The organism is Occallatibacter sp. FHG110214_02 (assembly GCF_059115385.1).
In genome coordinates this window covers 173,015-230,685 of the sequence record NZ_JBZYWK010000004.1, presented here as the reverse complement: position 1 = coordinate 230,685, position 57,671 = coordinate 173,015, and the positions used below count along the sequence as shown (strand labels likewise).

Sequence of the window (57,671 nt, the reverse complement as noted above, 5' to 3'; positions counted from 1 at the left end):
GGGCTTTGTATTGTTGGGAGCGGCTAGCTTGCTGGTTGGTTTGTGGCCGAGGGTGTTGCTGGACACGATTGAACCGGCGGTGAAGGCGTTGTTGGCGGGAGGTGCGCAATGAATTATAGCGACCTCTTCCACGTAACGCTTCCTGAAACTGTTCTTGAAATTGCGGCGCTCCTGGTGCTGCTGGTTGACTTGGCATTTTTGCGCAAGGCCGCATTGCAGGCGCGCGCGGCAGCGGCTGCTGTGTTGGGCGTTCTCGGCAGCGCGGTGTCGATATGGGCGGTATACGGCGCGGGTGCAACAAGCCTGCGCTTCAACGGCAACCTCTTGCTGGTTGGCGGCGGAACGGTGGCGGCTGCGCAGATTGGCGTGCTTGTGCTGACGGCGCTCACGCTGCTCCTGCTGGTTGACTCGGAGTTTACGCGACATCCCGGCGAGTATGTTGCCGTGGTGTTGATGGCCGCTTCGGGTGGACTGATTATTTCCGCGGCGCGGGATTTGCTGGTTATCTTTGCGGGGCTGGAACTGCTGAGTATTTCGCTGTATGTGCTGACTGCGTTTGGGAAGACTTCCGCGAAGAGCGCTGAAGCGGCGCTGAAATACTACTTGTTCGGCGGCATGTCGGCGGCGTTTTTGTTGTTCGGGTTCAGCTATCTGTATGGGCTTTCGGGCTCTACGAATCTTTACCATGTTGTGTTGGCGGCTTATCGCGTAGACAGAATGAGCGCGTGGCCTTTATGGGCTGTAGCTCTGGTGCTTGTTGCCGTGGGGCTTGGATTCAAGGTGGCGGCGGCGCCGTTTCACCTGTGGGCTGCGGATACTTATGAGGGCGCGCCTGCTCCGGCTGCGTCGTTCATTGCTTCTGTATCGAAGGTGGCCAGCTTCGCGTTGTTCATTGGCATCAGTGCAGCGGCTTTGAATCCGACGAGCGGTTTGCAGATGGGTGCGGGGCATCTCGCGGTGCGGCTGGGAGAGACGATCACAAGTACCAATGGCCCTGTGCCAACTCCGGTAGGCTTCTTTGGGCCGTGGGTGCGGATTCTGGAGATGCTGGCAGCGTTATCGATGGTGGTCGGAAACCTGGCCGCGCTGAGACAGACAAGCGTGCGGAGGTTGCTGGCTTACTCTGCGGTTGCGCATGCTGGCTACATCCTAGTTGGTCTTGCGTTCTTCTCATGGGGGTCGCGCAGTGCGCAGGCAATACTTTACTACGTGCTTACCTATGGACTAACGACGATTGGAGCTTTTGGCGTGGTCGGCGTGGTGGAGCGCGCGGCGGGCAGCGATAAGTTGGATGCGTTTCTTGGATTGCATAAGCGAAATCCGTTGCTGGCGGGCGTATTGCTGGTGCTGTTTCTCTCGCTAGCAGGGATTCCGCCGCTGGTGGGCTTCTGGGCTAAGTTCAATTTGTTTACCGCGGTGCTGGGCGCTGCATATGGCGGAGCCTGGGCGTTTGCGCTGGTAGCGCTAGCGCTGGCGATGTCGGCGGTTTCATTTTACTACTATCTGCAGGTGTTGAAGAGGGCTTATGTAATGCCTGTGGTGGATGAGACGCAGATTCGCGTACATCCTGTGACGATGCTTGTATTGCTGGCGGTTGCGGCCGCGGTGCTTGTCTTCGGATGCTTCCCGGCCGTGCTGCTGGATTGGATTGCACGGTTCTAAACTGAGTCGATTTTGTTTGTTGTTCCATGCGCTGCAATCCCTTTATGGATTGCAGCGCATTCCTTTATCTGTGCTAAAGAATCTATAAACCCGCACTTTCAAATTCCTTGTAATCGTTTTATGCGGTGCTTCGGGTTGGCTTACTCGAAGCTTATTGTTCTGACGGCATACTCTTTTGGGCTGGCAGATGCCGGTCCGGAAAGTGAGAGTGTGTTCTTTGAACGCGCAAGGGTTTTATTCGCAGAAAACTTCTTTTGTTGGGAATGCTGTTTGGTTTTTCGGCTTGATTCTTGTTCTGGCAGCGCCGGGTTGGGCGCAGGAGAATGCGGATTCTTCATCCACGGATTCAACGGATGTGACGGACGCGCAGCCGGCGCATAAGGCCGGCTTCTTTACGCGATGGGGTAAGGCTTATGTTGCGGACTGGACAGCGGCTACGGCTGCGGATATGAATGCTCCGAAAAGACGCGGGACTGCTGCACCGATTTCTTCACCGCCGTTCCCTTCAGCAGACTGGCCGGTTGGAGGCACGCAGATGATTGGCGCGCCGGATACGCAGACGTATCCGTTGCAAACGGCGATTGATGGCGGCGATGCTACAAAGCTGAGCCGGGCGAAATGGTATGGGTGGATTTCCGTTGGCGCGAATGGCTCGACGAACAATCGCGGCAATGCGGGCAAGGGGATTCCGGCGAATCTGCCTTCCGCGTATGACGAATATCCGAATACGGTAGTGCTGGACCAGTTGGCTGTTTACTATGAGCGGCTGGCGGATACCGTGCAGCGCGATCATTTTGATTATGGGTTTCGCTTATCGGGGCTCTATGGGCAGGACTATCGTTTTACGACGGCGAAGGGAATGCTGAGCCAGCAATTACTGCTGAAGAACTCGCAGTATGGCTTTGACCCGGTGATGGTGTATGTGGACCTCTACTTTCCGAAGATGGGGCAGGGCGCAGATTTGCGCATAGGGCGATATATTTCGCTGCCGGATATTGAGGCTCAGCTTGCGCCGAACAACTACAGCTACTCGCATTCGATTTTGTACACGTATGACTGCTATACGCAGACGGGCGCGAACCTGACGGTGAAGGTGAACAATCACTGGACGGTGCAGGGAGGAGTGAGCGGCGGGTGCGATGTGATGCCGTGGACTTCTGATGCAAAGGTCACTGGCAATGCCTGCGTGATTTATAGCTGGCATGAGGGTGGCGATGCAGTGAACGTCTGCGACAACACCATCAATGACAGTAAGTACGCGTACAACAACCTGACGGCGTATTACGCAACGTGGTATCACAAGATATCTCCGCACTGGCATACGGATACGGAGGGGTGGTATCAATACATGCGCGATGTGCCGAATATGTGGTGGTACAACACGGGTGTTGCGAGTAATCCGGTGACTTCGCCGTGGCCGGAGACGACGACTAACGGCAGGCCAGGTGGAGCGACGCTGAACTTTGGTGCGGTTTGCGAGAATCCTTCGTCGGGCTATGAGGGCACGCATGCGGCGCGGTGCTTTGCGCCGGAGTGGGCGCTTACAAATTACATCGAGCATGACTTTCATCATGGTTCGGCTTCGTTGAACATTCGCAATGAGATTGTGGATGATATCAAGGGGCAACGCACGGGGACGCCTGCGATTTATGAAGAGCACATGGTGGGGTTCAACTTCTGGATTGGTTCGACGGTTACTTTTCGGCCGGAGTTGAGTTATGTGCATAGCTTCTCGCCGTATGGATTGCGTGGGCTGGATATTGCGCCGGGCTCGTCTGTGTCGGCGCTGTCGAATGCTCCGCAAGGGCAGTTGGCAGAGGCAACGATGAGGGCGCTGGGGGCGAAGACGCAATCGTTAACGCTGGCGGCGGACGTTATCTGGCATTTCTAGGGACGAGTGACGAAGGACTAGAGACGAAAAGCGAAGGGCGCGGCTTTGGCCGCGCCCTTTTGTATTCCGATTTATGGTTGGCTTTTGTTATCGGGGCTAAAGCCCCGACCTGCCTATTTGCTGGTGGGAATGCCAGCGGGATCAACCCGAATTGTGCCCTCGGTCTGCCCGTGGCAGAGCGTAGCGCGAAGAAGATCGCGGTTCAGCTTGCCGATGAATTCGATGGGGATTTCTTTCGGGCAGACGGCTTCGCATTCGCCGTGGTTGGTGCAGGAGCCGAAGCCTTCAATCTCCATCGTCGTGACCATGCTCAGTGTGCGCGAGTCGCGCTGTGGCTGGCCCTGCGGAAGCAGGTTGAGGTGAGTGGCCTTGGCTGAGGTGAAGAGCATGGCGGAGGCATTGGGGCAGGCCGCTACGCATGCGCCGCAGCCAATGCAAGCCGCCGCGTCAAAGGATGTTTCGGAGACCTGCTTGGGAACCAACGTCGTGGATGCCTCAGGAGCAGCGCCTACCGGCACGCTGATAAAGCCGCCGGACTGAATGATGCGGTCGAAGGCCGAGCGGTCGACCATCAGGTCGCGAATGACAGGGAACGACTTGGCGCGCCACGGTTCGAGCGTGATGGTCTCGCCGTCTTTGAAATGGCGCATGGCTAGCTGGCAGACAGTGGTTGCCTTTTGACCGCCGTGGGCTACGCCGTTCACCAAAAATCCGCAAGACCCGCAGATGCCTTCGCGGCAATCGTGCTCAAAGGTCACGGGAGCCTCGCCCTTTTCGAGCAGAGTTTCGTTCAGCGCATCCAGCATCTCCAGAAAAGACATATCCGCCGCAATGTCCTTGACCTGGTAGGTGACGAACTCACCACGTGCATCGGCGTTATTTTGCCGCCAGATTTTCAGTGTGTAATCCATCGTTACTTGTAGCTCCTCTGTGCCAGATGCACGTAGTCAAAGGTGAGGGGATCTTTGTGCAGGGTCTGCTGCTGATTTTCTCCAGCCCACTCCCAGGCTGCGGCATAGGCGAAGTTGTCGTCATCGCGCTGCGCTTCGCCATCGGGCGTCTGGCTCTCTTCGCGGAAGTGGCCGCCACAGGACTCGCGGCGGTGCAGCGCGTCGAGGCACATTAGCTCGCCCAGTTCGAGGAAGTCAGCAATGCGGTACGCCTTTTCGAGGGACTGGTTCAGTTCTTCGCCAGTTCCAACGAGCTTGAGGTTGGACCAGAACTCTTCACGGAGTTTCGGAATCAGTTCAAGAGCCTTCTTAAGCCCCTCTTCGTTGCGAGCCATGCCGCAGTACTCCCACATGATGTTGCCGAGTTCTTTGTGAATGGAGTCGGGAGTGCGGCTGCCGCCGATGCTGAGCAGCTTTTGAATCATCTGTTCAGACTGCTGGCGGGCTTCCACGAACTCTGGTGCGTCCGTGGTGAGCGGGCGAAGCTTGGTGGAGGCGATGTAGTTGGGAACCGTGGCCGGGAGAACGAAGTAGCCATCCGCAAGGCCCTGCATAAGCGCGCTGGCGCCGAGGCGGTTGGCTCCGTGGTCAGAGAAGTTGGCTTCGCCGCCGACGAAGAGGCCGGGAACGGTTGCCATCAGGTGGTAATCCACCCAGAGGCCACCCATGGTGTAGTGAACCGCCGGGTAGATGCGCATGGGCGTGGTGTAGGCGTCTTCGCCGGTGATGCGCTCATAGATGTCGAAGAGGTTGCCGTACTTCTCCTTGACGGTGGCGAGGCCGAGGCGCTTGATGGCATCTGAGAAGTCGAGATAGACGGCTTGTGCGCCGGGTTGGCCGTTGGGGCCAACGCCGCGGCCTTCGTCGCAGACTTCCTTGGCAGCGCGGGAGGCCACATCACGCGGAACGAGGTTGCCGAAGCTGGGATAGCGGCGCTCAAGATAGTAGTCGCGCTCTTCTTCGGGAATGTCGTTGGGCTTGCGTGCGTCGCCGACCTTCTTGGGAACCCAGACGCGGCCATCATTGCGCAGCGATTCCGACATGAGCGTGAGCTTGGACTGGTGCTCGCTGGAACGCGGAATGCACGTCGGGTGAATCTGCGTATAGCAGGGATTGCCGAAGAAGGCTCCGCGCTTGTGGGCGCGCCAGATGGCCGTGGTGTTCGAGGCCATGGCGTTGGTGGATAGGAAGAAGACGTTGCCGTAGCCTCCGGTGGCAAGAACCACTACATCTGCTACGAACGTTTCAATCTTTCCGGTGCGCAAGTCGCGGGTGACGATGCCGCGAGCATTTCCATCGACAACAACCAGGTCCAGCATGTCCTTGCGATAGTGCATGGTGACGGTGCCGGCGGCTATCTGCTCTTCAAGCGCCTGATACGCACCGATGAGCAACTGCTGACCCGTTTGTCCGCGAGCGTAAAAAGTGCGCTGCACCTGCACGCCGCCGAAAGAGCGTGTGTCGAGCTGTCCGCCGTACTCGCGCGCAAAGGGAACACCTTGTGCGACGCACTGGTCGATGATGCGCACGCTGGCTTCGGCAAGGCGGTAGACATTGGATTCGCGGGCGCGGAAGTCGCCGCCCTTCACCGTGTCATAGAAAAGGCGGAAGACGCTGTCGCCGTCATAGCGGTAGTTCTTGGCGGCGTTGATGCCGCCCTGCGCGGCGATGGAGTGGGCGCGGCGTGGTGTGTCGTGGAACGAGAAGTTGAGAACGCGATAGCCCTGCTGGCCAAGCGTGGCTGCCGCGGCAGCGCCTGCCAGGCCGGAGCCCACGACGATGATGGTGTGCTTGCGGCGGTTGGCGGGGTTCACCAGCTTCATCTCGGCACGGCACTTTTCCCACCGCTGCTCAATCGGGCCTGATGGAATGTTTGTTTCGAGCATTGCTTCAATCCTCTCCTTGCGCTGTCAGATTTGCGCGAGGCCAGTTGTTACTGAATCCAGCCGGCGAGCACGGATACGGGAACCGAAATGAATCCCAGGAAAACAAGAACGGCGAGGACGCGCGAAAGAGCTCGCAGAGCTTTCGTGTTTTTGCGCGTGATGAGGCCCAGTGTCTGCAGCATGCTCCAGATGCCGTGGTCGAGATGCAGGCAGAGTGCGGCCATCGCAACAATGTAGAAAATCGCAACCGGGATGTTGTGGAATGCGGCAACAACATTCTGGTAGACCTGCAGATGCTGGAACTCGCCCTCGTGGAAGCCGACCAGCCCGCCGGTAAGGTGCAGCAGGTGGAAGATGACGAAGACCAGTAGGAGAATCCCACCCCAGCGCATGAGCAGGGCAGAGTAGGTGGTTTCGAGATTCTTCTTCTGGCCGTAGCCTACAGGGCGGGCGGAGATGCTGAGCTTGCTCAACTGTGCCGCCGCTACAACGTGCAGCACAACGCAGACCAGCAGCACGATGCGGACAATCCAGAGGAGCTGGCCGTATTCAAGCTCCGGCTGGCCAACTTCGCGGAGGAAGCGGGAATAGGCGTTGATGGTCTCGGCGCCGAGGAATATCTTCAGGTTTCCGAAGACATGACCGAGCACGAATCCAATAAGGACAATGCCCGTTACCGCCATCACAATTTTCTTTCCGATTACGGACTGCCATAAGGCCGCTATCGGATTTTTGGCGATCACGACTCGCTTAACGGAGCCATGAACCTGCGAAGTCTGCATGTCCGATTCCATCCTCCTGAGATTTCCTGCCAGAGCTGCCGGGAATCATGCTGGCGCTCTCGCCTCGATGCACGGAACTTCCTTGCTTAAGTGGAATCCTATGCGCTTGGTGTGAACGTGGCGGTAACTGTCGGTACTGCAGATAGCAGGCGGACGGCCTGGGACTGTGTACCGGATTGAAAGACAGGAAGTTACAGCAAATTACGCAAGCATTATTGGGAACCCAGCATATCATCGTCAAGCATGGGGGAATCCTAGTCTTGCAATGTGGTCAGGGCTGTGACGAATATCACCCTTTACGGAATCCCTACGGATTCTTTATCCTTTTAAAGGAAGCCGAATAGGGGCTTTACGGATATGGCGCTGAATATTGGACTGGTTGCGATGAAGGTGTTGGAGTGGACGTTTTTTGTGGGCCTGGCCGGGTGCGTGACCACGGTGTTGCTGAGCTGGATTTCGGTCTGGCGCGGCAGCATGACCGACAAGGAGTAGGCAGCCGCTAGCGGGGTTGTGCCTGCTGGATGTTCAGGGATGCCAGGAGAGCTTTGAGTGCTTTGCCGCGATGGCTGAGCCCGAGCTTGGTTTGAATGTCGATTTCGGCCATGGTCTGGCCGAGTTCTTCCAGATAAAAAAGAGGGTCGTAGCCGAAGCCTGCGGTTCCGCGTGGGGCTTCGAGGACTGTGCCTTCCACCGTGCCGTCGGCGGTGTGGAGGATTTCGCCGTTGCGTGCTGCGGCAAGGACGCAGCGGTATCGGGCGGTGCGTTTTTCCGGCAGTGTGCCGTTGAGCTTTTGCAGCAGAACGATGTTGTTCCAGACATCAGTGTTGTCGAGCGGTGCATCGGGCGAGTCGGTGAGGCCGGAATCGGAGGCAAAGCGGGCGGAGCGCACGCCGGGGGCTCCATTGAGGGCGTCTACTTCGAGGCCGGAGTCATCGGCCAGAACGATTTCCTCCGGCGCAAAGCGGGAGTAGTAGACCGCCTTGAGAATAGCGTTTTCGGCGAAGGTTGCGCCGGTTTCCTCCGGTGCGGGAATGGTGGCGAGAATGGTGAGCGGTTCAATCTCAACGCCAAAGGATTCTGCTGCTGTGTTGAAGTCGCGAAGTTTGCCCTGGTTGGTAGTGGCGGCGTAGAGAATCGGCGGCATGAATACAGGGTACAGGGTGCGGGGTGCAGGGTACAGACCAGAGGCGTTTGCTCAGTCTGTACCCCGCGTTCAGGTTCCTTCTAGTTGATGGTTTCGTGCAGACGCAAATCCCGTGAGGATGCGCCTACGCTGAGTTCACGCGCACCTGTCGGTTTCTTCCATGCCGTGTCTGCGGTGGACCAGTACTGGAGTTGGCGTTCGGCCACGTGAAGGGTTACGGTTTTGGATTCACCGGCGGCTAAGTGGATGCGGTCGAAGGCCACCAGTGAGCGGACAGAGAACTGTGCGCCCGCTGGCGGGTTGGCAGGTGCGCCGAGGTAGACCTGTGGGACTTCGTCCGAGTCCATGTTGCCGGTGTTCTTGATGCTTACGGTTACATCGAGGCCGTCTGAGGCTTTCACTACTTTCAGGTCAGAATATTCAAACGTGGTGTAGCTCAGGCCGTGGCCGAAGGCGAAGAGCGGTGCGATGTTTTCCTTGTCGAACCAGCGGTAGCCTATATTCACGCCTTCGCTGTAGGTCGTCTTCTTGTCTACGCCCTTTTCGGAACGTTCGGGATAGCGCGGGTCGGTTGCGGGATAGTCCTCAAGCCGCTTGCCCCAAGTTACGGGCAGGCGTCCGGCGGGGCTTACTTTTCCGAGGAGCAGGTTGGCAGTCGCCCATCCGCCTTCGTCACCGGGCCACCACATTTCCAGCACGGCTTTGACCTTGTCTATCCACGGCAGGGCGACGGGTTGGCTGGTGTTGAGCACAACAATGGTGTTCGGATTCACCGCTGCAACTTCTTCGATGAGCTTGTTCTGCTCACCGGGCAGGCCGAAGACAGGTTGCAGGCGCGTCCATGCAAAGACGATGGCTGTCTTTGCATTCTTTGCTGCGGTAATGGCAGTTTCGTGATCGGCTTTGCGCTCCTCGGGCGTGGACCAGTTGAGGCGAAGCTGCACGGGCGCATGCGAAGTATCAGGTGTGATCTTGATTTCGATAGCGTGCGGGCCATCGGTGAGTTGAATGGTGCGGCGCACGTTGTCGAGCTCATCAGGTGTGGGAACTACGTTGTCCTGATTGGCTTGCAGAATGTCGCCATGCACGCCGCCTTGCACTACGCCAGTTGCGCACAGTTTTTTGCCGTCAACCAAGAGAACTGCATTGGTGCCAAGAGCCTGCAGATAAATCCAATACTCGCCTGCGTGCGGTGGCGTGAGCGTGCCCTTCCAGGTGAGTGTGGAATCAGGCGGAAGTGAATTGCCGTTGTTTTTTGTGAAGTCGATTTTTGCATCAGTGCGGAAGTCGTTTTGCGCAATCATGCCGCCGCCGCGCAGCGTAGTGCGCACGAGACCGGGCTGACCATCGTGGCTCAGAAGATTTGCAGGGATCGTTGTTCCGGTGAAGTCGTCATCTAGCGCAATACGAATGTGGCCGTTGTCCGTGATTTTTCGCATCGCCGCAAGCGGACCAACTTCGCGCTCTGGCAAACCGACCGACCGCTCGCCGTTAATGCCGATGGAATCAATCTGTGCCGCGGTGGGACCGATCAACACAACGGAGTCAAGGTCAGCGGCCTTGAGCGGCAGCGCATGGCTTTCGTTCTTCAACAAGACTGCCGCATCTTCGCCAGTCTTCTCAATAATCTTCGCGTTCTCCTCAATCGACTGCGTGGTAACATCATGTTTCTGCTGTCCATCGAGGTAACCGAATTTTTCAATCTGCAGAAGCACACGCCTGGCTGCGCGAGTAATGGCCGCTTCATTCACGGTGCCGTCCTTGAGCGCATCGGCCATCTTCTTCGGGCTTTCCTTAAAGCCGAAATCGCCAATGTTCATGGGCTCGGGAGCAGGCTCTTCTGGAAGATGCCCGCCAAACATATCTGCAAGATTGTCCATGATGTTTGAGGGCGGAGGCGGCGGCACAGGCTTGAGATCAAAGAACGATGGCAGCGCCAGTATGGAGCCTTCGGCAGGCTCGCCGGGCATCTCCATATCGAGGCCAGAGTTGATGAAGCTCACGCCATGAACAGCGCCCCAGTCGGAAGTGACAAAGCCCTGAAAGCCTATCTGGTCGCGAAGAATTTTTATCAGCGTGGACTCGTTACCGCAGGCAAAACCGCCATTGATGCGGTTGTATGAGCACATGAGCGAAGAGACGCCCGCCTTGGATGCAGCGTCGAAGGGTGCTACGTAGATTTCATGCAGCGCTTGGTCATCGATGTAGGTGCTGGCTCCGTCGGAGTCGTAGCCGACATAGTGCTTAATCTGCGACATGACGTGCTGCGACTGGATGCCTTTCACTTCGCCAACTCCCATGACGGAAGTGAGGAAAGGGTCTTCGCCAAAGGTGTTATAGGCGCGGCTGAATTCGAGATCGCGGTCTATGTTGACGAAAGGCTGCAGTGCAACGTCAATTCCAAGGGCGCGCGCTTCGCGGCCGATGACGACGCCGTTTAGTTCGGCATCTTTTGCGCTGAAGGTTGCGGCAACGCCCATGGTTGCGGTTTCGCCCTGCGATGGGTGACGCGTGAGCACGCCAGGAGGTCCGTCAGCAAAGCGCAATCCGGGAATACCGAGACGCGGAATGCCGGCAAGATAACCGGCCTGCCCCTGGTAGACCTTCGGGTCTTCCTGCGTGCCGTGGATGAGTGTGAGTTTTTCCTTGAGCGTCATCTGCGAGAGCAGCTTGTCTACTTTCGCGTTGCCTGTAACGGTGGGAACGGATTGTGCGAGGGAAAGAGAAGCGGTGAGAAGTAGCGTAGCGAAGAAGGGAATGGTTGGGATTGATTTACGTGCTGGCCTTGAGTTCATGGTTCTCCCCGTGCGTGATATCGAGCCGCCGCATTGCCTGCATGGTTATTTTTCAAAAGAAATAGAGGGCAAGTGGGACGGTTACCGTTGAACGGCAAGCAGTCTAACACTCATAGCGAAGAACTGGCGCGTTAACTTTTGTAAGTCCTATACACAGCGCCGGGAGATTACAGAAAACGACGAAGTATTTATAATCGGGCTCAAGCGATTGAATCGATATCCGTATGTGTTCCCCAATTCTTGTGCGGCATCAGCAAGGTTGTAGTGCTTTTGAGTCTGTTGCCTTTCCAAAGCTTTTCAGATATCAATATGTTTCTTAACTCTGACCTCAACACAGCATAGATTTTTGTGTTGAATTCCGGGCAAGGGAGGGGGCATAAGCCCCATTATGCGTAGACTACGAGTAATTTTTTTCTCTATTCTCAGGCGCCGTAATTTATTGTTTGCACTTTCCATGTTGGTCTCGGCAGTTGCGGTTCCGTGTCAGCAGGAAGCGCAGGAGAATGCTGCGCCCAGTGCGCCGACCGCTGCGGCGGAGCCTGTACGGCAGGATAGCGAGATTGGCGTTACCGGGCTCGGCTCTTTCGGTCACTACCATATCTTTGCCAACTCATGGTGGAGCTATCTCGACTTGGCTCAGATTGAGTATGACCGCCACTCCTGGGGCTACAGGGCTGGCGCGCGAATGGATTATTCCGCATCCTTTGCTCCCGTGGTGCTGCTGCGGCAGCCAACGAAGACCGATGTGTGGGGAAATCCTAAAAGTAAGGACCATGAGCTTGTTTACGGCATGGGGATTGCCCCGATTGGATTGCGCATGACGTGGCGCAGCCAGAAGAATGTGAAGCCGTATTTCCTGATTCGCGGCGGCGCGCTCGCCTTTGATAAGAAGGCCGTGTCGCAGTATGCCTCTTACTTGAACTGGAGCCTGGAGATCGGGCTCGGCGCGCAGTTCAAGATTGCGCCGCGGTGGGATGCGCGCATAGGATTCAGCGATTACCATTTCTCGGACGCGTTCATGGTGCCGAGCAATCCGGGGCTGGACTCGATGACGTATACCGGCGGGCTTATGTACCACCTGAAGCCGAGGAACCGCTAAGGCAGCGGCAACTCGGCGTCAAGGCCTGCGGCAATTAAGTCTTCGCGTAGCTTGTCTGCGGTGGAGAAGGTGATGGCCTGCATGCCAACGGCGCGGGCTGCCGCGGTGTTCTCTGCACGGTCGTCAATGAAAAGCGTCTCTTCCGGCTGCAGCTTCAGCCCGTCCAGCGCCGCGTGATAGATGGCCGGGTTGGGCTTGATGATGCCAAGTTCGTAGCTCCAGATGAGCACGTCGAAGGTGTTAATCCAAGGGTGCTCAACGACGATGGACTCGCGCACGCTGTCGCCCATGTTGGAGAGAATGGCGCGCTTGAAGCCGCGTTGGCGTAGTTCTTCCTGCCATGCAACCATGCGCGGGTTCACGGTCGACCATACGCGGACGTCGATGCGGTTAAGCTCACGAACGGTTGAGTCGGGAAGGCTCAGCCCGGCGTCGTGGACGAACTTCTGCCAGTAGGCTAGGCCGCTGAGAATGCCGGCGTCGTAGTCGTGGCGGTCCTGCCAGTAGTAGCGCTCAAACTCTTCAAGGGGAAGGCCTGTGATGCGGACCAGTTCCGCATGGGATGCGGGGTCCTGGGGACCGGTGAGAACCATTCCATAGTCAAAGACAACTGCGCGCAGAGCCAAACGGAATCTCCCTGTGGCGCTTGAGGTATTTTGAAAAAGGCGCCTGCCTCTATTTTGCATGGCAGAGCCAGGGTGTGACCGATGAGATTTGCGAAACGGACAAACTGGAATACGGAAGAGAGCGAGTTGTCGCAGGCGCATCGCGAACGGCTTGCGGCAGGTTTGCCGGTGGCAGATCTTACGGCGTCGAACCCTACGCGATGTGGATTTGATTACGGCGTGGATTTGCTGACCGGGCTAGGCGATGAGCGCTCGCGGGACTATGACCCACACCCTCTGGGATTGCTGGAGGCGCGCAAGGCCGTCTGCGCCTATTACGCGGACCACGGTGCAACCGTTGAGCCGGAGCAGGTGGTGCTGACGACGAGCACCAGCGAAGCTTACAGCTATCTCTTCCGCTTGCTCTGCGACCCCGGAACGGATGTGCTGGTGCCGCAGCCGGGGTATCCGCTGTTCGATTTTCTGGCCGTGCTGGACGATGTAGGGCTGAAGAATGCTCCGCTGGTATATGACCACGGCTGGCAGATTGACCCCGAGGGCCTTCGGCGGGCGATTGGGCCTGCACACGAGTCCAAAGCGCGGGCAATTATGCTGGTTCACCCGAATAACCCGACCGGACACTTTACCAAGCCGTGGGAGGCGGAAGAGCTGGGCAAGCTGTGCCGCGAGTATGGGCTTTCCCTGATTGTGGACGAGGTTTTTCTGGATTACGCGCTGCCGAATGGATCGGAAGGGGCTCCGAAAAGCTTTGCCGCGGGGCTGGAGGGCGTGCCGGTTTTTGTAGTGAGCGGGCTGAGCAAGATTGCCGGGCTTCCGCAGATGAAATCCGGCTGGATTGTGGCGACCGGCCCGGCGAAGGAAGAAGCCATGGCCCGGCTGGAGGTAATCGCCGACACATTCCTGTCGATGAACGCCCCGGTGCAGCGGGCGCTGCCGCAGTGGCTTGCCGGGCGGCAGGGAATCCAGAGGCAGATTCGCCAGCGGGTGAGGGCAAACCTTGCGGAGCTGGACCGGCAGCTTGCCGGGCAGGAGATTGTCACGCGGCTTGTCGTGGAAGGCGGCTGGTATGCCGTGCTGCGAATTGCGGCCTTGCAGCCGGATGAGGTGACGGTGCGTGAGCTTCTGAACGAGGGAGTCTGGGTGCAGCCCGGATACTTTTTCGGCATGCCTTCAGCGGGCTGGCTGGTGCTAAGCCTGCTGACCGAAGAGGCGGAGTTCCGCATGGGAGTAACGGGCACCCTTAACTACTTAGGCAAGACTCAGGCTGGTTACAAAATCGGCGATGCGCTTTAGGTGTCTGTTTAGGAATTTCTTCTAATCAATTGATTCAAAATTAGTTGATTTTTGAGCCGTGCGGCGGGCTACTGTTGCAGAAATGGGTTCCTCTCGCGTTCGGTTCCGATGGTGGTTGGGAGTCCATGGCCGGGGAGGACCTTGGTGTCCTCGGGAAGCGTCAGCAATTTGGTGTGGATGGAGTCGATAATCTGCCTGCCGTTGCCGCCGGGCAGGTCGGTACGGCCAATACTGCCATAAAAGAGCGTATCCCCAGCGATAACCATTTTGAGCGGGGTAAAGTGCAGGCAGACGGAGCCCTGCGTGTGGCCGGGCGTGTGCAGAACCTGCGCGGGATAGGCGTCCAGGCCGACGGTCATGCCTTCGGTAAGGCTGGCGTCGGGCGGAGCCACTTCCGGCGTTTGGATGCCCAGCCAGCCGGCCTGCTGGTCCATCATTTTCAGCAGAGGCAGGTCGTTTTCGTTGAGCAGGATGGGTGCTCCGGTAAGACGCTTGAGCTTGACCGCGCCGCCAACGTGGTCAATATGGGCATGGGTGATGAGGATTTGCTTCAGCTTGAGTCCGCGCTCCGTGAGCAGGCGGTGGATGCGGCTGATTTCGTCACCGGGGTCAATGACGATAGCCTCGCCCGTCTGCTCATCGCCAAGAAGGGTACAGTTGCATTGCAGCGGGCCGACGGGGAAGGTTTCGAGAATCATTTCATGATTCTAAGGGACTAGGGACATAGAGACTAGGGACTAGCAAAAGCGAAAAGGCCGCGCAAAGCGCGGCCTTTCTGACAACTGAACCCTGATAACTGTTTTCTACTTCTTCACCGGAGTAGAGGTCTGCGTACCTTCCAGAACCGAGCGGCCATGGTTGGTGCGAACGTAGAGGACCGTCAGGCTGAGCGAGGTAATCATGAAGATGATGGCTGCCCAGGTGGTGAGGCGGGTGAAGATGTTTGCCGCGGCGCGGGGGCCAAAGGCTGTCTGCGAGCCCTGCCCACCGAAGGCGCCTGCGAGGTCTGCCGAGCGGCCCTGCTGAAGCAGAACTACGCCAATCAGGAAGAGGCTGACGATCACATGGACCGCAATGACAAAGTAGAGAAGAATCTGCATCGTGTACGACTGCTTTCTCTGGATTCGCCTGGGGGACCGGCTGGGGTAATTGGAGACGGGCCGCGAGGACGAACAAAATCTTGGTGCGAAGGGAATTATCCGCTAACACCTTTAGTCAATATAACATATTTGCTCAAGCTGCGTTGATTGATAAATAAAGCACTTAGCAGACACTTGATTTATCTGGAGCACGTTAATTGTGCCGTTGCATGCTGCTGCTTTCGGTACGATGTCGGCTCTATGACCCGGCAAGTGTTGAGGCAGCCAAAGGATATATTTTCTCGTTTCCAAAAAAGGACATGGGGCACCTAATGCTTGTGGTGGAATTGGCGTCCCTGAGACCTGGGCCACTCGCTGGGTCATTCGCCTATTGTGGTTGTCTTTATGCTTGACCGGATTTGCCTGCCATGTACTATTCCAAAGTGGAATGTTAAACACCTAATCTATTCAGTTTCTTCTCGATAGACATTCTCATCTAGATAGCACGACATCCTGCGCAGAGCAATAACGCTTGCGCAGGGGGAAGAATGCTGCTCTAGGAGATTGTCCATGTTCACCCGATTGATTTCTCGTTCTTTTTTTGCGACTTCAGGCTTGTCAGTGATGATGCTTTTTCTCCCTCAATCCAGTTTTTCGCAGCCGTCCTCTCATGAACTGCTTGTGGTTCCGGCAACCAAGCTGCCCGCGGAAATGAAGGTTGCGGGCGAGTCGATGAGTTTGCATGTGGCCAACTCTGATTCCTTATATCTCTATGTCGCAGAGGAGCACGGACGCGCACTGGCGATCTTCGACGTAACGGACCCTGCGAAGATTCATTTTCGGGGTATTTATCCGGTGAACGGCAAAGGGACGTTTGACTTCGTCCAACATGCAGGCCCCTCACTTGAACTCATCCGATATCGCACGGATGGTTCCTTCGCCTTGCTCGATCTTCGATACCCCAAAAAGCCAACCCTGCGAAGCCTGGGAGACGCTAACCTTAACTCCTATGTCATACCATCGGAACTGCAACCGGATGACTCGTTCTATCGAAAAGCTACTGTTTACCGGGTATTTGATTCATCGGGGAACTCAACCCCAATCGAGATCAAGGGTGTGTTCCAGTCATTGGTCGATTCAGGAAACTGGACGACGTACTTGCTCAGGGAAGACGGTGTTACGGTGATACGAAATCTCAAGGCTGAAGACAAGAGACGCGAGGAAGCTCCGATCTGGACCAGCACTATTGATTGATAATTCGAATGTTTCTTGTGAGTGAGCGCACGGAATGAATATTACCGATCTTGAATCTTTCGTTGTTGTGGTGGAAACGGGTTCCATTGTGGCCGCAGCGTCGAATTTGCATCTGACCCAGTCCGCCATCAGCAAGCGACTTCAGAACCTGGAAGATGCGCTCGGAGTATCGTTGTTGGACCGGCAAAAGCGTCCTATGCAACTCACTCCGGCGGGCAAGGCAACCTATACAGCCGCGAAGCCTGTACTCTGTTCGGTAGAAGGGCTAAGGTCTTCGCTCAATCATGACGGCGAGCCGTCGGGCGATTTTTCCTTCGGTGTTGCGAGAAGCCTTGGTGGGGATGCAATCGTAGAGCCCATCAAGGCGCTACGCACGCATTTTCCCTTGCTCCAATTGCATGCGTACTCTTTGTGGTCGGATGTTCTGATGGAGCGTGTCAGGTCGGGTAGTCTTGAGGCCGCCGTAGTTCTGCTTCCAGATGGTATCAGCCCGGATTCCGATATCGAGGGCGAATACCTTGGGAGACATAGTTCCGTTCTGGTTGCCGCACGTTCTATGCCGCTCCCGCGTAGGGCCAGGCTTCAAGACCTGCCAGAAAAGAGCTGGATTGTTGGGCAGAGAGGTTGCGCCATGCGTGCTTCTGTTGAATTTGCACTGGCAAAACAGAGGCTTTCTTTTGGCGTTGCAGTGGAAGTAGACGGCAAGGACCTGCAGATGGAGTTGGCGGCTGCGATACAGGGGGTCTGCGTCGTTCCGGAAAGGACATTCTTGAAGTCGCCTCACAGGAAGAATCTGCGAGTTATCCACCTCGAAGACTTCGAGCCGGCACAAGATCTGTGGCTCATCCAATCGAAGCATCTTGGGCATCTCACCAAGTGCGTCCATAATTTGCGTGAGATTATTCTGCAATTTACCGAGAAGCCGGCGCGGAACAAAAAAGAAGGGTCAGCGTAACAAGCTGACCCTTCTTTTTTGAAATGTTTGTGGTGCGGAGGACGGGACTTGAACCCGTATGGAGTTACCCGCTAGCACCTCAAGCTAGTGCGTCTGCCAATTTCGCCACCTCCGCAGGTGACTCTCTGAGTATATCAGAGATGCGGCCTTGGTGGGCGCTACCTGTGGCGCGAATTTTGCCTGTTAGTGGCCCATTCTGTCAGCGAGTTAGCGCCGCCTCGGCGGAGGGCCTTTCAGGGACTTTTGCGCCGGATTTCAGCAGCCAGTAGTGGAAGCCGTCGATGATGGCGTTAAGCGCGGCCTGGTTCATGTCGCTGCTGACGCCAGCGGTCATCCAAGGGTCTTCTTTGCGACCGCCGGGGCCATCTGCGGCAAAGCTGGTAGTTACACGTACGCGGGCAGCGGAGTCGTGCGCGGAAACGTCGATGGCCGTAATGCTGAATCGCCCTAGGCGCATCTGCTTCAACTCAGGGAAGTGCTTGTCCAGCTCCAGGCGCATGGCGCGGGTGAGGGCATCCACGGGGCCTTCGCCTTCGGCGCGGCTGGTGACAATGGTGTCTCCAATGCCGAGTGACATAAAGGCCTGCACAAAGCGGTTCCCGGCCTCGTCGGACTCGTCAAAGATTCGCCAGGTACGCACGGTGAACAAGTTGGGCAGTGTGCCGAGCGCCTTCATGCAGGCCAGCTTGAAGGAGACCTCGCTCGCGGTGAATCCGCCGCCGTCAATCATTGCGGTGTTGGCGTCGAGAAGCTGCTGGGCCTGTGCGGAGTTGAGCGGCACGCCAAGTTGCTCTGATAGCAGCAGAATATTGGCCTTGCCGGAGTGCGCGTTGACTCCAATAGCGGGCGTTGCGCCCACCTGTGCCGGGTCGCACCAGAGATACGCGCCGGGATTCTTGCGCTCGCTGGAGCCGTGCATTCCGGCCCATGTTCCGAAGGCTCCGTGACCCACGATGGGTGCGCCATGCGGCACGTCGAGCGAGAACGCGTCATAAGCGTTGTGCGCAAGGCTGGTGAGCCCGGTGAGCGAGGCGGCAGGAACGAACTCCGCTTCTCCGCGAAGCTGCATGCTGCCGATGACCGTGGTGAGGTTCACGTTGCCGCAGCGCTCGCCGGTGCCGAGGAGCGTGCCTTGCACCTGCACCGCTCCGGCAAGGACGGCAGCGCGTGCATTGGCTACGCCGAGACCGCGATCCGTGTGTCCGTGGAAGCCGAAGCTGGCGGCGGGATATTGCGCGACAAGCCCGGAGATAACTTCGGAGACCTCTTCCGGGCTGGAACCGCCGTTGGTGTCGCAGATAACGATGCGGCTGACACGCTGCTCCACGCACTGGTTGACGAGCGCGTGGAAGTGGTCAAGCGTCTGCAGCGCAAAGCCGGGCGTGGAGGCTGTGCCAAACTCCTGCCTCCCACAGGCGGCATCCATGGCGTGCTCCAAATCGACAAGCACTTCCAGCCCCTGGTCCTGCAGATACGCAATGGTCTCCCGCGCCATTAGCAGGTTTTCTTCCGGCGAAGTTTCCAGCGAGCGCTCCACGTCCAGCAGGCGCGATTTGACTACGATGACAGCGGCAGGAATGTGGTGCTTGCGCGTAGTGATGAACTCAAGATCTGGCCAGCTAGTCACCTTCACACCACGCCCGCGCGTGCGGCCAAAGAGCGCAAGCTTCATCGCGCCGGTATTGGCGTTGCGCAGCGAGTCAGAGAGCTGCGTGACAAAATGATTCGCGCCGGCAAAGCCAATCTCCGCGTAGTGAATGCCGAATGTGCCCATGCGTTCCAGCAGGTTGACCGCGCTGGGGACGGAGATTTCGAGATTCGGCTGTTGTAGGCCGTCGCGGAGGCTGGTGTCGAATACTTCCACTTTGCGAGTCGTGCTTGCGGTCATCTGTCTTTCCTGCTTTCCGTGTTTACTGCGTTATGCGAGGAGCCGTTGCATCCAGCGGGCCAGTTCCTGCTCGTCCGCGTTGCCTGCGGCTTGCGCAAGCTGCACATTGCGGCGCTCTTCGGCGGAGCGGTTCTGGCTGATTTTGAATTTGCCTTCGATGCGGGTAATGGCGATGCGAAAGCCCATGATGCTTGTCAGCATGGTGCGGCGGTAGCCGTGGGGCATCGCCTGCCAGCGGTTCAGATAGGCAGGATCGTGTTTCTGGATGAGTTCTTCTACAAGGCGGGTCTTGCCTTCTTCGTCTTCAATCAACTCCAGCGTGCCATAGGCGTGAATGGCGATGTAATTCCACGTGGGCACGGAGAGTTCTTCAACATAGAGCGAGGGCGAAACGTAAGTATGCGGACCGGGGAAGACGACTAGCGTTTCGTGATTCGCCAGCGAGGCCCAGTGCTTGTTGGCGCGGGCAAAGTGGCCTTCGATGAGGCCGTGTTCGCCTTCGTCCTTTACAACGAGCGGCAGATGCGTGGCATTCAACGCATTCTCAGCCTCCGTTCCTCCGGGACCAAAGAGAATGGCGAAGGAATATCTCTGCATAGCTTCCAGCAATACGTTGCGGTCCGCGACCTGGTTGAATTTCGGGCTATACATTGCGCTCCCTGTGTCTCATCTCGTGCGTTGAAAACGAAAAAGCCACCAGCCGCGCTTGCGGGTGGTGGCCTGGAATGCTTCTGGTGCTGCTTAATCTCTGTTCGTCAGGCTCATTTTCCCGCATATGCGCTGTTGCCGCTAATTCGAATAGCGGGAAGAATGCGCGAGATGGCAAAGATGCGGTGCATGACGTTGATTATGAGTAGAGCAGAATTCAGCTCCTGTGGTCAAGGAGGCTTAGAAGAGCGAGCCTAATTTGGCAAAGCTCTCCAACTCGAAGAGGTGCTGTCCGGGCGCTGGTTTGGAGACTTCCGCATGCTCCAGCACCCATGTGTCCTTGTGGAAGAGAAACACCGCATGCAGCCCCGCGGCGAGCGAGGGGTTAATGTCGCTCTTGGGACTGTTGCCAATCATCCAGCTTGTCTGCGGCGTAAGGTTGTGGCGCTCAATTACAGAGCGATAGGTGCCGTGGTCCTTTTCGGCGACAACCTCAATGGCGGAGAAATGCCCGGCGAGGCCAGAGCGCTCCAGCTTACCGGTCTGCTCGCGCTGGTCGCCCTTGGTCATCAGGATGACGCGATGGCGCGTAGCGAGGTCGGCCAGGGTTTCCGCCACGCCGGGGAGCAGCTCAATCTCGTGATTCTCAATGATGTTGGCGAAGTTGTGGATGTGGTCCACATGTTCGCTGGTAGCAGTAGTCGCGGCCAACCGTTCGTAGCATGCAACCAGCGAGCGGCGGAAGCTTTTGAGGCCGTAGCCGTGGGCGCTGATGGTCTCATGCTCCACGGCGTTGAGGTGCTGGCGGACTTCAGCGGGCGTGTGCGATTTGTGGTCAAGCCAGGCGATAAACCCAGCAATGGCGCGCTCAAAGTAGACATTGTTTTCCCAGAGCGTGTCGTCGGCATCGAAAAGGAGCGTCTGTCCGGCAGGGAATTGAGGCATAGTGGTATGGTATCGAATTCCGCCTGCCGCCGAAATGCCTTCAGAATTCTTAAACAAAAGGTGGTGGCAAGGATTGGGAGGGGTTGCTACACTCGGCTTTTACGGAGGTCACATATGAAGTCCCTGTTGCGCTTTCTGCCACTTGCCTTGCTCGCCTGCCTGTTGCCCAAGGCCCATGCCGCGGACCTTTCCGGCGTTTGGAAAGGTGCCTTTGACTTTAACGACCAGACCATCAACACCACGCTGCATTTGAGTGTGAGCGGAGCGACGGTAACTGGAACGGTGGAGGGGTTGCCCACCTCGCCGGCAACGATTCACGATGGCAAGCTGGACGGCATCCTGCTCAGCTTCTGGGTAAACACCGATTATGATGGCACGACCTATAAGCTCATCTTCAAGGGCAAGACGAGCGAGGAGAAGATCGACTTTAACTTCGGCACCGATGACGGAAGCTGGGGCACAGCGCTGAGCGTAAAGCGCGAGGCCACGGAACTGGCTGACGTGACGGGAACGTGGAAGGGTTCGTTTGACTTGTTTGGCGCGGATACGCCTGTCACGTTCAACCTGAAGAGCAATGGCGCCACGGTTACCGGCGCGGTTATCAATGCGGATGGCAAGTCGAACGAGATTCACGACGGCAAAATTGATAGTGGCACCGTTACCTTCTGGGTCAACACAGAGTACGAAGGCGAGAACTACGTGGTGCAGTACAAGGGTAAGGTTGGCGCGGAAGCGATTAACTTCGATTTCGGAATTCCGGATGGAAGCTGGAACTCGACGGTTACGGCGAAGAAGCTGTAACTGTAGCAGTCAGTGGTCAAAAAAAGCAGGCCGCGCATGGCGCGGCCTGCTTTCGTTTTGGCGCTTATTTTGCGGGAAGTGTGTAGTCGAGCGCATAGCTGTGCTTGCCGTCTGCGGCGATGGCAATGGTAAGCGTGCCGGAAATCTCTGCGAGTTCTCCTGTGCCGGAACCGGGGATGACTTCCACGCGCATCTCGTATTTGCCTGCGTGCATGGTGGCCGAGTGCTGCAGAGCGAATGTTCCTTTGTGGCCATCAAGCGTGCCGGTAATTTCTTCCACGGCGGTGTAGCCCGCGGAGCCGGATGCAGGATTGCCCACGGCTAGCATTTCTCCCTTTGCCATGGCTTCGAGAGCGCCGTGGTACTGCTTATCAATCGAGTAGCGCCGGATGGCGGTTCCGGTTGTGATTTCGTCGGCTTGCATGGGACTCATCTTGACGTCGAAGGGGCCTTCTGCGTGGTGGCTCATGCGGGTTTCCTTTGGTTGGGGTGACTGGGCTGCCTGCGCGTGCGCGGCGCAGAGCAGAACGGCAGCGGAAAGAATGGCGTTGCGAAGCATAACGCATTCACGGTAGCACAAAGGTGGGGAACAGGGTGCAGGGTACGGGGTGCAGAAAAGAGCAGGCCGCGTATTGCGCGGCCTGCTTTTACTGATAACTGACCACTGATTACTGACAACTATTTCTGCGTCGCAATCCACTGCTTTAGATTGCCTTCCTGCAGACTGCGCAACTCGATGCAGCCATTGATGCGCTCAATGGAATGCTTCACGCCCTGGTCGGCGGAAGCAACCTTGTGTGTTGAGAAGAACTGCTGCACATCGTCGCGGTCAGCGGCAGAGCAGAAGCTGCCGGTGGAGCTGACAAGAATCTGTCCCATCTCCGGCGTCAACAGTGAGTGAATCGCGTCCCAGTGGTCCTTGATGTACTGCCATGCCATGGGGCGGTTCTTCTCGTTGCTCATGACGATGGCAAACTGAATCGCCGCGTCCTGGCTGCGCACCTTGGGTGTAAGAGCATAGTCAAGCGAGCGGCGTGCGAGCGCGGGGTCTTCAAAAAGCGCGCTCAACTGCAGGGCCATCTCTTTCACCGCCGGGTTAGGCGAGCTCTCGTACGTATCACGCAGCTTGTTGTAGAGAGCTTCATCGCCGTTATGTGCGGCAATGGCCAGCGAGGTCTGCCCAAGCGTCGGGTCAACTGAAGTTGGGTCCGCGAGGAACTTGTCAGCAATCTCGCGTGCCTGCTTCAGTGCCGCCGGGTCTTTCGCGCCAGCCAGCACGCTGAAGAGCGTAGAGCGAAGCTCGATGGTTGCAGGCGTATCGTTTGGTGCAGGCGCAGGCAACTTCGCATACTGCGGAGCAAAGTTGGTGCGAACCCACGCGGCAAGCGCATCTTTCTCTTCCTGCGTCGCTGCAATCTGCGTGCGAATGGTGCCAACGCCGCTGAGCGCTGTGCCCACAACGGAAGCCTTCTCGTCAGACTTCACCGCGGCAACAAGGTTCAGGTAGTCACCAACGGTTGCCTTGTTGGCGCGAACCTGCGCCCACTCGCCGCCGATGAGGCTGATGCGCTCAGCAGGCTTGAGAGCCGTTTCAATGTTCGCAACAATCGCGGCATAATCCGCTGGCGCATAGGTCACGCGATAGTAGCCCGTGCCGCCCGCGTTCGCAAAGAATGGCGTGAAGGAAGGCGTCTTGAGGCTTGCAATCTCAGGCGTCAGAATTTCGCAATCGTGAGTGCCGCCCGCAGTCTTGAAGCAGACAGGAACAGTCCACTTCTGCGCCGGGTCCGGCGTAATGGAAGGGCTAAGGAAGAAGCGTTGCTGCGCGACGGAAACCTTGCCTCCGGCATTCGGGCCAAAGGTGAGAATCGGTTCGCCGGGCTGCGCAACAAAGTTCTCCATGATCTTGTCCACGGGCTTGCCGCTGGCCTGCGTCTGCGCGCCCCAGAAGTCTTCCGCCGTGGCATTGCCGTACTCATGCGCGCTGAGGTAGTTGTGCACGCCCTTGCGGAATGTTTCTTCGCCAAGGTAGTTCTCAATCATCAGCAGCACCGAGCCGGCCTTGCCATAGCTGATGCCGTCAAACATCTGCTCAATCTCTTCGCGGGTGTCGGCCTTGGCACGGATGGCGCGTGTCGTCGGCTGCGCATCCAGATTCAGCGAGCCTTCCGAAGTGCCAACCTCTTCCTGGTCGATATCCCACTCAGGGTGCATGACCGCAATGGCCTTGGCTTCCATCCACGTTGCAAAGCCTTCATTGAGCCATGTGTTGTCCCACCACTGCATCGTCACCAGATCACCGAACCACTGGTGCGCCATTTCGTGCGCAATAACTTCAGCCACATTCTTTTTCGCGCCAACGCTGGCGGTCTTCGGGTCGAGCAGCAGGTCGGTTTCGCGATAAGTAATCGCGCCAAAGTTCTCCATCGCGCCGGCTTCAAAGTCAGGAATCGCAATGAGGTCAAGCTTCTTGAGCGGGAAGTGAATGCCGAAGTAGTTGTCGTAGTAGTGCAATACCCACTCAGCAACGCTAACGCCGTAAGTAGTCAGCGGCAGCTTGCCTGGGGTAGCGCAAACGCGGATATCCACGCCATCCGACGCGCCCTTGGAGCACTCAAAGTCGCCAACAAGGAAGGCCAGCAGATACGTGGACATCTTCACCGTGCGGTCGAACTTCAGCGTGTGCTTGTCCGCAGCGGGCCCCGGCGTATCGCTCACAATCGCGCCATTCGAGATAGCCGTATCATCCTTGTCGATGATGAGCGAAACATCAAACGTAGCCTTGAAAGCAGGCTCGTCAAAGCTCGGGAAGGCGCGGCGCGCATCCGTCGATTCAAACTGCGTAACGGCGTAATTGCGCTTGGGTTCCTTCGAGAGATAGAAGCCGCGCAGCTTGTCGTTCAGGATGCCGGTGTAGTGAATCGTCAACGAGGCCTTGCCCGCGGGCAGCGTCTCGGGGAAGGTGAAGGTAGCCTGTTCCTTCTCTTCGTCCGTGGCAACGGTGGCGGTCAGGTCTTTACCAGCAGCCTTTACCGTAACGGACTCAAACTTGATCTCGGCGGAGTTGAGCGTGATGGTCTTCGAGGGCTCTTTCAACTCAACATCGATAGTCTCCACGCCGGTAAAGGTCGCCGTCTTCAGGTCCGGCGCAAGCGTCAGCGCGTAGTGCTCGGGAATAACGGTTTTGGGCAGGCGCTCGGCGCGGGCTGCGGGCGAAAGCACGGCAAGAAGAGACGCGGCGGCAACTACGGCGCGGAACGGGAGAGTGGTGCGACGGTAATTCATTGCGAACCTCAAATGTTTGTGTTGCGTTGGGTGCGTGGTCTTGAACAAGAACCAGGCCTGTAAGAGGGAAAGGGCGAACTCACCCCCCAAACCATCATTTTAGGGCAGCCGATTGGTACACAATTCCGTACGCAGGCCCAGCGCATCCGGTTCCAGAGAAGCCGAGCAGGAATCCGGTCAGGCAGATTGACTACCGCGCATGTGCTGGCTTTTCAGCGGTCCCCAACATCGGTTGCACCATGGACTCTACCGCAGCCACAAACTCCTTGGCAGATGGGTTGCCGGGCTTTTTGAGCCATTCCCTGGCCGCTCCGTAAATCAACCAGCCAGCCGCAGCCGGGGCAATCTCATCGCGCATCGGCGGGCCATTGCGCAACACCTTCTGAATAGCCTCCACGATAGCGACATCAATCAGCGGCTCAAACGCGCTATGACCTTCGCACACGCCATTGGAATGACTTGCATGCAGAAAATCAAAGACCGCAAGGATAAGCGCCCCCTCGCTCCCTGCGCCCTCGTAACGTACGTTGCGGTCCCGCAGCAGGCCAAGGAATTCGCCCGCCACCATTGCCGCCAGCAGCGAGTATTTGTCCGTGTAGTGGTCGTAGAAGGTAGCCCGGCTGATTGTGGCTTCATCCGTAATATCCTGCACGGAAATCTCGTCGAAGCTGTGGCGGAACATCAGTGCGCGCAAGGCCGCATGCAGCATCTGCCGCGTGCGCCGGATGCGCGGGTCCCGCACCTCACAATCGGAAACAGGCATGAAGGCTCCTTGAAAGAGCCTACCAAAAATAAAAATGAACCTGTATACGACGTTAGTCGTCTAAGATACATCTGTCGTATTTATCCCGAAGGAGGCACCATGCCCACACTCTTGCAGATCGACTCAAGCCCTAGCCCTTACTCGGTCAGCCGTGAGCTGACCGCCAATTTTGTCAAAAAGTGGAAGGAAGCCAATCCGCAGGGCACGGTCGTCGTGCGTGACCTGGCCCAGAACCCACCTGCGCCGGTAAATGCCGCATGGATCGGCGCGGCCTTTACTCCCCAGGACGCCCGCACCGCCGAGCAGAATGCCGCTCTTGCACAGTCTGAAACCCTGATTGACGAGCTGTTTAGTGCGGACGAAATCGTCATCGGAGTGGCGATGCACAACTTCTCCATCCCCTCCTCGCTTAAGCTGTGGATCGACCAGGTCTCCCGCGTAGGCCGCACGTTCAACCTGGGGCCGGATGGCTACGTTGGCCTTGTAACCGGCAAAAAGGCGACGGTTCTGCAAGCCTCTGGCGGAGATTTCTCCGATGGCTCGCCCTTCAGCGCTTACAATCACGCAGACACGTATCTGGCGGCCGTGCTTGGTTTCCTCGGCATTACGGATCAGAAGATAATCAAGGCCGGTGGAACCTCCGCACTGTTCAGGCCCGAAACAGACCGCGCCGCTTTCCTCAAGCCGGTAATCGACCAAGTGGATGCGGTCTTTGCGTAAGCTGTACCGCTCGTAGGGAGGGGCAGGGCTTTAGCCCTGCCAATTGCCTTGCCCAAAGAGTGGGCCTTTAGGCCCTGAGGTATGCTTTCCTCTCAAAATTGACAGTTGCACTTATCCCTGCGGAGCGGAAGGCTTGCTCCAAAGGGAATCAAGCAGCAGCAGGCATGCGCCAACAACCACGGCGGAGTCGGCCACGTTGAAGTCAGGCCAGTGGTAATGAATGATGTGGACTTCGAGGAAGTCGATGACCGCGCCGTAAGCAATGCGGTCATGCAGGTTGCCGAGCGCGCCGCCTAAGATGAGCGCCAGCGCAACAGTAGTACGCGTAATGCGGCTGCCCAGCCAGAGAAGCGCAGCCAGCACAACCAGCGATGCGAACGCCGTAAAGCCGATGAGCCCCCAGCGCCCAGCGTTGCCAGAGTCCGCGAAGAGCGAAAAAGCCGCGCCCTCATTGGTCCAGTGGCTGATGTGAAAGACGCCATCAATTACAGGAATCGAACGCCCAAAAGGAACATGCGCCGAGACCAGCTTTTTGGTGAACTGGTCTGCGGCGTAAATGATTACGGAGAGAAGGAGCAGCCAGGGCAGGCGGCGTGGTGCTTGAAAACTCACGCGACGGGCTCCGCATTCTTCGGTTCTTCGATTTGCATCTCGCGCAACGCCGACTGGCAGCGGTCGCAGACGTTCTCCCAGATGCCGTAGTTGGAGACATGCGGCATGTAGTTCCAGCAACGGGCGCACTTGTGGCCGCTGGCAGGAAGCGCCTTCACGCTTAGCTCTGTCCCTTCAAGCACGGTCACGCGGGAGACATTGAGAATCTCCTTGAGGCCGGCAGCGTATTTCTGCAACAGGGCAAGCTGTTCGCCCGATGCGGCGATCTCAACATCCGCTTCAAGGCCTTTACCGATACGCTTGGCCTGGCGTTCTTCTTCAAGCACGCGCAGCGCGGCATCGCGAATCTCGAAAACCTTCTTCCACTCGTCGAGCAACGCAGCAGGGCTTTCCGAAAACACTTCTTCCGGCTTGGGGAAGCGCGCAAGATGCACGCTCTCTTCGCGGCCTTCAACCTTAGGCAGATACTCCCACACCTCATCGGTAGTAAAGCTGAGAATCGGCGCAGTCAACCGCACCAGTGCTTCAGCAATCTTCCAAAGCACCGTCTGCGCGGAGCGGCGTTCTTTGCTTGTCGGCGCAAAGGTGTACATGCGGTCCTTCAGCACGTCGAGATAAAACGAGCTCAGGTCCACAATCGCAAACTCATTCACCGCGTGATACACGCGATGAAACTCAAACGCCTTGTACCAGCCAAGAATCTTCTCGGTAAGGTCGCGAGTCTTCGCCAGCATGTAGCGGTCCAGCGGCAGCAGTTCAGCTTCCGGCACGGCATCCGTAGCAGGCGTAAAGCCGTTCAGGTTGCCGAGCAAAAAACGAAACGTATTGCGCAGCTTGCGATAAATCTCCGCGCAGCGAGCCATCAGGTTTTCACTCGCAGCCATGTCCTCGCGGAAATCAACCGACGCAACCCACAGGCGAACAATCTCGCCGCCCATGCGGTTGGCAATATCCACCGGGTCTACGCCATTGCCAAGCGACTTCGACATCGCGCGGCCTTGCTCATCCAGCGTCCAACCCGCCGTCGCAACATGCGAGTAAGGTGCACGCCCGCGCAGCGCAACCGAAGTCAGCAGGGAAGAGTGGAACCATCCGCGATGCTGGTCGCCGCCTTCGAGGTACAACACTTCAACAGGCTCGCCGTTGCGCGTCTCGCCATTCTGGAAAGCAGTATAAGCAGCCTTGAGGTCAGCATCCGATTCCGCAACCGCAAGCCAGCTCGTGCCAGAGTCAAACCACACATCCAGGATGTCGGTCTCTTTGCGGAACTCGTCCTTGCCGCAGTTGGCGCACTTGGCGCCAGCGGGCTTCAGCGCCGCAACGTCCGTCGTGTGCCATGCCTCCGCGCCTTCCTTCTCAAACAACTCCACAACGCGGCGATTCAGCTCCGCGTCAATAAGCGGCTGCTGGCATCCCGTACACATGAGCACAGCGATGGGCACACCCCAGATGCGCTGACGGCTGATGCACCAGTCCGGCCGGTTGGCAATCATATTGGAGATGCGTTCCTCACCCCAGCTCGGGTCCCATCCGCCCTTGGTTCCCATGCGCTTGATCTCGTCGAGCGCAAGTTGGCGGTACGAGATTTCGCTACCGTCCGCCTGCTTCATCGACGTTTCAAGCGAGATAAACCACTGCTCTGTAGCGCGGAAGATAACCGGGTTGTGGCAGCGCCAGCAGTGCGGATACGAGTGCTCGATATTCGCCTGCCCAAGCAGTGCGCCTTTTTCCTTCAGCAGCTCGATGATGAGCGGGTTGGCCTTCCACACCTTCTGGTTGTCATAGGGCGCGGGAGTATCGCCGGGCCACGTCGCCGCATCGGCATGAATAAATCCTGCGTCATCCACGCGGCAGGTCAGGTCGAGGTCGTAGCGCTGACCGGTGTAAAAGTCATCCGCGCCATGCGAGGGAGCGGTATGCACCGCGCCCGTACCCGCATCGGCGGTAACGTACTGCGCAAGCACGCCAAGAATGCTGCGATTCAGGAACGGATGCGCAAACAGCGCCCGCTCCATCACGCGACCTTTGAAGCGCGCAACTTCCTTCGTCTCGCCCAGATTACAGGCAGCGATGACTGAAGCCGCCAGCTCCGCCGCAACAATGTACGTTGCGCCGCCAGCAGTTTCCAGAGCCACATAATCAAAATCCGGATGAAACGCCACAGCCAGAGACGCGGGAAGCGTCCACGGCGTCGTTGTCCAGATGATGGTGTAAACCTCTTTGCCCGCAAGAGCCGCATCCAGATTCGCAGCGTCGGAAGTCAGCTTGTAGCGCACATAAACCGAAGGGCTGGTGTGCTGCTCGTACTCAATTTCGGCATCAGCCAGCGCCGTCCGGTCGTGGATGCACCAGTAAACCGGCTTCAATCCGCGATAGACAAAGCCCTTCTCCAGAAACCCGTACAGCGCCTCCAGCGTCTTCGCCTCATACTCGCGGGCCATGGTTTTGTAAGGCTTATCCCAGCGCCCAAAGACCCCGATGCGCTCGAACTGGCTGGTCTGCAAATCCACATACTTCTGCGCATAAGCGCGGCATGCTTCCAGCACCGCCGGCGCGGGCATTTCCAGCTTCTTGCGGCCAAGCTGCTCGTCTACCTTGATTTCAATTGGCAGCCCGTGGCAGTCATAGCCCGGCACGTAGGGCGAGTCATATCCCGCCATGGTCTTCGATTTGACGACAAAATCCTTCAATCCCTTGTTCAGCGCATGCCCCAGGTGAATGGGGCCATTGGCGTACGGCGGGCCGTCATGCAGGATGTAGGTCGGGCGTCCTTCGCCCGATTTACGCAGGAGATCCCAGAGGCGCATCTCGGCCCACTTCTTCAGGCGAAGCGGCTCATTTTGCGGAAGATTCGCCTTCATAGGGAAGGCAGTTTGCGGCAACTGAAGGGTCGTCTTCAGCTCAGGTGCAGCGGACATTCTCGCTCCGTATTCCGTAGTTGTTCAGCTCGAATTGGCTTTGTAACAGGGCACGACTTCAGTCGTGCCGAAAAATGGCCATTGAAATGACGGGGCTTTAGCCCCCGCTTGCACAATTTCCGCTGAGTTACCACGTTTCTGTTCAACAATATGGTTCCTTTTCTAGTGTAAATGGACTGGTGAGTAATTTTTGCGTAACAAGCGCGAACGCCGTTCGTCTATTGTGTATGGAAGACTCGAGTGGCTCGATCTATGAAGTTCTGGAGGTTTCTTCCGCCTCGGGAGAGACAGGAGAGGCCGCAGTCAAGCATAATGGTTTAGTAGGGCAGCGAAGTTTGGCTGCTGCTCCGCTGAAGCAAAGGGGCACGAGAGCCATCGGTGAAGATGGCGGCGAAATTATGACGGAACCAGTCACCTCATCCCCGGTTATTGAACCGATTGCGGAACTCCAGTCCTCCAGTTCTGAGACAGGGCATGAACTCGATGCGCTTCTCGGTAAGGCTTTTGATGAGAAGCCTATCTGGACGGATCTCTACGAGAACATCCGCGATGTTTTCTTTCCCAAGAAGCTTCCACCGCTGGAGCTGACCTCCAAGCCAATCGCGGTCGTGGACCCGATGGCCGAGAAGCGGAATCCGTGGTCGGTAGGCTCCGCTGCTGTGATTAACGCCAGCATCGTGGCCCTGCTGCTGTGGTTTGGCGCGAAAAAAGCAATCCAGGTCATCGAGCCGCCCAAGGTGGACGTGACCCCTGTGGACCTCACCCCGTTCAAGATTCAGGCTCCCAAGAGGGCGGTTACGGCAGGCGGCGGAGGCGGCGGAGGCAACCACGACATCGTGGACCCCATCAAGGGCAAGCTCCCCAAGATTGAGAAGAATCCGCAGCTTCCTCCGCAGGTGGTTCAGGTGGAGAAGCCCAAGTTGGCTCTCGACGCCGCAATCAACGTGCAGAAGGACATCAAGCTGCCGGATAACCCGAACATGCCCAACATCGGCGTGACCAACTCGTCGAACGTAACGCTGGCGTCAGCCGGTCAGGGCTCAGGCGGCGGCATGGGAACAGGCCGCGGCGGCGGTCTTGGCTCGGGCACGGGCAATGGTCTTGGGCCCGGCACGGGCGGCAACTTCGGCGGCGGCGTTAACCGCATCGGCGGCGGCGTTTCGGCCCCGGTGCCCATCTTCCAGCCGGAAGCTGAGTTCTCCGACGAAGCCCGCCGCGCCAAGTACCAGGGCGAGGTCATGGTTTCGCTCATCGTAGATGCGCAGGGCAACCCACAGAATCCCCGCGTAGTCCGTCCGCTCGGCATGGGCCTCGACGAAAAAGCGCTCGAAGCGGTGATGAAGTACAAGTTCAAGCCCGCCATGAAGGAAGGCCACCCGGTCCCGGTCTACCTCACGATTGCGGTCAACTTCCGCCTCTACTAAAACGTAGCGAGCAGAAAACAAAAGCCCGGCTCAGGCCGGGCTTTTCTTGTGCCCGATTCAAGGTATGAAGCCGCCCCATTGTGATATCAAGGAATCAATTGTCATCAATTTGCAGTTTCCCAACAGAGAAATGAGGAGACGATTGCGCAGAGGATTGTTTCTTGCGGGTGTATGTTTTCTTTGCGTTGGCATGGCCGCAGCACAGCCGCCAACAGCCGCCGAAGCCGCTCGATGGAAGGCCGAAGCCGCCCACGTAACCATTGTGCGCGACGACTGGGGCATCGCCCACGTACACGGCAAGAGCGACGCCGACGCAGTCTTCGGAATGATCTACACGCAATGTGAAGACGACTTCAACCGCGTAGAAACCAACTACCTCACCTCGCTGGGAATGACCGCGCAAGCCGAGGGTGAAAGCGCCATCTGGCAGGACCTCCGCCAGCGCCTCTTCATCGACCCCGCCAGCCTGCAACAGCAGTACGCCACCAGCCCGGAGTGGCTCAAAAAGCTCATGAATGCCTGGGCAGACGGCATCAACTACTACCTCGCGCAGCATCCCGAAACAAAGCCCAAGGTCATTACGCACTTCGAGCCGTGGATGGCGCTCTCGTTCACCGAAGGCAGCATCGGTGGCGATATCGAGCGCGTCAACCTGAAGGAGCTCCAAGCCTTCTACGACGCCCCACAAAGCACATCGCACGTAGAGCCCCAGCAGCCAAAGCCCGAGCAGCCGCACCTCGCCGAGCAGTGGTTTGAGCCCGAGCCGTCCGGCTCCAATGGATTCGCCATCTCTCCCGGCAACACCGCAAACCATCACGCCCTGTTGCTCATCAACCCGCATACGTCATTCTTCTTCCGCAGCGAGCTGCAGATGACCAGCGACGAGGGCCTGAACGCCTATGGCGCCGTAACCTGGGGTCAGTTCTTCATCTATCAGGGATTCAACACCCGCGCCGGCTGGATGCACACCTCCAGCAACGTAGACGCCATCGACGAGTACCGCGAAAGGCTGTCCCACGACGGCAACCACTTGCAGTACGTCTACGGCAGCGAAAAACGCGACTTCACCAGCAAGACAATTACGCTGCACTACAAAACGCCCGCAGGCGACGCAACGCGCACCTTCACAGCGCTCTACACCCTGCACGGCCCCGTCATCCGCAAAGACGGCGAAAGCTACGTAACCATCCAGTTGATGAACATCCCCGTGCCCGCCCTGCAGCAAAGCTACCTGCGCACCAAGGCCACCAATTATGCCGAATACAAAAAAACGATGGAGCTCAAGGCCAACTCGTCCAACAACACCATCTTCGTAGACTCCGACGGCGACATCGCCTACTGGCACGGCAACTTCATTCCCGTCCGCGACACGCGCTTCGACTACACCAAGCCCGTAGACGGCAGCGACCTGGCCACCAACTGGAAGGGCCTCATGACGCTGGAGCAAATCCCGCACCTCTTCAATCCCGCCAGCGGCTACCTCTTCAACGTGAACGACTCGCCGTGGAATGGTTCAGGAGCAAGCTCGCTGCGAGAGGCCGATTACCCGGCCTACGTAGAGCAGGGAATCGAGTCCGCGCGCGGCCTTCACGCCATGCGCGTTCTCGCGCCCAACGGCACGCCGCGCAAAAACTTTTCGCTGGAAAGCCTTCTGCACGAAGCCGCTTTCGATTCCTACCTGCCGTGGTTCGGACGCACGATCCCGGCCCTGCTCGCCGCCTATGACGCGCTCCCCGCCGGCGCTCCGCAGAAGAACGAGCTGGCCGGGCAGATTGATGTTCTCCGGAAGTGGGATGAACGCTGGAGCGCGGACTCCGTCGCAACCTCCGTGGCCGTCTACTGGGGCACCGAGCTGATGCGAACCGTAGCCGCTCCCTCGCGCAAGGCCAAAATCCCCAGCGAGCAGTGGGTAGCAGAAAAAGTACCTGCCGCGGAGCTTCTATCCGCGCTGAAAGCCTCTTCCGATAAGTTGACTGCCGACTTCGGCAACTGGCAAACGCCGTGGGGCCAGATCAACCGCTTCCAGCGCCTCACCGGCGATATCGTGCAGCCGTTCAACGACGCCGGCCCCAGCATCCCCGTCCCGTTCACCTCGTCCCTGTGGGGCTCGCTGGCGTCCTTCGGAGCAAGGCAGTACCCCGGAACAAAGAAGTGGTACGGCACCAGCGGAAACAGCTTCGTGGCCGTGATTGAGTTCGGCCCCAAAGTACGAGCAGTGGGCGTAACCGCAGGCGGCGAAAGCGGCCACCCGGAATCCAAGCACTTCAACGACGAAGCTGAGCGCTACGCCTCTGGTAACCTGCGGGAGATTTACTTCTACCCGGACCAACTGCAGGGACACACCGAGCGCACCTACCACCCCGGCGAGTAGTTCAGGCCACGAGAAGTTGCAGGAGAGGCTAAGTGTTCTGAGAAGCAATCAGGCTGGCAGCGTAGTAGATGTCTTCAAAGAGGCGAGCCTGAAAGAGATCGTCCGTGCCGGCGCGGCGCAGCATGGTGCGGACGTCGCGCCGCAATAGCTGGTAAGTGTGCAGCATCTGCGGCACCTCCGGCTTGCTCTTGCTACGGATAAAGGCGTTACACAGCTCGCGCATAACGCCTTCCGCAGTGCCGTTGTGGATGTAGGCATCGGTGCCCTTAAGATCGCTGAGCGATTTGTCGATGCGGCGAGGCTGGGATTCAAATACGAACCAGGTGTGGCGGCGGCGATTCATCTTTTGCCACGTCACGGTCATGCCCAGTTCAAACGGCATGTTGAAGCGCGGAGTAGGCGGCGCGGTGCGCTCCAGCTCAACGCGGGAGAGGTCGTGAATGGAGTAGCGGCAGCTCTGAATGAGCATGAGAATGCGGTCGAGACGCCGTTCACCGCCGGGGATTTCAAGGGTTGCGCGGGGTTGAAGGCTGAGATGCGCCAGGCCTGCGGTATAGGCAAGGAAGAGGTCGCTGAAACGGCGGTCGTAGGGAACGTTGAGAAAGACGGTGCCCGCCTGAACTTTAGGCGGCTTCATTCGCTGCCGTTGGGCGAGGCTTGGATGGGGTGTCTTTGCTCTTCTCAGTCCTGTTGTTGGCAGGGCGCTTCGGCTGTATGCTGTTTTGCACGATCTCCTGGATATACTTCTGCCGCTTCTTGCTCAGGCCGAGGCGCTTGGCCACCTCTTCCGGAGTGATGATAGGCGTATTGATAATGGCAGGCCGCTGCATGAGTCGATGGTACTCCGGAATGTGTGTAGTTTCCAGTGTGTTTTGAGGCGCAGCCCCACGAAGTGGCGCAGGCGAAGCCGAAGGATCTGCGGGTGCCTTTATATAGCCTTTGCTCTTTATAAGCTTTCAGCGTTTTACAGTTTTCGCCGTATATCTAAAACCCCTTGTCCCTTTGTCCCTATCCCCTTGTCCCTGCCTTTCTGTGGAAAACTCCTTGTCAAGCCCTGAGCCCGAAAATATTTTCTAACCCACTCATTCTAAAGACCAAAAAACTTCGCCAGTTTTGCGTGCAATTATGCCTTTTTGTGGACAATAGAAATATACCCCTGAAAAAGGAGTTTTTTCATGCGTAACCTCACGGTCCGCGTCCCGGACGAGGTGTATACCGCTGCACGCGTATACGCCGCCCGGTACAACACATCCCTCTCCGCCGTAGTCGCCGATTTTCTCTGCACCGTCCGGAACGTCAGCCTCTCCATACAGGGTGTATCCCCCGGCATGGCCATCGACATCCACCGCGACCTGCTCGCCGAAAGCGCGGTTGGCCGCGTCAACATTGAGCCATTCAATAACCGCGAAACCTACAGTTGGGCCCGCGCCTACATCCAGGAACGTAACCGCCAGCAATAAGAATCCTGAAACCAGCCATCCCAAACGAAGGAGAGGAGGACAGCATGCACCCATCGGTAGGCACAATCAATTTGCCCCTCGCCCCTCTCTCCTTGTCCCAGCCTTCTGCACAGTTCCACAGTTCAGGAATAAAGAAACTGCACAGTCCCTGTGCAATCGCCCGTAATCCACACAAAACAAATGGCCCCGGAACCGGGGCCACTGTGTTCACCTCTCAGGACGCATCAACAAACCAGCCGCGAGCGCGTCAGCTTGATTCCATCCAGCCGTCCCAGCAGCGTCACGGCAATCTTCTCCGGGTCGAAGAGCTGCTGAGCCGTCTGCTGAACCTGTTCGGCGGTCACCGCATTGATGTTGGCGATAATCTCGTCGCTGTTAAAGAAGTGGCCGAAGTAAATCTCCTGCCGGGCCAGGTTAGCCATTCGCGAGCTGGAGCTTTCCAGCCCCATCAGGATGTTGCCCTTGAGCTGGTCCTTGGCTCGTGTCAGTTCCTCGTCGCTGAGCGGCTGCTGCTTCAGCTTGGCAAACTCGGCAAGGATAAGGTCGATGCACTCCAGCGCCTTACCGGCAGACGTTCCGGCATAGACACAAAGACAGCCGGTATCGCGGTAAGGCGTCAGGTCCGAGTAGACCGAGTAAGCCATGCCACGCTCTTCGCGAATCGTCTGGAAGAGCCGCGAACTCATGCCGCCGCCCAGAACAGTATTGAGAATCAGCGTAACGTAGCGGTTAGCGTCAGCAATCGATGGCGAAGGAACGCCAAGGCAAATCTGGACCTGCTCCAGCGACTTCTTATTGCGAAGCAGAATCTTGGCGGCGGTCAGCGGGGCAGGCTCTTCCGCGAGAGCCTTGCCGGAAGGTAGTGCACCAAATTTCTCCGCGACAGCCGCAACAAACTGGTCGTGCTCAAGGTTGCCCGCAGCAGAGAAGACCATGTTCCCGGAGTGGAACCGGCCAGTGTGGTAGTCAAAAAGCCGCGGCTGGTCAAAGCTCGAAACCGTAGCCGTGGTGCCAAGGATAGGCTTGCCGAGCGGATGGTCCTTCCAGAAGTTCTGCGTGAAAAGCTCGTGGACAAGGATGTCAGGATTGTCCTCGTCAATCTTGATTTCCTCAAGAATGACGCCGCGTTCGCGCTCAATGTCCCCGGAAGCAAAAGTCGGATTCAGAACAAGGTCGCTGAGAACGTCGAGCGCAATCGGCACATGCTCATTGAGCGACTTCACGTTGAAGCAGATGGTCTCTTTGCCGGTAAAGGCGTCGAGGTTGCCGCCAATGGAGTCCATCTCCCGCGCAATGTGCTGGGCGGAGCGGTGGCGGGTTCCTTTGAAGACCATGTGCTCAACAAAGTGAGAGATACCGTTGATTTCGGCCTCCTCGGCACGGGAACCGGATTTAATCCAGGCGCCCATGGAGACGGAGCGAAGGTGTTCCATACGCTCAGTGAGAACGATGAGGCCGTTGGGGAGGATGGTGCGGCGGAGATTGCGTTCAATGCTCATAGGTTCGTCAGTGGTTAGACTTATATTTTACGGGAACGGGAACCGAAAAGCAGAGACCAGGGAACAAGGACAAGAGACAGGGGAAAGACGGTCAGAATTTGGGCGAGAAACTTGTAAAAATCGGCGGCGAAGGGGCCGGACTGCAGCCGCTGTTTGGGTTAGATGCGGCTGGGCTGGCTGTGGTGATGGAGAATTTAGGCGAGCCGGCATGGCGCGGCAAGCAACTGGCCGAAGCGCTTTACCGGCAGCGGGTTAGCTCGCTTGACGGGATTACGACGTTTTCCAAGGCCCTGCGGGAGAAACTCTCCGCAGAGTTTGAGGTTGCGCGCCCAGGGATTGCGCAGGTCTTTACTTCAGTAGACGGAACAGAGCGGTATCTCGTGGAAACGCTCAAGGGCGACACGGTAGAGACTGTCTGGATGCCGGAGGGCGACGGCGGCGAAGCTGGCGACGGCTCGGACGCCTGCGAAGTTGGCCCGGAAGCAAAGCGCGGCTGGGACAGAGCTACGATTTGCGTTTCCAGCCAAGTAGGCTGCGCGGTCAACTGCCAGTTTTGCCTAACGGCGAAACTGGGCCTGCAGCGGAACCTGACCGCCGGAGAGATTGCCGGGCAGGTAGTCGCAGTGCTAGACCGGCAAGGCGTGGAAGTGGGGCGTGACCGTGTGAACCTTGTCTTTATGGGCATGGGCGAGCCGTTTCTGAACTACGAAAGCTTCATGGGCGCAGTAAAGCTTTTGGTTGAGGAAGTCGGGCTAAGTCCGCAGAGAATGACAGTTTCCACTTCAGGCATTGTGCCGGGAATCGAGCGGTTTGCGGCGGAACCGGATGCGGTGAGGCCGAAGCTGGCGATCAGCCTGAATGCTCCGAATGATGAGGTGCGCAGCGAAATAATGCCGATTAACCGCAAGTGGCCAATCGAAGCAGTGATGGACGCGGTACGCGAGTTAAAGCTGCGAACCAAGGAACGCGTGACATTTGAGTACGTGCTGCTGGGCGGCGTCACGGACCGCGAGCAGGATGCGCATGAAGTGGCCCGCCTGGTGCGCAGAACAGGGCTGGCGGCCAAGGTGAACCTGATTGCGTGGAATCCGGGGCCGGGCGTGCCATACCAGATGCCGCGTGACGGAGCGGTAGAGCACTTTAAGCAAACGTTGGCGGCAGAAGGAATTTCGGCATACCTGCGCAGGCCGCGCGGCAGGGATATTTACGCAGCTTGCGGCCAGTTGAAGCGGACACTGGAAACAGCGAACAAATGACAGGTCGCAAGTCGCAGAAAAGCCTCCCGCGCTCAGCGTGGGAGGCTTTTTCATGCAGCTTACTTGGCCGGGGGCGGGTTGTAGGGTTTGACGTTACCGCAATAGGGAAGAAAATTCAGCTTAGCGAAGCGCGGAGGTACGGCCTAAGGCAAGAAGCGCACCGGTAACGCTAGCGGCATTGTGGCGAACCACAGTCTCTTCAATGGCAAAGTTACCGGCAATGACTTTAACGCCGAGCGATTCGACACGCTCAATATCCGCCTGGATGGGGGATGCGTCTTCGACAGCGTAGCGGGCGAGGGTATCGGGCGAAAACTGCGCAGTGTTGACGATGGCGTAGTCGAAGATGGAAGCGCGTGTGTGCTCGTAGATCCGCTCAATATGCTGCGAAGCGGTGAGATTGAGGCTTTCGTTGGCCTGCGTCATGAGGTTGCAGATGTAGACGCGAAGCCCCCGCGCAGTAGCGAGCGCAGTAGGAATGCCCTGCACAAGCAGATTCGTGATTAACGACGTGTAGAGCGAGCCGGGGCCAACGGTGATGATGTCGGCATGAGCGATGGCATCAAGCGTTTCGGGCAGAGCAGTGGCCGTGGGCGGGTCAATCATTAACTGCTCAATGCGATGCTTGCTGGCGGTAATGTTGGTTTCGCCGCGAACAATGGAGCCGTCATCCATGCGCGCCATGAGCGTGGCGTTGGCGGTGGTAACGGGGTAGATGCGGCCACGTGTTGCCAGCACCTTGGAGGCCATCTGGATAGCGAGACCGAAATCGCCTGTGAACTCGGTGAGTGCGGCAACAAAGAGGTTGCCGAGGGTATGGCCTTCCAGGCAGTCGCCGGAGCGGAAGCGGTGGTCGAAGATTTGCGCAAGCAGGTCGTGCTCTTCGCTAAGGGCAACCATGCAGTCGCGCAGGTCACCGGGCGGCAGCATGTTGAAGTCTTTGCGGAGGCGGCCAGAGGAGCCACCGTCATCGGTGACAGAGACTACGGCAGCGAGGTCGGAGATTTCGCTGGGAGAGGATGCGCCGACAGGGGTAACGTGGCCCCAGAGGCCGCGAAGGAGTGTGGAGAGGCCGGTGCCTCCGCCCATGGCTACAATGCGCAGCGGGCGCGTGACTGCTTGGGATTCATGGATGGGCGAGGCTGATGGCAAGCAATACTCCTGCGAAGAGAGAGCCGGGGCTGTGGTTTCCCATCCTTCGACGAAAGCACCGAAGGATGGGGCACGAAAGGTTCCTGGCTGACTTTCTCTTTACGGCTCAGGATATAGCAGCTCGGTGAAGCGTGGATCGTCAGCCATGGGCTGAAAATCATTGTCCGAGCGCGCTTGCAGGCGGTTGCGCGGATTGATGTGGATAGCTTTGGCCAGATTTTCCAGCGCTTCTTCCGGATGATTGGTAATGCACTCAAGCAGCGCAAGGCCGTAGTAGGCATAGTCAGCCTGCGGACTGTCATGCAGGACGCCTTCAAAGTGCTCTCGCGCGTCCTCATAGAAGCCGGCGTTGAGCTGCCATACTGCGTAGTTATAGCGCTCTTCGAGAGTCTGGAAGTTGAGCCGCGCTGCCTCAAGCTGCCGCTGGCAGGTGGAGATATACATGCGGATGCGCTCGGTGATTTCGGGCGGAGCCGTAGGCAGCAGCTTTTCAAGAGCTGCAAGCGCCTTATCGTATTTGCCCTGCTGCACCAGTTGCACAGCTGCCTGGTACTGCGTGAAGGCAGGACCGGTGTAGGCGGGAGCCGCGGGCTTGGCCGCAGACTTTACCGCTGATTTCGCTGCTGGCGACTTGGCCGGGGCAGGGGAGGTTTTCTTGCGGCTCGCAGCCGCGGAGCTTGCGGTTTCCTTCATGCAATCATTCCGAGTTGCAAATCATTCCTTAATAAGCAGTACATCACGCTGCCAGATTTGTCCTCTGGCAATGCTGCCGGAGATTTCCATTGCTCAGGCACCTGTTATACGCAGAACGCCTCTCTACGTCAAGGGACTGGTCATCCGGGCAACTGCGCGCATTGCACGCCATTCGTGCTGTGGATACAGTTGCGTGGTTTTTTGTTGCTGTATTTGTCAGGAAGACTTGTTGTAGATGGCCGGGTTGAGCGTGGGGTCGTTGTACATCTTGAGTTGTTGGTAGAGCTTGAAACGGCGGGTTCCAGCGTGCGTTTGTTGCCATAGCGCGTCGAGGCAGTTGGCGAGGTCGGTTCGTTGTTCGGTGAGGATGGCAAGGCGCTGCTGATTACGTTCGATGTGGCCGGCGGGAGCGTCTTTTCGCTGAGCTTCTTCGCGCGTGTGGTAAAGCTTCAGCGAGAGAATCGAAAGACGATCGATAATCAGGCCGGGCGTTTCAGAGTTGAGCGGAGCTGCAGGCGAGGGAAGACCCAGCGGGTTGAGATAGCTGAGCAGAAAGCGGTCGAGTTCTTCAACCAGGTCGTTGCGGAGCTGGTTGGTCTTATCGATGCGGCGTTTTACGGCCGCGATGACTGCGTCCGAAGCGTGCGGAGCGCGGGCTTCATCTTCCGTATGCCAGAGAGCAAAGTTGGCACGGTGCTGGCGTGAGACGAGCAAAAGAAAAACATCGGAAGTTGGCGCATCGGCTTCCGGTGCGAGGTGCCATTGGGTCGTGAGATGGTCTTGAAGTGGAACAATGGCCTCTGCGGAAAGCATTCTCTGCGTGTCCTTAATGTGTATGCCGTATGAATTGTAGTCTCTATGGTAGAACTATGCTCACGTGCCGGTCGAATGGATACGCCAAGGGGGGCGAATCGTGGTCGAGCCAATGACGGATACGGTCGAGCGGATTCTCTGCATTTCTACTTATGAAAAGGGGCAGGACTTCCTGCGCCAGTGTGCGGAGATGGGCGTGCGCCCCACACTGCTGACCATTGAAAAACATAAGAACGGCGACTGGCCTCATGATGCGCTGGAAGACCTGGTGGCGATTCCCGAGGAGCTGACCCGCGACCAGATTACGAATACCGTTGGCTGGATGGCGCGTGGGCGGAACTACGACCGCATCGTAGCTCTCGACGAGTTTGATCAGGAGTTAGCGGCGCATTTGCGTGAGCATTTCCAGGTGCCGGGAATGGGCTTTACCACGGCGAGCTTTTATCGCGACAAGCTGGCAATGCGAACAAAGGCCCGCAATGCTGGATTTCTCGCGCCGGAGTTTACTCGCGTAGTCAACTACGACGAACTGCGCGATTACATGAATGCAACTCCTGCGCCATGGCTGCTGAAGCCGCGTGCAAATGCTTCAGCAATTGGAATTCGCAAGATTCACGAGCAGGAACAGCTCTGGCGCGCTCTCGACGAACTGGGAGACTTGCAGACGTATTATGTGATGGAGCGCTTTGTGCCGGGTGAAATTTACCACGTGGACTCGGTTGTGAGCGAAGAGCAGGTGGTCTTCTCTGTGGTGCACAAGTATGGCAAGCCGCCGATGCAGGTAATGCACGAGGGCGGCGTCTTCAGCACACGCACAGTAGACCGCGCCAGCCGCGACTGGCAGGAGCTGACGCAGTTGAATGCAAGGCTTGCTCCGGCGCTGGGAATGAAGCGCGGAGTAACGCATGCGGAGTACATCAAGGCGCATGCCGACAGTCGGTTTTACTTTTTAGAGATTGCGGCACGCGTAGGCGGAGCGTTTATTACGGACTTGGTGCAGGCAGCTACAGGTATTAGCTTATGGCGGGAGTGGGCGCGAATCGAAGTCGAGAATCTTCGCGGCAATCCCTACCTGCTGCCTGCAAACTATGCGGAGTATGCAGGCAGCGTACTCTGCCTTGCACAGACAGCAGAGCCGGATACCAGTGCATTTGATGCTCCGGAAATTGTGCAGCGGATGAAGAAGCACCACCATGCGGGGCTGATTGTGCGCTCGCATCGGGCGGAACGCGTAGAAGAGCTTGTAAATACGTATAGCGAGGCGTTCGCGCGGCAGTTCCTTGCTTCCATGCCTGCTCCGGAGAAACCAACTGCGTAAGTGGGCGATTCACGCTAATGCCGCAGGTTCATTCGTCGAAAATTGTTCAACGGAAGATAGATTTTCAACTGTCTTCACACTAAACTCTGAGGCATAAGTCAATAAAGAATAGTTGTATTAAGAAAAAACGCAAATCCTGCCGAATAACCAAGTTGTGGGTTTGCACAAAATACTGAACAAGCTGCCGTGGCAATCCCCAGATTGCGAATCAGGAGATCCCCGATGAGGCGTTTGTTACATACATTCTTTCTAGTGGCGATATCGATTGTTCTAAGTGAAACCATTGTGAGAGCCCAGGTAGACGCGCCGCAACACGCGTATGCGAGTGGTTTTTCGTCCAGTCTCGATTACTTGAATCCAGACTCCCTGCCGTCAGCTCCTGAGCCCGCAGGTGCGGGAGGACAACAGCGGAGCCCGAATGACGTGCCATGGATGGGTGTAGTGCATTACGGGTTGTTTTCCCGCGTGGCGGTAGGCGCGGATATTTCTCCGCTGGGCGTTGGTATCAAGGGCGCCACGATTCTGAGCGAGAAGATTGACCTGCGGTTAATGGGAAATTTTTTGAGCATCAGCGGTGACTATGGCGGTGCAGACGATATTCAGAACGTGGGCGGCACGCTGCATTTTGCATCCTTGCAGACCGCCGTTGATTTTTATCCGAGGAACAGCGTGTGGCGGCTGAGTGCGGGTCTGCTGCTGTGGAATGGAAATAATATTTCCGCGCATGGCACCGAAACGGGCGGGACCACCTTTACACTGCCTACCTGCCCGGCGAATAACTGCCCTCCACAGGGGTACACCTTTCAGACCTATACTTCCGACCCTGCTGACCCGTTTGGGATGAACGTATATCTCAACATGCACCCGCGGCAGCCTGCGTTCACGGTGAGCGGCGGGTTCGGGCGCTATGTCCCGCGTTCGGAGAGGCACTGGTCTTTCCCCGCAGAGTACGGGGTGGTTTTTATGGGTGCACCGAAAGTCAGCTTCACGCCGTTTGGCTCGGTTTGCGGGCCCGCTCCTTCCACAGCCTGCAGCCCCGCAACGGACAATACCGCGTTTTTGGATGCGTTGTCCACGTATCAGCAGCGGCTCCAGAGGAATGGTTTCAACCACGTCTCGATATGGCCGATTTTTTCCTATGGTGTGATGTACAGCTTTGATACAGGGCGCTGAATCGGGAAAATGGGCTTCCGATGGCACAGCAGAAGGCTTGCGCAGCATGGAAGTCCATTGATTTATATGAGGTAATAGGGAAGAGTCGCGGCGCAGAAAGAGTGGTGAGCTCGCTGGGACTTGAACCCAGGACCCACGCATTAAAAGTGCGTTGCTCTACCAACTGAGCTACGAGCTCGTTCAGGGCCGCTACTTCCAAACTAACACAAGCGCGCTGTTGTGTGTGACTACTGGTTTAAGAGGGCATGGTAAGGCGGAGCATCTACGGGGTTTGTGCCGCTGCCTGGTTGTAAGGTGTAACTGCAGAAGTTCATCTACTTGCTGGCAACGTTGTTTCAAAATGGGACATCTTAGAATGTTAAGCCAGTGAGAAATATCAGCCGGGATCGCGGTCAAAAGGTTGAGCTCTTATTTTTGCAGGTAAGATTTTTCTGCATTGGAAAAGGCCGCAATAGCCAGCGTTGAGCATGGACAGTAAAGGGTTCCTGCTGTATACGTGTTATTAAGGTAACCAGGTTGGGTTTACTAACTGTAAAACACCCTGCGAGAGTGCTTTAGGGCACCCCGTGGTCGGGATAGCGAGAGGGGACTCGCGCATGCCGGTACTACGGATGGGGGCCGAATTAGAGGCGGCGCAGAGCGCCGGCCACTGGGGAAGGTTATCCGCAAGCCGGATAGCCGCAAAGGAAAGATGGGGAAATACAAGGCGGTTCTTGTGTCAGATGAGACTCCTGAAGATATAGCTACGCTTTATTCTTGGGCCAATTTGCATGGTGCAAAATATCGTGATTTTTCCGCGAACAGGGCGCGGGCACGGGAGAGTGCGCGTGCTCGCGTACAAGAAGCAATCGATGCAGAGCAGAAGCGCATGCAGGAGGCTACGGTTGCAGCAACCGAGGCTCCGGTTCTGAGCGCAGAGAGTTCCGTTGTCGCTGTGGATGTGACGGGCGTTGCGGATGCCGTGAGCATGCCTATGGTCGCGCAGGCAGAGGTTCCGGTGAGTGCTGGGAGCACACGGATGCAGGAGCAGCCGTTGTCGGCGCCTGTTCCGTTGCCGATGCTGGTTCCGGAAGAGATGAGGAGCGCGGCGACTCAGATGCCGTTGCCTGCAAAGCCGGTTGCTGCGGCTTTCGGGCCTGGTTCTATAGGACTAGGCTCTACGGGACTGGTTTCTACCAGCCCGGCACATCGTGCGCCGCAGTGGTTTGCGCTGAAGGGAATTTTGGCGGATACGGCCAGCCGGAGTGCGGGTAATTTGCCGCTTGCGGCTCAGCAGCCTGTCCGTGTGCCTGCGCTGGCAGTGTTTTCTCTGGCGGGGGGAGTAGGGAAGTCGTGCGTGGTGGCGACTCTGGCACGCACGCTTGCTTCGCATGGCGAACGGGTTCTGATGGTGGATACGGCTATCTTCGGGACACTGCAGTATTTCTTCGGCGCGCATGAACAGAAGATCGGGGTTGCGCGGACATTTAAGGGGCCGGATGCCAGCGGCGTTGCTCCAATTGACCTGCTTTCGCTGGAAGCTGAGGCAATGGCGGCTGAGAGCAATCCGGCGGAGTCCCTGACAAATGAGATTCTACGCAATGCCCGGTCTGCGAATCGCATCCTGATCGATATGGAGACGTCGTTTGTCGCCATCGCGCGCAGGGTTCTGCGGATGTCGCCCACGGTACTCGTTCCGGTGACACCGGATGTGCGTTCGGTAGCGAGTGTGTGTGCAATTGACGCATTCTTCCAACGGAATCCCAGCGGGACGGGGCAGACGGTTGCGCCGCTCTATGTGCTGAACCAGTTTGATGAGGGCCGCAGGCTACACCAGGATGTGCGGACCATGCTGCAGAATCAACTGGGGGAGAGGTTGCTGCCGTTTGTGCTGCACCGGGCCCCGGCGGTGAGCGAGGCTTTGGCGGAAGGTATGACAGTAGTGGATTATGCGCCGGGCTCCCAGGTTGCCAACGACTATGAAACTCTGGCTGAATGGGTGAGAACATTGGCCGCGCCTTCCGAGCATGTGTACTGGGGTGTGCGCTGGAGTGAACGATGACGGCAACCGGCTTGTGGAACGACATTGGCCGTGGTGAAAACCTCCTGACTAAGATTCTTCGGCTGGCATTTCTGCTGGTTGTGGGAGTCGTCTTTTATTTCTTTGTGGTTTTGCCGCTGACATGGCCGCAGCAGACGGTTTGCGGTCTGTTGTTTTTGCTGGTGGGCATTGCCGTTGCGCGAAGCTCGGAATCCTACATCGTTACGCTGACACTGATGCTGATGTCGCTGTTCTGCAGCTTCCGGTATGGGTACTGGCGCTTTGCCACGATGTATGAGTTCTTCAACGACCCAGCCAACCACTGGGGAATCATCGAAGGCGTCTTTATGTTCGCGCTGATTGGCGCGGAAGTGTATGCGTTCGTGGTGATGATTCTCGGCTATTTCCAGACGATATGGCCGCTGCGCCGTGCTCCGGTGGCAATGCCGGATGACGAAACCGAATGGCCGCATGTAGATGTGCTGATTCCCACGTATAACGAGCCGCTTGAGGTGGTGCGTTATACGGTGCTGGGTGCCATCAATATCGATTGGCCCGCGGATAAGCTGCATGTTTACCTTTTGGACGATGGCCGGCGCAAGGAGTTTGAGGAGTTCGCCGCAGAGGCCGGTGTTGGCTACAAGATTCGCAAAGACAACAAGCACGCGAAGGCCGGTAACATCAATACCGCTCTTAAGAGCATGGACTCGCCTTACGTGGCAATCTTTGATTGCGACCACGTGCCTACGCGGAGCTTTCTACAGATAAGCATCGGGTGGTTTCTGCGTGATAAGAAACTGGCGATGCTGCAGACGCCGCACCATTTCTATTCGCCTGACCCGTTTGAGAGAAATCTGCAGCAGTTCAAGATGATTCCAAACGAGGGCGAGCTGTTCTATGGCGTGGTGCAGGACGGCAACGACTTCTGGAATGCGACGTTCTTCTGCGGCTCGTGCGCCGTAATTCGCCGCAAGGCGCTGGATGAAATTGGCGGCATTGCTACCGAGACTGTGACCGAGGACGCGCATACATCGCTGCGGATGCAGATGCGCGGATGGAATACGGCATATATCAACATTCCGCAGGCAGCGGGCCTGGCCACGGAACGGTTATCAGCGCACGTAGGGCAGCGAATTCGCTGGGCTCGCGGAATGATCCAGATTCTCCGGAAAGACAATCCGCTTTTTGCACCGGGGCTGAAGTGGCATCAGCGGCTTTGTTACTTCAACGCAATGCTGCACTTTCTGTATGCGCTGCCGCGGCTGCTGTTCATGGTGTCTCCGCTGACGTATCTGCTGCTCTCGCGCTCCAATCTGCCCGGATACTGGGCGGCGATTATGGCGTATGCCGTGCCGCATCTGGTAATGGCAAACATCACCAACTCGCGGATACAAGGCGAGTACCGGCACTCGTTCTGGAATGAGATTTATGAGACGGTGCTATCGCCGTACATCCTGTTCCCCACGCTGCTGGCGCTGGTAAATCCGAAGCTGGGCAAGTTCAATGTAACAGCAAAGGGCGGCGTAGTTTCGCGGACGTACTTCGACAAGAAGATTGCGCAGCCGTTCCTGATTCTGCTGGTGCTGAATCTAGCCGGATTGGCGATGGCAATTCCGCGCTTCTTCATCTGGGACGCAACACATCCGGGCACCGTGGTGATGAATGCGCTGTGGTGCTCATTCAACGTCATCATTCTCGGCGTTGCCAATGCGGTGGCGCGCGAGCAGCGCCAGCTTCGCGAAGCGGTGCGCATCAATGTCGAAATTCCGGTGGTTGTAAAGTTTCCGAATGGCCGCACCGTAGCGGGCGAGACGGTGGACATGTCCGCGGGCGGATTGAGCCTGACGCTGAATGAGCCTGTGAAGATAGAACCGCAGACGGCATTGCAAATTGAGTTTCCTGTTCCATCGAGTGCGAATTCACTAACCGCAACCACAATTGCGATCGAGGAGGATGTGTTGCGGGCAAAGTTTGAAGCAAAGACGGTGGCGGAACAGGAGTTGCTGACAATCGTGCTATATTCGCGTGCGGACTCGTGGCTGGGATGGGGCGAGGCTCGCGATCGCGACAACATTCTGCGTAGCATGGGGCATATCTTCATGATTTCGATGCGCGGGCTGGTCACCACGTTCAAGGGGCTCTTTGAACCGGACGTGAAGGAAGAACCAAAGCGCGGGCGGCTACCTGCTATCAGTGGATTGCTGCTGCTTGTGGTGATGGCCACGGCCTTGTTCGGCACGGAGCACCTTTCCGCGCAACAGCCAGAAGATGTTTTCCTTGGACAACAGGAACGCGACCAGATCAAGCAGGGGCCTCCGCCACCGGCAGGGCAGTTTCGCGACGTATTCAGCCTGAACGATGCGGGCTCGCCGCTAATTGAGTTGCATGGCATCGACAGCGGGCATACGGTTTACTTCACGCTACCGGAGACGCATGTTCCCAAGGTGGCGAAGATACACGTGTTCTATATCTTTTCACCAAGCTTGGTGGCGCAGATTAGCCACATACGCCTGTCGCTGAATGGAACAGTCTTTGCAGCGATTGAGCCGAAGGCGCAGGGAAATGGTGCAGCCAGCGAAAATGCCGAAGCGATTTTTGATGTTCCGACGGACCTTCTGGTGCATAACAATGCGCTGCGGTTTGAATTCATGGGCCATTACACAATGGCGTGCGAAGATCCGTCGAACTCAACAATCTGGGCGCGCATTCATCGCGCAACATTTCTGGATATCCAGGGCGAGGATTTGCCCGTCAGCGATGATTTGAAGCAACTGCCGCTGCCATTTCTTGATCCTGCGGTGGTGCAGCCGCTGAGCGTGCCGGTGATTTTTTCTTCGACGCCATCACTAAAGGCAATCCAGGCGGCGGGCATTGTGACGAGCTACTTCGGGATGGTTTCCGAGAACAGGCCGGTGCGGTTCCCGGTACATGTCGGCGATATTCCAAAGGGCGATGCCGTAGTTATTGCAGATGGCTCAGCAAGCCTTCCGCCGGGGTTGAACCTTCCGGAAATTCACGGGCCTACAGTCGCCATGCGGACAAATCCGAATGACCCGTACGGCAAAGTGCTGATCCTTGCCGGAGAGAATGGCGAGCAGGCAATCCAGGCAGCGCAGGCGGTGGCGCTGCATAGCGGGCTGCTGAATGGAACCGTTGCAACGATTGACACGTTGAAACTACCAAACAAGCAATTACCCGATAAAGCTCCGCGATGGGCGCAGACGGATAACACCGTGGCGTTGTGGGATTACGCGACGGCGGAGTCGCTGCAGGGAGACGGCTCCGCTCCCCTGAATGTTTATTTCCGGCTGCCTCCGGATATTTTTTACGCGGCGCGGCCTGATGCAATTCTGAAGCTGGCCTATCGATACAACTCGATTCCGATTGGTCCCATATCGAGCCTGCAGATGCGAGTGAACAATGCGTTTCTTGGCTCGCTGCCTCTGCAGCCGGGAAGAGAATCGGTGCGCACATCGAAGCTTGATGTGGCGGTTCCCGTGGTCAATCTGCGGCCGTTTTCCAACTCACTTTCCTTTGACTTTACATTCCAGTTGCTGAAGAACGAGGGGTACTGCGCCGGGACGACGCCCAAAAACATGCAGGGTGCAATTCTGCGCGACTCGTTCCTTGATTTGCGCAGCTATCCGCACTATGCGCCGATGCCAAATTTGGAAATTTTTGCGAATGCAGGGTTTCCATTTACACGATTTGCGGATTTGAACAATACGATTGTTGTATTACCTGCCACGCCCACAGAGCAGGAGATCGAAATGTTCGTCACGCTGATGGGGCACTTTGGGCGGCAGACGGGCTTTCCGGGGCTTCGCGTAACGGTTGCCGGGCCGGATAGTCTTGTAGATGGCTCGCCGAGCGACTTCCTGGTGATTGGCACGGGAGATGACCAGCCCGGCTTTGACAAACTGGCCGACAAGCTGCCAGTGTCGTTGAGTGATGGCAAGATTCAGGTGCATGATACGCAGGGTTTCTTTGCCCCTCTGCATCATGCGTGGTGGAAAGTGCAGTCGAATGAACATGAGGACTCCGGGGAGTTAGTAGCCTCGGGGAATCCGGATGGCATCATAGAAGGCATTGAGTCGCCGTTCTACCGTGCAGGTGGCAAGAGTATTGTGGCAATTCGCATTAAGGATGCGGCAACGTTTGAACCGTTTATGTCGACGTTTCTTTTTGTGCAGCAGGCCAGTGATATTCAGGGCTCTGCTTCGCTGCTTCTGGGGACACGCTTTCAGTCCTTCCGGATCGGCTCCGCTGTATACCATGTAGGGGAACTGCCGTGGTGGACTCGACTGACGGTGTTGTTTGCCTCAATGCCATGGCTTTCCGCAATTGTGGTCCTTGCGCTGGCATTTCTCCTGGCTCTGTGGGTTCGGCAGTGGCTACGTCAACAGGCTCGCACCAGGTTGAAGATGGCTCGTTAACAGGCTGTACGGAACAACAACGATATACACAAGCATCAGGCTGGAAATCTGGTCTTCAAAAAATCTTGCGGTTGCGCACGGATGGATGGAATTGCCCGTGCCAGTGCGTAACCGCATAGCTGATTCGGAGCTTGGAAGCGATGATGTCATGGTTTTCGCGGTCAGGATATCGGGTGCTGTTCGTGCTGCTAGGCGTGTGTCTTGCCGCAGGAAGCGGCTGCGGGCAGGCGGAGAAATGGCCTTTGTGGGAGCACTATGCCGCAAGTTTTATTGACCCGCAGGGGCGTGTGGTTGACCACCAAAACGGTGATTGGACGACCTCCGAAGGGCAGAGCTATGCGATGTTTTTTGCGCTGGTGAGCAATGACCGCGCCCGCTTTGACAAGCTGCTGGCCTGGATGCAGAACAACCTTGCGTATGGGGATATCGGTGCGCATCTGCCGGGGTGGGTTTGGGGACGTGCTCCGGACGGGCAGTGGCGGATGCTCGATGGCGGTCCTGCTGCAGACTCGGATTGCTGGATTGCTTATGACCTACTGGAGGCTGGGCGTCTCTGGAACGAGGATCGCTACACGCAACTGGGGCGTCGGCTGCTGGCGTTGATCGGCCAGACGGAAGTGGCTGCGCTGCCGGGCTTTGGACTGATGTTGATGCCGGGGCCGAGTGTGAACTTTATCCATGACAAGGTCTACACGCTGAATCCGAGCTACGTGCCGCCGTTTCTGTTTCAGCGTTTTGCTGCGGTGCGCCCGATTGGGCCGTGGGGCGCCGTGGCTGCGGATATTCCAAAGTTTCTAAGCCAGAGCGCGCGGATGGGATTTGCAATGGACTGGGTGGACTACTCGCAGGGGCATGGGTTTTGGCCTTCGCCGCGCTGCTCGGCTGGTGGTGGAAAGGGCCCTGCCGTTGGCTGCGGCAGCTATGACGCGATACGCGTGTATGCGTGGGCCGGAATGGTCAACGGCAAGGGAATGATGCGGGATAAGCTGATTGCGGCGGTTCCGGGAATGGGTACATACCTTGCCAATCATGGTGCGCCCCCGGAAAAGGTGAGTGACCAGGGGAGGGCAATGGCGCAAGATGGTCCTGTAGGGTATTCAGCGGTGCTGCTGCCGTATCTGCAGGCGTTCCCGCAAGCCGGCAAAGCACTTACGCAGCAGCAGGCAAGAGTGACAGGCGAGTTGAATCCAACGTCCGGCTTGTACGGCAATGCGCCGACTTATTACGACCAGAACCTTGCGATGTTTGGCGTGGGCTTTGTTGAGAAGCGGTTTGGGTTTGGGCCCAATGGAGAATTAACAGTGGGGTGGAAACATTGATTCAGGCTCGGAATAAGACACGGGGCGTGGCGCGGTTGAGCCTGTTGGGTGTTGTATGCGTTTTTTTGATTGCGGGATCGATGCAGGGGCAGACGGCAATTGAGAAGACCCGCCAGACGCTGATCTCCAATGCTCGGTCGTTGGAGAATCGCGGAAGACCGGACCTTGCCGTGCAGGTATGGCAGCAGGTGTTGATTTCTGATGCGAGGAATGCCGAAGCGCTTGCCGGCGTGGCTCGCGATTACAAGTTGATGGGCAAGAAGACGGAATCGGATGCGGCGCTGGACAAGCTGCGGGCGGCTTATCCGAATGACCCGAATATCGCGAAGATTCAAGGTTTGCGAAGCACACAGGGCCAGAATGAGGCGTTGAAGCAGGCCGGCGAACTGGCGCGCGCGGGTAAGAGCGACGACGCGATGAAGGCGTACCGCTCGATGTATGGGGACCATCCACCGGACGGCGATGTTGGCTTGGCCTACTACCAGACGCTGTACGGCACGGCAAATGGAAAGCAGCAGGCCATTGCGGGCCTGCGCGCGATGATGCAGCGCAATCCGAGCGATGCCCGGTATCCGATTGCTCTCGGAAAAATTCTTACCTATGACGCAAAGACACGGTCGGAAGGCATTCGACTGCTGCGGGCGCATGAAAGCGACTCCGATGCGGCGCAGGCTCTGCGGCAAGCCTTGGTTTGGGAATCGTCGAGTCCTTCCTCTGCCGGAGATTTGCGCGAGTATCTCAGAACCCATCCGAACGACGCAGAGCTGGCCGCCAAGCTGAAGGACGACGAAGCCCGCCTGGCGCAGATGAACTCGGGAATTGCGCGGAACCCTGAAGAGCGCGCAGCCTTTGCGGCTCTGAATGCAAAACACTATGACGAAGCGCAGCAGCGCTTTTCCGCGATTCTGACGAAAGATCCGAAGAATGGCCGCGCTGCGGCGGGCATGGGCTTTTTGCGCATGCAGCAGAATAATTTCGGCGGCGCAATCAGCTTCTTAACGCAGGCGGAGCAGAACGGCTATCGCGAGAGAAGCGTGCAGGACGCTCTTGAAACTTCCCGCTTCTGGTTCACCATGAGCGAGGCTTCGCAAGCCGTGGATGAAGGTCAATATGACACGGCCGCGGCGAAGTATCGCGATGCGCTGGGGATGAAGCCGAACAGCCCTGAAGCTCTGATGGGGCTCGCCGGACTCTTGCTGCGCGAGGAGCAGTATTCTCAGGCTGCCGGCGTGTATAACCAGTTGCTGAAGCAGCAGCCGGGCAGTGCCGATGCGTGGCGCGGGCTCTTTCTCTCCTATGCGCGCAGCGGTGACAGCGCGCAGGCGCTCGCCCTGTCCGATAAGTTTCCCGATGAAGTTCGTGCGGTGATGAATCGCGACCCGGATTATCTTCTGACGCTGGCCACGCTGTATAAGACCGAAGGCCGTTCGATCGACGCGGAGAATGTGTTGTCGCAGGCGCTGACGCTGCCGCTTCCGGAAAATGGCGCAAACCTGAAATCCGCAACGCGGCTGCAATACGCAAGCATTTTGATGGCGGCGAACCGCTACAGCCAGGCCGCGGCGATGTACACGCAGATTCTGAATGAGGATGGCACGAACATCTCCGCGTGGATGGGCCTGATTAGCGCCGAGCACCAGATGGGCCAGGACGATGTTGCCATCTCCACCGTCGAGAAGATGCCGCCGGCGACCTATGAAGCCTCGCTGAATGACGCGGATTTTCTTTCGATGCTGGCCTCGATTTATCAGCAGAACAACCGCTACGACGTGGCGCAACAGTTATTGGAGCGCGCAGCCAAGCTGCAGACTGCGAAGGGTGCGCAGCCGAGTCTGCCGTTGCAATTGCAGATGGCGGGAATTTACCTGCAGCGCAACAACACGGCGCAGGCTTACGGAATTTACCGTCAGGTGCTGACAGCCCACCCCGACAATGTGGACGCGTGGAAGGGCCTGATTTCCACTCTGCAAGCTACGAATCATACAGCGGAGGCGCTGCAGCAGATTGCTTACATTCCGCCTGCCGTGCGGCAGAAGCTGGAGCAGGACCCGGAGTTTGTAGAGTCCGAGGGAAGCCTCTATGTCTCCGGAGGCGATTATGCGCAGGCCACGCAGTATATGAATCGCGTGAATGCCTACTATGCACGCCTGAAGCAGCCGATGCCTGCTAGCATGGCGATTCAGAATGCGTGGCTGCTCTACAACACAAAGAATGACCGGGCGCTGTATCCGGCGCTGATGAACCTTGGCGGACGCTCCGACCTGACCGTGGCGCAGCGTGAGCAGGTGCAGAACATCTGGGCAAGCTGGGCGTCGCAGCGGGCGGCATCGGCGTTCACCAACGGTAACAACGAGCGAGCGGTGGAGATCCTGGAAGCAGCCTCAGCGGCGTTTCCTGACAACGTGACGGTGAAGCGTACGCTGGCCGGCGGGTATCTCAAGGTAGGCCACTCGCGGCAGGCGCTGGCGATTTATAAATCGCTGCCGACAGAGGATGCGACTGCGGCTGACTATCAAGGCGCGATTGGCGCGGCGCTGGCGGCGAATGACAAGACGCAGGCCGAGGCATGGCTGCGTGAAGCAATGGCACGCTATCCCGGCGATTACCAGATTCTCGGTGCAGCGGCACGATTTGAGCAGGCGCGCGGCGATGACCAGCGCGCCGCGGACTACTGGAAGGCGGCGTTGGCAGCGATGCCTCCGGGCTCGCCGACAGACAGGCTGGCGCATGAAATGGCGTATCCCGACGAGGATACAAAGCCACATAAGGCCACAACGGCTGCGGACCTTGCGCGCTTGCTGAATCCCGACTACGAGCAGTTCCCGCGGACGGTGCAGTTGCCGCCGCTGCCTTCTTACGGTCCGGACCCATATCTCGGGAAGGCTCCCGTCGTGCCCGGCCAGCAGATGGCAGCACAGTCAAATCCGTACGGTGCAATTCCAACCACCACGCAGGTTCCAGTACAGCAAACAGCCACGCCGGCCTCTACGGCTCCGCTACCGGCACCGCCAAAGCATGCGAAGAAGTCCAAGGCGAAGGATTCCGGCACGCTGGGAACTGTGGGGCTGACGCCGGGAGGGCAGAACTCCGTTCCGGCGCAGAATGCCGAGAGGCAGACCAAGCCGCAGAGCCGATTGATTGTGCCGTTCCTGCCAGGTTCCGGCGGCGGGGCAGTTTCCGGGATTGACGTGGGTGCGGCTGGTTCCAGCGCCGCCGGTGCAACGGAAGCTGGTCCAGTGTTTATATCCGGCCCTGCGACGGCTCCCGCGCAGGGAAATGCCAATGGTTCGGCTCCGCGCTTTACGCAGGGAAGCGTGGCGCAACAAGGGGCTCCGCAGGGGCATTACGACATTCAGACAGGCCTGAAGCTCTCCGATGAGCCTGAGGGCGATTCGATTGCGGCGCGGGTTGGTCCTGCGTTGCCGTTGCCAGACCGCTCGATGGTGCAGACTTCGTCGATGGTGCAGGTGGAGGCTCCGATTAAGCCTCTTGAAAATGCGCAGATTTCGCTGCCGTCGAGTCCGATTGCGCCGCCTCCAACAGCGGTTGCGGCAGTGGCTACACAGCCCTTGTCGATGGAGCCAGTCCAGTACACGCCTTCGGCACAAGATGCGGCCACAGGGGCGTATTCAGCGCAGGCGAAGCAGAAGCCATCGCCGTCCGCGCAGAAGACAGTCGCGGCTCCGCAGACGGTTCAGCAGCCTGTAGTTGCGGAATCGCAGGCAAGCGCCACTCCTAAAAAGACGGTCAAGCGGAGAGCGAAGCAAAGCACGCAGCCGAAGCCGCAGGCAACGCAGACGGTACCTACGCTGGCGACGGCGCCGGCAGAGGAGCCGCAACAGGCCGCTCCGGTGGTGCAGGCGCAGGAACAGGTTCCTTCGGCTACGGACCAGGACTTGCAGCAGCAGGGGGTTCCTCCGCTGCGTGGACCTTGGGTGCGCACGCAAAGGCAGCCGCGGCAGTTGGGCCCGCGTGAAGAAGCAGAACTGGCGCTGCGCTCTCTGGAGAGCAGCTACTCAGCGTGGCTGGGCGGCGCGGGCATTGTGAACGGGCGCAGCGGCAATGCCGGGTATGACCGTCTGACGGCGCTGGAGGCTCCGTTTGAGGCTTCCGTGCCGTGGCGCTACAACGGGCGGTTTACGGTTGTCGCCAAGCCTGTCTTCCTTGATTCAGGTCAGGCGGATGGAACGGCGGTCATTTCTGTGCTGCAGTCTACAAACTCCGGCACGGCGCTGGTTACGATTCCGGAACCGCTGGGTACGGACACGAATACCGGGCCGAATCCGGCGACCAATTCTACGGGTACTCCGCCACCGCAGCAGAATGCGGCGGGACTTGGCGGCGAAGTTCAGTTGGCTTTCCCGCACTTGCAGCTTGCGGTGGGGCATACGCCGTATGACTTCCTGGTGAGCAACTGGACTGGGCGCGCGAACTGGAATCCGGGCGGCGGGCCGTTTACCTTCAGCCTGAATCGCGATTCGGTGAAGGATACGCAGCTTTCGTATGCGGGTATGCGTGATCCGGGGTCGGCTTCGCTGCAGTATCCGGGCAATATCTGGGGCGGCGTCATGTCGAACGAGTTTGGTGCGCAGTATGCGAAGGGCGATGCGGTCTCCGGCTATTACTTGAGCGTGGGCGGGCGTTATCTGCGTGGTTATCACACGGAGACGAACTCGCGTTATGACGGCGACGGCGGGGCTTACTGGCGCGTGTGGACGCTGCCAGAGTATGGCTCGCTGACGTTGGGCGCGAACTTCTTCGGCATGCACTACGCGAACAACCAGTCGGCCTATACGTACGGCATGGGCGGCTATTTCAGCCCGCAATTCTTCTTCCTGGCGGGCATTCCCGTGACGTGGACGGGGCACTACGGGACGCGCACGCACTACGAGGTGGCGGGCGGAATTGGCGTGCAGGCCTTCCAGCAGGATAAGACGCCACTGTTCCCGCTGGCGGCGCAGAGGCCGAACCTGATTGCGCTGAGCAATGCGGCGTTCCCGGCGCTGACGACCGTGGGGGCGAACTACAACTTCCGCGCGGTGGTGGCGCATCAACTTGGCGAGCACTGGTTTATTGGCGGCTTCCTGAGCGCGAATAACACGAGCAATTACAACGCGGTGAATGCCGGGTTCTCGGTGCATTACCTATTCCGGCCGCAGCCTTCTACGGTGACGGCTCCGACGGGGTTGTTCCCGTGGGATGGGTTTAGGCCGTTCCGGGTGCCGTAGAGGCGATTCCGGCGCTGTTTCCTTACTGTTCCCTTATGCGCTCTGTGAGGTGCGCACAGTGGCCCCGGTTTCGGGGCCATTTGTTTTGTTTGGGTTGCGGACGATTGCACAGGGACTGTGCAGTTTCTTTATGTCTGGACTGTGGAACTGTGCAGAAGGCAGATTACAGGTTTCAGGTGTCAGGTTACAGAGGATCGGGCCTGCTGTTGACGGCATTGGGGCTCCTTTCTTTTGAGTTAGCGAGTTGGCAGCGCTTCGGGCTTAGCAAGTTAGCGGGAAAACAAAACGGCCCGATTCCTTGGGAATCGGGCCGTTTTCTGCTTATTTTTAGTTTGGCATAAATGGGCATAATTGAGCGCAAATCCGGAGAGGATTTTTGCTGAATGGAATCAATGAGTTAGAAAATATTTTCATGAAAAGGGCTTGACAATGGTTTTCCACAGACAGGGTGCAGGGTTTTAGATGCACGGCAAAAACTGTAAAAAGCCAAAAGCTTATAAAGGGCAAAAACTATACAAGGCAACCGCAGATCCTTCGCTCCGCCTACCCCACGAGTGATACAGCCGTTCGCGGGGCCCCAAAGTGCTTCGCTCAGGATGACACCCGATGATTTATTGGGAGAACAGGATGACAACACTTCGATTTGTGGGGGAACTGATGGTATGGGTATCCCTGGTCCCCAAAAGCGAGGGACCGGGGGGGCACCCGCTTTTGGGGTGATTGCTGGGCTGAATCGGCTGCTTGTTTACTGAGGATTTAAGCGCGGGGTTTGTGGAGGGGGACTACCTGCACGGTTACGTCGCGGACTTCTGCGAGGAAGCGGTTGAGGACAGAGCCGCGGAGGAGGATGTCGAATCTTGAGCGGGCGGATTGGCCGAAGACTACGTGGGAGATGCTTTCCTGCTGGGCGAAGTGGACGAGGGCGTTGGAGACGTTTTTGCCGGTCAGGTTGACTACTTTTGCGCCTAGCTCGCGGGCCATGCGCTCGTACTCTTCGAGGCGGTGCAGGGATTCGGGGTCGCTGTTGCGCTTGTCGTCGGGGCGGTTGACGTAGACGGCGTACCAGTTGGTTGAGAGGCGGCCAGCGATGCGTGCGCCTACGCGCAGGAGTCGTTCCACGCCGGGGCGCGTGCTGAGGCAGACCATTACCTTTTCCGGAACGGAGGCGGGTTCGAGGCCCTGGGTGCGGCGGTACTCGGCTTCGCGGTTGGAGACCTGCTCGGCAGTTGTGCGGAGGGCTAGTTCCCGGAGCAGGTTCAGGTTGCCGATACGGAAGAAGTTGGCGAGGGCCTGTTCTACCTTTTCCGGCGAGTAGATTTTGCCTTGCTTGAGGCGGCTGCGCAGCTCGTTGACAGTTACGTCTACGTTGACGACTTCATCGGCGCGCTTGAAGAAGTTGTCGGGGACGGTTTCGCGGATGGCGGTGTTGGCGGAACGGTTGACGGTGTCATTCAGCGTTTCGAGGTGCTGAATGTTCATCGCGGTCATTACGTTAATGCCTGCGTCGAGGAGC

Annotated in this window: 43 protein-coding genes and 2 tRNA genes (2 of these 45 running past the window's edge); 20 read left to right on the top strand and 25 right to left on the bottom strand. The window is 57.8% G+C overall.

The features are described from left to right. The 3 genes from AC5S3R_RS06035 to AC5S3R_RS06025 all read left to right on the top strand — a co-directional run. On the top strand, positions 1-112 hold the end of the coding sequence (locus AC5S3R_RS06035; protein WP_494266109.1) for a complex I subunit 4 family protein. Its footprint begins 1,403 nt before the window's first position; 112 of the gene's 1,515 nt are visible here — the last part of the coding sequence; the start codon falls outside the window, past its left edge; the stop codon is at positions 110-112. Then, the gene (locus AC5S3R_RS06030) at positions 109-1,662 is read left to right on the top strand and encodes an NADH-quinone oxidoreductase subunit N (protein WP_494266108.1); all 1,554 of its coding nucleotides are present in this window, start codon (positions 109-111) and stop codon (positions 1,660-1,662) included. The genes AC5S3R_RS06035 and AC5S3R_RS06030 overlap by 4 nt, the downstream gene beginning before the upstream one ends. Before the next feature lie 283 nt (positions 1,663-1,945). Then, entirely contained in the window at positions 1,946-3,553 is a 1,608-nt protein-coding gene (locus AC5S3R_RS06025; protein ID WP_494266107.1) for an outer membrane beta-barrel protein, read from the top strand. A gap of 113 nt (positions 3,554-3,666) precedes the next feature. On the opposite strand, the gene AC5S3R_RS06020 is transcribed toward AC5S3R_RS06025, so the two are convergent. The 3 genes from AC5S3R_RS06020 to AC5S3R_RS06010 are packed head-to-tail and all read right to left on the bottom strand — an operon-like array spanning position 3,667 to position 7,183. Then, positions 3,667-4,464, bottom strand: coding sequence for a succinate dehydrogenase/fumarate reductase iron-sulfur subunit (locus tag AC5S3R_RS06020; RefSeq protein WP_494266106.1), 798 nt, complete (start codon positions 4,462-4,464; stop codon positions 3,667-3,669). A gap of 2 nt (positions 4,465-4,466) precedes the next feature. After that, positions 4,467-6,389, bottom strand: coding sequence for a fumarate reductase/succinate dehydrogenase flavoprotein subunit (locus tag AC5S3R_RS06015; RefSeq protein ID WP_494266105.1), 1,923 nt, complete (start codon positions 6,387-6,389; stop codon positions 4,467-4,469). A 47-nt stretch (positions 6,390-6,436) separates the two neighbouring features. Then, complete coding sequence (locus AC5S3R_RS06010) at positions 6,437-7,183, bottom strand: succinate dehydrogenase cytochrome b subunit (protein ID WP_494266104.1); 747 nt, start codon at positions 7,181-7,183, stop codon at positions 6,437-6,439. Positions 7,184-7,528: 345 nt separating this feature from the next. On the opposite strand from AC5S3R_RS06010, the gene AC5S3R_RS06005 reads away from it, so the two are divergent. Continuing rightward, entirely contained in the window at positions 7,529-7,663 is a 135-nt protein-coding gene (locus AC5S3R_RS06005; protein ID WP_494266103.1) for a hypothetical protein, read from the top strand. Positions 7,664-7,670: 7 nt separating this feature from the next. Here AC5S3R_RS06005 and rdgB read toward each other — a convergent pair whose 3' ends face one another. Then, positions 7,671-8,315 (bottom strand): RdgB/HAM1 family non-canonical purine NTP pyrophosphatase, encoded by a 645-nt coding sequence (gene rdgB, locus AC5S3R_RS06000; RefSeq protein WP_494266102.1) that lies wholly within the window; start codon positions 8,313-8,315, stop codon positions 7,671-7,673. A gap of 80 nt (positions 8,316-8,395) precedes the next feature. Then, positions 8,396-11,110 carry a glycoside hydrolase family 3 protein gene (locus tag AC5S3R_RS05995; protein WP_494266101.1) on the bottom strand — a complete coding sequence of 905 codons (2,715 nt, stop codon included), beginning with the start codon at positions 11,108-11,110 and terminating at the stop codon, positions 8,396-8,398. A 454-nt stretch (positions 11,111-11,564) separates the two neighbouring features. Here AC5S3R_RS05995 and AC5S3R_RS05990 point away from each other — a divergent pair, with 454 nt between their 5' ends. Next, complete coding sequence (locus AC5S3R_RS05990) at positions 11,565-12,209, top strand: acyloxyacyl hydrolase (protein ID WP_494266100.1); 645 nt, start codon at positions 11,565-11,567, stop codon at positions 12,207-12,209. Here AC5S3R_RS05990 and AC5S3R_RS05985 read toward each other — a convergent pair. Continuing rightward, entirely contained in the window at positions 12,206-12,835 is a 630-nt protein-coding gene (locus AC5S3R_RS05985; RefSeq protein ID WP_494266099.1) for an HAD family hydrolase, read from the bottom strand. The genes AC5S3R_RS05990 and AC5S3R_RS05985 overlap by 4 nt on opposite strands. A gap of 81 nt (positions 12,836-12,916) precedes the next feature. Here AC5S3R_RS05985 and AC5S3R_RS05980 point away from each other — a divergent pair, with 81 nt between their 5' ends. Continuing rightward, positions 12,917-14,128, top strand: coding sequence for a pyridoxal phosphate-dependent aminotransferase (locus AC5S3R_RS05980; protein WP_494266098.1), 1,212 nt, complete (start codon positions 12,917-12,919; stop codon positions 14,126-14,128). A 68-nt stretch (positions 14,129-14,196) separates the two neighbouring features. Here the strand turns inward: AC5S3R_RS05980 and AC5S3R_RS05975 are convergent, their stop codons facing one another. Beyond that, positions 14,197-14,826, bottom strand: coding sequence for an MBL fold metallo-hydrolase (locus AC5S3R_RS05975; RefSeq protein WP_494266097.1), 630 nt, complete (start codon positions 14,824-14,826; stop codon positions 14,197-14,199). Between the two features lie 105 nt (positions 14,827-14,931). Beyond that, on the bottom strand, positions 14,932-15,228 hold the full coding sequence (gene secG, locus AC5S3R_RS05970; protein ID WP_494266096.1) for a preprotein translocase subunit SecG: 297 nt from the start codon (positions 15,226-15,228) through the stop codon (positions 14,932-14,934). Between the two features lie 549 nt (positions 15,229-15,777). Between secG and AC5S3R_RS05965 the strand changes: the two genes are divergently transcribed. Together AC5S3R_RS05965 and AC5S3R_RS05960 are read left to right on the top strand one after the other, a co-directional pair. After that, positions 15,778-16,461 (top strand): hypothetical protein, encoded by a 684-nt coding sequence (locus tag AC5S3R_RS05965; protein ID WP_494266095.1) that lies wholly within the window; start codon positions 15,778-15,780, stop codon positions 16,459-16,461. A gap of 34 nt (positions 16,462-16,495) precedes the next feature. Further along, complete coding sequence (locus tag AC5S3R_RS05960) at positions 16,496-17,416, top strand: LysR family transcriptional regulator (protein ID WP_494266094.1); 921 nt, start codon at positions 16,496-16,498, stop codon at positions 17,414-17,416. Between the two features lie 30 nt (positions 17,417-17,446). On the opposite strand, the gene AC5S3R_RS05955 is transcribed toward AC5S3R_RS05960, so the two are convergent. The 4 genes from AC5S3R_RS05955 to AC5S3R_RS05940 all read right to left on the bottom strand — a co-directional run bounded on the left by AC5S3R_RS05955 (position 17,447) and on the right by AC5S3R_RS05940 (position 20,897). Then, positions 17,447-17,531 (bottom strand) — tRNA-Leu (locus AC5S3R_RS05955). A gap of 84 nt (positions 17,532-17,615) precedes the next feature. Continuing rightward, on the bottom strand, positions 17,616-19,304 hold the full coding sequence (locus AC5S3R_RS05950; protein ID WP_494266093.1) for a hydroxymethylglutaryl-CoA lyase-like TIM-barrel protein: 1,689 nt from the start codon (positions 19,302-19,304) through the stop codon (positions 17,616-17,618). A gap of 30 nt (positions 19,305-19,334) precedes the next feature. Continuing rightward, the gene (locus AC5S3R_RS05945) at positions 19,335-19,955 is read right to left on the bottom strand and encodes an FMN-binding negative transcriptional regulator (RefSeq protein ID WP_494266092.1); all 621 of its coding nucleotides are present in this window, start codon (positions 19,953-19,955) and stop codon (positions 19,335-19,337) included. A gap of 237 nt (positions 19,956-20,192) precedes the next feature. After that, positions 20,193-20,897 (bottom strand): HAD family hydrolase, encoded by a 705-nt coding sequence (locus AC5S3R_RS05940; protein ID WP_494266091.1) that lies wholly within the window; start codon positions 20,895-20,897, stop codon positions 20,193-20,195. A 114-nt stretch (positions 20,898-21,011) separates the two neighbouring features. Here AC5S3R_RS05940 and AC5S3R_RS05935 point away from each other — a divergent pair, with 114 nt between their 5' ends. Further along, positions 21,012-21,698 (top strand): hypothetical protein, encoded by a 687-nt coding sequence (locus AC5S3R_RS05935; RefSeq protein WP_494266090.1) that lies wholly within the window; start codon positions 21,012-21,014, stop codon positions 21,696-21,698. Between the two features lie 64 nt (positions 21,699-21,762). On the opposite strand, the gene AC5S3R_RS05930 is transcribed toward AC5S3R_RS05935, so the two are convergent. From AC5S3R_RS05930 to AC5S3R_RS05920, 3 genes are all read right to left on the bottom strand, one after another. Then, positions 21,763-22,167, bottom strand: a complete 405-nt coding sequence (locus AC5S3R_RS05930; protein ID WP_494266089.1) for a DUF3224 domain-containing protein — start codon at positions 22,165-22,167, stop codon at positions 21,763-21,765. 209 nt (positions 22,168-22,376) lie between these two features. After that, a complete protein-coding gene (locus tag AC5S3R_RS05925; protein ID WP_494266088.1) occupies positions 22,377-24,983 on the bottom strand; it encodes a M1 family metallopeptidase in 2,607 nt (868 codons plus the stop codon). Positions 24,984-25,173: 190 nt separating this feature from the next. Next, a complete protein-coding gene (locus tag AC5S3R_RS05920; RefSeq protein WP_494266087.1) occupies positions 25,174-25,746 on the bottom strand; it encodes a TetR/AcrR family transcriptional regulator in 573 nt (190 codons plus the stop codon). A gap of 99 nt (positions 25,747-25,845) precedes the next feature. Between AC5S3R_RS05920 and AC5S3R_RS05915 the strand changes: the two genes are divergently transcribed. Then, a complete protein-coding gene (locus tag AC5S3R_RS05915; protein ID WP_494266086.1) occupies positions 25,846-26,466 on the top strand; it encodes an FMN-dependent NADH-azoreductase in 621 nt (206 codons plus the stop codon). 111 nt (positions 26,467-26,577) lie between these two features. Here AC5S3R_RS05915 and lspA read toward each other — a convergent pair whose 3' ends face one another. Continuing rightward, positions 26,578-27,078: a signal peptidase II gene (gene lspA / locus AC5S3R_RS05910; RefSeq protein ID WP_494266085.1), complete on the bottom strand. Its 501-nt coding sequence runs from the start codon at positions 27,076-27,078 to the stop codon at positions 26,578-26,580. Then, positions 27,075-29,996: an isoleucine--tRNA ligase gene (gene ileS, locus AC5S3R_RS05905; protein WP_494266084.1), complete on the bottom strand. Its 2,922-nt coding sequence runs from the start codon at positions 29,994-29,996 to the stop codon at positions 27,075-27,077. Before ileS ends, lspA begins: the two co-directional genes overlap by 4 nt. A 398-nt stretch (positions 29,997-30,394) precedes the next feature. On the opposite strand from ileS, the gene AC5S3R_RS05900 reads away from it, so the two are divergent. Both AC5S3R_RS05900 and AC5S3R_RS05895 read left to right on the top strand, forming a co-directional pair. Continuing rightward, on the top strand, positions 30,395-31,420 hold the full coding sequence (locus AC5S3R_RS05900) for an energy transducer TonB (protein WP_494266083.1): 1,026 nt from the start codon (positions 30,395-30,397) through the stop codon (positions 31,418-31,420). 142 nt (positions 31,421-31,562) lie between these two features. Further along, complete coding sequence (locus AC5S3R_RS05895) at positions 31,563-33,791, top strand: penicillin acylase family protein (RefSeq protein WP_494266082.1); 2,229 nt, start codon at positions 31,563-31,565, stop codon at positions 33,789-33,791. Positions 33,792-33,819: 28 nt separating this feature from the next. Here AC5S3R_RS05895 and AC5S3R_RS05890 read toward each other — a convergent pair whose 3' ends face one another. Both AC5S3R_RS05890 and AC5S3R_RS05885 read right to left on the bottom strand, forming a co-directional pair. Beyond that, positions 33,820-34,428, bottom strand: a complete 609-nt coding sequence (locus AC5S3R_RS05890; RefSeq protein WP_494266081.1) for a hypothetical protein — start codon at positions 34,426-34,428, stop codon at positions 33,820-33,822. Then, positions 34,415-34,621: a hypothetical protein gene (locus AC5S3R_RS05885; RefSeq protein WP_494266080.1), complete on the bottom strand. Its 207-nt coding sequence runs from the start codon at positions 34,619-34,621 to the stop codon at positions 34,415-34,417. The genes AC5S3R_RS05890 and AC5S3R_RS05885 overlap by 14 nt, the downstream gene beginning before the upstream one ends. 345 nt (positions 34,622-34,966) lie before the next feature. Here AC5S3R_RS05885 and AC5S3R_RS05880 point away from each other — a divergent pair, with 345 nt between their 5' ends. Beyond that, entirely contained in the window at positions 34,967-35,251 is a 285-nt protein-coding gene (locus AC5S3R_RS05880) for a hypothetical protein (RefSeq protein ID WP_494266079.1), read from the top strand. A gap of 224 nt (positions 35,252-35,475) precedes the next feature. On the opposite strand, the gene AC5S3R_RS05875 is transcribed toward AC5S3R_RS05880, so the two are convergent. Next, on the bottom strand, positions 35,476-36,750 hold the full coding sequence (locus AC5S3R_RS05875; protein ID WP_494266078.1) for a M16 family metallopeptidase: 1,275 nt from the start codon (positions 36,748-36,750) through the stop codon (positions 35,476-35,478). Between the two features lie 98 nt (positions 36,751-36,848). Here AC5S3R_RS05875 and rlmN point away from each other — a divergent pair, with 98 nt between their 5' ends. Beyond that, on the top strand, positions 36,849-38,006 hold the full coding sequence (rlmN, locus tag AC5S3R_RS05870; protein WP_494266077.1) for a dual-specificity RNA methyltransferase RlmN: 1,158 nt from the start codon (positions 36,849-36,851) through the stop codon (positions 38,004-38,006). 120 nt (positions 38,007-38,126) lie between these two features. Here the strand turns inward: rlmN and AC5S3R_RS05865 are convergent, their stop codons facing one another. From AC5S3R_RS05865 to AC5S3R_RS05855, 3 genes are all read right to left on the bottom strand, one after another. Next, entirely contained in the window at positions 38,127-39,158 is a 1,032-nt protein-coding gene (locus AC5S3R_RS05865) for a gluconeogenesis factor YvcK family protein (protein WP_494266076.1), read from the bottom strand. 99 nt (positions 39,159-39,257) lie between these two features. Further along, positions 39,258-39,851 (bottom strand): tetratricopeptide repeat protein, encoded by a 594-nt coding sequence (locus tag AC5S3R_RS05860; RefSeq protein ID WP_494266075.1) that lies wholly within the window; start codon positions 39,849-39,851, stop codon positions 39,258-39,260. 216 nt (positions 39,852-40,067) lie between these two features. Then, the gene (locus AC5S3R_RS05855) at positions 40,068-40,664 is read right to left on the bottom strand and encodes a DUF4254 domain-containing protein (protein ID WP_494266074.1); all 597 of its coding nucleotides are present in this window, start codon (positions 40,662-40,664) and stop codon (positions 40,068-40,070) included. 100 nt (positions 40,665-40,764) lie between these two features. Here AC5S3R_RS05855 and AC5S3R_RS05850 point away from each other — a divergent pair, with 100 nt between their 5' ends. Together AC5S3R_RS05850 and AC5S3R_RS05845 are read left to right on the top strand one after the other, a co-directional pair. Beyond that, a complete protein-coding gene (locus AC5S3R_RS05850) occupies positions 40,765-41,982 on the top strand; it encodes an ATP-grasp domain-containing protein (protein ID WP_494266073.1) in 1,218 nt (405 codons plus the stop codon). A 222-nt stretch (positions 41,983-42,204) separates the two neighbouring features. Further along, a complete protein-coding gene (locus tag AC5S3R_RS05845; RefSeq protein WP_494266072.1) occupies positions 42,205-43,155 on the top strand; it encodes a hypothetical protein in 951 nt (316 codons plus the stop codon). 102 nt (positions 43,156-43,257) lie between these two features. On the opposite strand, the gene AC5S3R_RS05840 is transcribed toward AC5S3R_RS05845, so the two are convergent. Beyond that, positions 43,258-43,333: transfer RNA gene (locus tag AC5S3R_RS05840), tRNA-Lys, on the bottom strand. Positions 43,334-44,023: 690 nt separating this feature from the next. Here AC5S3R_RS05840 and bcsQ point away from each other — a divergent pair. The 4 genes from bcsQ (at position 44,024) to AC5S3R_RS05820 (ending at position 56,158) form a co-directional block, all read left to right on the top strand. Beyond that, the gene (gene bcsQ, locus AC5S3R_RS05835; protein WP_494266071.1) at positions 44,024-45,196 is read left to right on the top strand and encodes a cellulose biosynthesis protein BcsQ; all 1,173 of its coding nucleotides are present in this window, start codon (positions 44,024-44,026) and stop codon (positions 45,194-45,196) included. Then, the gene (gene bcsA / locus AC5S3R_RS05830; RefSeq protein ID WP_494266070.1) at positions 45,193-49,611 is read left to right on the top strand and encodes a UDP-forming cellulose synthase catalytic subunit; all 4,419 of its coding nucleotides are present in this window, start codon (positions 45,193-45,195) and stop codon (positions 49,609-49,611) included. Before bcsQ ends, bcsA begins: the two co-directional genes overlap by 4 nt. Positions 49,612-49,751: 140 nt before the next feature. Then, the gene (gene bcsZ / locus AC5S3R_RS05825; RefSeq protein WP_494266069.1) at positions 49,752-50,930 is read left to right on the top strand and encodes a cellulose synthase complex periplasmic endoglucanase BcsZ; all 1,179 of its coding nucleotides are present in this window, start codon (positions 49,752-49,754) and stop codon (positions 50,928-50,930) included. Further along, entirely contained in the window at positions 50,918-56,158 is a 5,241-nt protein-coding gene (locus AC5S3R_RS05820; protein WP_494266068.1) for a cellulose synthase subunit BcsC-related outer membrane protein, read from the top strand. The genes bcsZ and AC5S3R_RS05820 overlap by 13 nt, the downstream gene beginning before the upstream one ends. 756 nt (positions 56,159-56,914) lie before the next feature. On the opposite strand, the gene AC5S3R_RS05815 is transcribed toward AC5S3R_RS05820, so the two are convergent. Continuing rightward, a protein-coding gene (locus AC5S3R_RS05815) for a universal stress protein (protein WP_494266067.1) crosses the window boundary here: on the bottom strand, positions 56,915-57,671 show its 3' portion. The gene runs 359 nt beyond the window's last position; only the last 757 of its 1,116 coding nucleotides appear in the window; its start codon lies beyond the right edge, outside the window; it ends in the stop codon at positions 56,915-56,917.

Excerpts from the sequence above, each read along its gene's own strand:
- AC5S3R_RS06030 (WP_494266108.1), top strand. The coding sequence starts at position 109 with ATGAATTATAGCGACCTCTTCCACGTAACGCTTCCTGAAACTGTTCTT.
- AC5S3R_RS06020 (WP_494266106.1), bottom strand. The coding sequence starts at position 4,464 with ATGGATTACACACTGAAAATCTGGCGGCAAAATAACGCCGATGCACGT.
- AC5S3R_RS06015 (WP_494266105.1), bottom strand. The coding sequence starts at position 6,389 with ATGCTCGAAACAAACATTCCATCAGGCCCGATTGAGCAGCGGTGGGAA.
- AC5S3R_RS06010 (WP_494266104.1), bottom strand. The coding sequence starts at position 7,183 with ATGGAATCGGACATGCAGACTTCGCAGGTTCATGGCTCCGTTAAGCGA.
- AC5S3R_RS06005 (WP_494266103.1), top strand. The coding sequence starts at position 7,529 with ATGGCGCTGAATATTGGACTGGTTGCGATGAAGGTGTTGGAGTGGACG.
- rdgB (WP_494266102.1), bottom strand. The coding sequence starts at position 8,315 with ATGCCGCCGATTCTCTACGCCGCCACTACCAACCAGGGCAAACTTCGC.
- AC5S3R_RS05995 (WP_494266101.1), bottom strand. The coding sequence starts at position 11,110 with ATGAACTCAAGGCCAGCACGTAAATCAATCCCAACCATTCCCTTCTTC.
- AC5S3R_RS05990 (WP_494266100.1), top strand. The coding sequence starts at position 11,565 with ATGTTGGTCTCGGCAGTTGCGGTTCCGTGTCAGCAGGAAGCGCAGGAG.
- AC5S3R_RS05980 (WP_494266098.1), top strand. The coding sequence starts at position 12,917 with ATGAGATTTGCGAAACGGACAAACTGGAATACGGAAGAGAGCGAGTTG.
- AC5S3R_RS05975 (WP_494266097.1), bottom strand. The coding sequence starts at position 14,826 with ATGATTCTCGAAACCTTCCCCGTCGGCCCGCTGCAATGCAACTGTACC.
- secG (WP_494266096.1), bottom strand. The coding sequence starts at position 15,228 with ATGCAGATTCTTCTCTACTTTGTCATTGCGGTCCATGTGATCGTCAGC.
- AC5S3R_RS05965 (WP_494266095.1), top strand. The coding sequence starts at position 15,778 with ATGTTCACCCGATTGATTTCTCGTTCTTTTTTTGCGACTTCAGGCTTG.
- AC5S3R_RS05960 (WP_494266094.1), top strand. The coding sequence starts at position 16,496 with ATGAATATTACCGATCTTGAATCTTTCGTTGTTGTGGTGGAAACGGGT.
- AC5S3R_RS05950 (WP_494266093.1), bottom strand. The coding sequence starts at position 19,304 with ATGACCGCAAGCACGACTCGCAAAGTGGAAGTATTCGACACCAGCCTC.
- AC5S3R_RS05945 (WP_494266092.1), bottom strand. The coding sequence starts at position 19,955 with ATGTATAGCCCGAAATTCAACCAGGTCGCGGACCGCAACGTATTGCTG.
- AC5S3R_RS05940 (WP_494266091.1), bottom strand. The coding sequence starts at position 20,897 with ATGCCTCAATTCCCTGCCGGACAGACGCTCCTTTTCGATGCCGACGAC.
- AC5S3R_RS05935 (WP_494266090.1), top strand. The coding sequence starts at position 21,012 with ATGAAGTCCCTGTTGCGCTTTCTGCCACTTGCCTTGCTCGCCTGCCTG.
- AC5S3R_RS05930 (WP_494266089.1), bottom strand. The coding sequence starts at position 22,167 with ATGAGCCACCACGCAGAAGGCCCCTTCGACGTCAAGATGAGTCCCATG.
- AC5S3R_RS05925 (WP_494266088.1), bottom strand. The coding sequence starts at position 24,983 with ATGAATTACCGTCGCACCACTCTCCCGTTCCGCGCCGTAGTTGCCGCC.
- AC5S3R_RS05920 (WP_494266087.1), bottom strand. The coding sequence starts at position 25,746 with ATGCCTGTTTCCGATTGTGAGGTGCGGGACCCGCGCATCCGGCGCACG.
- AC5S3R_RS05915 (WP_494266086.1), top strand. The coding sequence starts at position 25,846 with ATGCCCACACTCTTGCAGATCGACTCAAGCCCTAGCCCTTACTCGGTC.
- ileS (WP_494266084.1), bottom strand. The coding sequence starts at position 29,996 with ATGTCCGCTGCACCTGAGCTGAAGACGACCCTTCAGTTGCCGCAAACT.
- AC5S3R_RS05900 (WP_494266083.1), top strand. The coding sequence starts at position 30,395 with ATGACGGAACCAGTCACCTCATCCCCGGTTATTGAACCGATTGCGGAA.
- AC5S3R_RS05890 (WP_494266081.1), bottom strand. The coding sequence starts at position 34,428 with ATGAAGCCGCCTAAAGTTCAGGCGGGCACCGTCTTTCTCAACGTTCCC.
- AC5S3R_RS05885 (WP_494266080.1), bottom strand. The coding sequence starts at position 34,621 with ATGCAGCGGCCTGCCATTATCAATACGCCTATCATCACTCCGGAAGAG.
- AC5S3R_RS05880 (WP_494266079.1), top strand. The coding sequence starts at position 34,967 with ATGCGTAACCTCACGGTCCGCGTCCCGGACGAGGTGTATACCGCTGCA.
- AC5S3R_RS05875 (WP_494266078.1), bottom strand. The coding sequence starts at position 36,750 with ATGAGCATTGAACGCAATCTCCGCCGCACCATCCTCCCCAACGGCCTC.
- AC5S3R_RS05860 (WP_494266075.1), bottom strand. The coding sequence starts at position 39,851 with ATGAAGGAAACCGCAAGCTCCGCGGCTGCGAGCCGCAAGAAAACCTCC.
- AC5S3R_RS05855 (WP_494266074.1), bottom strand. The coding sequence starts at position 40,664 with ATGCTTTCCGCAGAGGCCATTGTTCCACTTCAAGACCATCTCACGACC.
- AC5S3R_RS05845 (WP_494266072.1), top strand. The coding sequence starts at position 42,205 with ATGAGGCGTTTGTTACATACATTCTTTCTAGTGGCGATATCGATTGTT.
- bcsQ (WP_494266071.1), top strand. The coding sequence starts at position 44,024 with ATGCAGGAGGCTACGGTTGCAGCAACCGAGGCTCCGGTTCTGAGCGCA.
- bcsA (WP_494266070.1), top strand. The coding sequence starts at position 45,193 with ATGACGGCAACCGGCTTGTGGAACGACATTGGCCGTGGTGAAAACCTC.
- bcsZ (WP_494266069.1), top strand. The coding sequence starts at position 49,752 with ATGATGTCATGGTTTTCGCGGTCAGGATATCGGGTGCTGTTCGTGCTG.